General features: G+C 71.2%; 46 protein-coding genes and 2 pseudogenes (2 of these 48 only partly in view). 24 read left to right on the forward strand and 24 right to left on the reverse strand.

Annotation, left to right across the window (positions count from 1 at the left end; genetic code table 11):
* A protein-coding gene (locus IE325_RS34105) for a glycoside hydrolase family 18 protein (RefSeq protein ID WP_190073986.1) crosses the window boundary here: on the reverse strand, positions 1 to 1,074 show its 5' portion. 165 nt of this gene lie to the left of the window's left edge; only the first 1,074 of its 1,239 coding nucleotides appear in the window; it begins with the start codon at positions 1,072 to 1,074; the stop codon falls past the left edge of the window.
* 333 nt (positions 1,075 to 1,407) lie between these two features.
* On the opposite strand from IE325_RS34105, the gene IE325_RS34110 reads away from it, so the two are divergent.
* On the forward strand, positions 1,408 to 2,580 hold the full coding sequence (locus IE325_RS34110) for an acyl-CoA dehydrogenase family protein (protein ID WP_190073987.1): 1,173 nt from the start codon (positions 1,408 to 1,410) through the stop codon (positions 2,578 to 2,580).
* On the opposite strand, the gene IE325_RS46320 is transcribed toward IE325_RS34110, so the two are convergent.
* Positions 2,543 to 2,794 (reverse strand): hypothetical protein, encoded by a 252-nt coding sequence (locus IE325_RS46320; RefSeq protein ID WP_229912193.1) that lies wholly within the window; start codon positions 2,792 to 2,794, stop codon positions 2,543 to 2,545. The genes IE325_RS34110 and IE325_RS46320 overlap by 38 nt on opposite strands.
* A gap of 140 nt (positions 2,795 to 2,934) precedes the next feature.
* Between IE325_RS46320 and IE325_RS34115 the strand changes: the two genes are divergently transcribed.
* The gene (locus IE325_RS34115) at positions 2,935 to 4,032 is read left to right on the forward strand and encodes an Rv3169 family protein (protein ID WP_491590972.1); all 1,098 of its coding nucleotides are present in this window, start codon (positions 2,935 to 2,937) and stop codon (positions 4,030 to 4,032) included.
* 12 nt (positions 4,033 to 4,044) lie between these two features.
* A complete protein-coding gene (locus tag IE325_RS34120) occupies positions 4,045 to 5,166 on the forward strand; it encodes a phosphotransferase family protein (protein WP_190073988.1) in 1,122 nt (373 codons plus the stop codon).
* 10 nt (positions 5,167 to 5,176) lie between these two features.
* Here IE325_RS34120 and IE325_RS34125 read toward each other — a convergent pair whose 3' ends face one another.
* Complete coding sequence (locus IE325_RS34125; RefSeq protein WP_190073989.1) at positions 5,177 to 5,614, reverse strand: hypothetical protein; 438 nt, start codon at positions 5,612 to 5,614, stop codon at positions 5,177 to 5,179.
* A gap of 268 nt (positions 5,615 to 5,882) precedes the next feature.
* On the opposite strand from IE325_RS34125, the gene IE325_RS34130 reads away from it, so the two are divergent.
* The 4 genes from IE325_RS34130 (at position 5,883) to fxsA (ending at position 9,941) form a co-directional block, all read left to right on the forward strand.
* Positions 5,883 to 6,323, forward strand: coding sequence for an Lrp/AsnC family transcriptional regulator (locus tag IE325_RS34130; protein WP_190073990.1), 441 nt, complete (start codon positions 5,883 to 5,885; stop codon positions 6,321 to 6,323).
* Between the two features lie 52 nt (positions 6,324 to 6,375).
* Positions 6,376 to 7,980 carry an amidohydrolase gene (locus IE325_RS34135; protein ID WP_190073991.1) on the forward strand — a complete coding sequence of 535 codons (1,605 nt, stop codon included), beginning with the start codon at positions 6,376 to 6,378 and terminating at the stop codon, positions 7,978 to 7,980.
* 558 nt (positions 7,981 to 8,538) lie between these two features.
* Positions 8,539 to 9,339 carry a polyprenol monophosphomannose synthase gene (locus tag IE325_RS34140; RefSeq protein WP_190073992.1) on the forward strand — a complete coding sequence of 267 codons (801 nt, stop codon included), beginning with the start codon at positions 8,539 to 8,541 and terminating at the stop codon, positions 9,337 to 9,339.
* A gap of 47 nt (positions 9,340 to 9,386) precedes the next feature.
* Complete coding sequence (gene fxsA, locus IE325_RS34145; protein WP_190073993.1) at positions 9,387 to 9,941, forward strand: FxsA family membrane protein; 555 nt, start codon at positions 9,387 to 9,389, stop codon at positions 9,939 to 9,941.
* Positions 9,942 to 10,087: 146 nt separating this feature from the next.
* On the opposite strand, the gene IE325_RS34150 is transcribed toward fxsA, so the two are convergent.
* The 4 genes from IE325_RS34150 to yczE form a co-directional block, all read right to left on the reverse strand.
* Complete coding sequence (locus IE325_RS34150; protein ID WP_003977404.1) at positions 10,088 to 10,462, reverse strand: RNA polymerase-binding protein RbpA; 375 nt, start codon at positions 10,460 to 10,462, stop codon at positions 10,088 to 10,090.
* 278 nt (positions 10,463 to 10,740) lie between these two features.
* The gene (locus tag IE325_RS34155; protein ID WP_190073994.1) at positions 10,741 to 12,099 is read right to left on the reverse strand and encodes an MFS transporter; all 1,359 of its coding nucleotides are present in this window, start codon (positions 12,097 to 12,099) and stop codon (positions 10,741 to 10,743) included.
* A 60-nt stretch (positions 12,100 to 12,159) separates the two neighbouring features.
* Complete coding sequence (locus tag IE325_RS34160; RefSeq protein ID WP_190073995.1) at positions 12,160 to 12,930, reverse strand: glycerophosphodiester phosphodiesterase family protein; 771 nt, start codon at positions 12,928 to 12,930, stop codon at positions 12,160 to 12,162.
* The gene (gene yczE / locus IE325_RS34165; protein WP_190073996.1) at positions 12,927 to 13,643 is read right to left on the reverse strand and encodes a membrane protein YczE; all 717 of its coding nucleotides are present in this window, start codon (positions 13,641 to 13,643) and stop codon (positions 12,927 to 12,929) included. Before yczE ends, IE325_RS34160 begins: the two co-directional genes overlap by 4 nt.
* Positions 13,644 to 13,707: 64 nt before the next feature.
* Between yczE and IE325_RS34170 the strand changes: the two genes are divergently transcribed.
* Positions 13,708 to 15,207 carry an SCO1417 family PLP biosynthesis transcription factor gene (locus IE325_RS34170; RefSeq protein ID WP_190073997.1) on the forward strand — a complete coding sequence of 500 codons (1,500 nt, stop codon included), beginning with the start codon at positions 13,708 to 13,710 and terminating at the stop codon, positions 15,205 to 15,207.
* Positions 15,208 to 15,321: 114 nt separating this feature from the next.
* On the opposite strand, the gene IE325_RS34175 is transcribed toward IE325_RS34170, so the two are convergent.
* Positions 15,322 to 16,953 (reverse strand): ATP-binding cassette domain-containing protein, encoded by a 1,632-nt coding sequence (locus IE325_RS34175; RefSeq protein WP_190073998.1) that lies wholly within the window; start codon positions 16,951 to 16,953, stop codon positions 15,322 to 15,324.
* A gap of 40 nt (positions 16,954 to 16,993) precedes the next feature.
* Positions 16,994 to 17,188 carry a hypothetical protein gene (locus IE325_RS34180; RefSeq protein ID WP_004002760.1) on the reverse strand — a complete coding sequence of 65 codons (195 nt, stop codon included), beginning with the start codon at positions 17,186 to 17,188 and terminating at the stop codon, positions 16,994 to 16,996.
* A gap of 315 nt (positions 17,189 to 17,503) precedes the next feature.
* Here IE325_RS34180 and IE325_RS34185 point away from each other — a divergent pair, with 315 nt between their 5' ends.
* From IE325_RS34185 to IE325_RS34205, 5 genes are all read left to right on the forward strand, one after another.
* The gene (locus IE325_RS34185) at positions 17,504 to 17,896 is read left to right on the forward strand and encodes an ankyrin repeat domain-containing protein (RefSeq protein ID WP_190073999.1); all 393 of its coding nucleotides are present in this window, start codon (positions 17,504 to 17,506) and stop codon (positions 17,894 to 17,896) included.
* Positions 17,897 to 18,197: 301 nt separating this feature from the next.
* The gene (locus tag IE325_RS34190) at positions 18,198 to 19,616 is read left to right on the forward strand and encodes a HEAT repeat domain-containing protein (RefSeq protein WP_190074000.1); all 1,419 of its coding nucleotides are present in this window, start codon (positions 18,198 to 18,200) and stop codon (positions 19,614 to 19,616) included.
* A gap of 198 nt (positions 19,617 to 19,814) precedes the next feature.
* Complete coding sequence (locus IE325_RS34195) at positions 19,815 to 20,945, forward strand: glycosyltransferase family 4 protein (protein ID WP_190074001.1); 1,131 nt, start codon at positions 19,815 to 19,817, stop codon at positions 20,943 to 20,945.
* Complete coding sequence (locus IE325_RS34200) at positions 20,942 to 22,102, forward strand: glycosyltransferase (protein WP_190074002.1); 1,161 nt, start codon at positions 20,942 to 20,944, stop codon at positions 22,100 to 22,102. Before IE325_RS34195 ends, IE325_RS34200 begins: the two co-directional genes overlap by 4 nt.
* Complete coding sequence (locus IE325_RS34205; protein WP_190074003.1) at positions 22,099 to 23,055, forward strand: SGNH/GDSL hydrolase family protein; 957 nt, start codon at positions 22,099 to 22,101, stop codon at positions 23,053 to 23,055. Before IE325_RS34200 ends, IE325_RS34205 begins: the two co-directional genes overlap by 4 nt.
* 20 nt (positions 23,056 to 23,075) lie before the next feature.
* Here the strand turns inward: IE325_RS34205 and IE325_RS34210 are convergent, their stop codons facing one another.
* The 5 genes from IE325_RS34210 to IE325_RS34230 are packed head-to-tail and all read right to left on the reverse strand — an operon-like array spanning position 23,076 to position 27,447.
* Positions 23,076 to 23,945, reverse strand: a complete 870-nt coding sequence (locus IE325_RS34210) for a 5-oxoprolinase subunit C family protein (protein ID WP_190074004.1) — start codon at positions 23,943 to 23,945, stop codon at positions 23,076 to 23,078.
* Entirely contained in the window at positions 23,942 to 24,559 is a 618-nt protein-coding gene (gene pxpB, locus IE325_RS34215; RefSeq protein WP_190074005.1) for a 5-oxoprolinase subunit PxpB, read from the reverse strand. The genes IE325_RS34210 and pxpB overlap by 4 nt, the downstream gene beginning before the upstream one ends.
* The gene (locus IE325_RS34220) at positions 24,556 to 25,314 is read right to left on the reverse strand and encodes a LamB/YcsF family protein (protein WP_190074006.1); all 759 of its coding nucleotides are present in this window, start codon (positions 25,312 to 25,314) and stop codon (positions 24,556 to 24,558) included. The genes pxpB and IE325_RS34220 overlap by 4 nt, the downstream gene beginning before the upstream one ends.
* A 19-nt stretch (positions 25,315 to 25,333) precedes the next feature.
* A complete protein-coding gene (locus IE325_RS34225; RefSeq protein ID WP_190074007.1) occupies positions 25,334 to 26,158 on the reverse strand; it encodes a putative hydro-lyase in 825 nt (274 codons plus the stop codon).
* A complete protein-coding gene (locus IE325_RS34230) occupies positions 26,155 to 27,447 on the reverse strand; it encodes an MFS transporter (protein WP_190074008.1) in 1,293 nt (430 codons plus the stop codon). The genes IE325_RS34225 and IE325_RS34230 overlap by 4 nt, the downstream gene beginning before the upstream one ends.
* A gap of 130 nt (positions 27,448 to 27,577) precedes the next feature.
* Between IE325_RS34230 and IE325_RS34235 the strand changes: the two genes are divergently transcribed.
* From IE325_RS34235 to IE325_RS34250, 4 genes are all read left to right on the forward strand, one after another.
* Entirely contained in the window at positions 27,578 to 28,270 is a 693-nt protein-coding gene (locus IE325_RS34235) for a GntR family transcriptional regulator (protein ID WP_190074009.1), read from the forward strand.
* An 80-nt stretch (positions 28,271 to 28,350) separates the two neighbouring features.
* Positions 28,351 to 29,877 carry a hypothetical protein gene (locus tag IE325_RS34240; RefSeq protein WP_190074010.1) on the forward strand — a complete coding sequence of 509 codons (1,527 nt, stop codon included), beginning with the start codon at positions 28,351 to 28,353 and terminating at the stop codon, positions 29,875 to 29,877.
* Positions 29,878 to 29,932: 55 nt separating this feature from the next.
* A complete protein-coding gene (locus tag IE325_RS34245) occupies positions 29,933 to 30,814 on the forward strand; it encodes a hypothetical protein (RefSeq protein ID WP_190074011.1) in 882 nt (293 codons plus the stop codon).
* 45 nt (positions 30,815 to 30,859) lie between these two features.
* Positions 30,860 to 35,497 (forward strand): hypothetical protein, encoded by a 4,638-nt coding sequence (locus IE325_RS34250; RefSeq protein ID WP_190074012.1) that lies wholly within the window; start codon positions 30,860 to 30,862, stop codon positions 35,495 to 35,497.
* 273 nt (positions 35,498 to 35,770) lie between these two features.
* Here IE325_RS34250 and IE325_RS34255 read toward each other — a convergent pair whose 3' ends face one another.
* The 4 genes and pseudogenes from IE325_RS34255 to IE325_RS34270 form a co-directional block, all read right to left on the reverse strand.
* On the reverse strand, positions 35,771 to 37,342 hold the full coding sequence (locus IE325_RS34255; protein WP_190074013.1) for an APC family permease: 1,572 nt from the start codon (positions 37,340 to 37,342) through the stop codon (positions 35,771 to 35,773).
* A 95-nt stretch (positions 37,343 to 37,437) separates the two neighbouring features.
* Positions 37,438 to 38,402, reverse strand: a pseudogene (locus IE325_RS34260) (aldehyde dehydrogenase family protein); the annotation flags it as partial.
* Between the two features lie 160 nt (positions 38,403 to 38,562).
* Positions 38,563 to 38,631, reverse strand: a pseudogene (locus tag IE325_RS47120) (hypothetical protein); the annotation flags it as partial.
* Between the two features lie 458 nt (positions 38,632 to 39,089).
* Complete coding sequence (locus IE325_RS34270) at positions 39,090 to 39,740, reverse strand: hypothetical protein (RefSeq protein WP_190074038.1); 651 nt, start codon at positions 39,738 to 39,740, stop codon at positions 39,090 to 39,092.
* Positions 39,741 to 40,161: 421 nt separating this feature from the next.
* Here IE325_RS34270 and IE325_RS34275 point away from each other — a divergent pair, with 421 nt between their 5' ends.
* From IE325_RS34275 to IE325_RS34295, 5 genes are read left to right on the forward strand one after another with little or no spacing between them, the layout of a single operon-like run.
* Positions 40,162 to 43,005, forward strand: coding sequence for a nitrate- and nitrite sensing domain-containing protein (locus IE325_RS34275; RefSeq protein ID WP_190074014.1), 2,844 nt, complete (start codon positions 40,162 to 40,164; stop codon positions 43,003 to 43,005).
* The gene (locus IE325_RS34280; RefSeq protein ID WP_190074015.1) at positions 43,002 to 43,439 is read left to right on the forward strand and encodes a roadblock/LC7 domain-containing protein; all 438 of its coding nucleotides are present in this window, start codon (positions 43,002 to 43,004) and stop codon (positions 43,437 to 43,439) included. Before IE325_RS34275 ends, IE325_RS34280 begins: the two co-directional genes overlap by 4 nt.
* Positions 43,440 to 43,448: 9 nt before the next feature.
* Positions 43,449 to 43,844: a DUF742 domain-containing protein gene (locus IE325_RS34285; RefSeq protein ID WP_190074016.1), complete on the forward strand. Its 396-nt coding sequence runs from the start codon at positions 43,449 to 43,451 to the stop codon at positions 43,842 to 43,844.
* Positions 43,845 to 43,868: 24 nt separating this feature from the next.
* Positions 43,869 to 47,519, forward strand: coding sequence for a hydantoinase B/oxoprolinase family protein (locus IE325_RS34290; protein WP_190074017.1), 3,651 nt, complete (start codon positions 43,869 to 43,871; stop codon positions 47,517 to 47,519).
* Positions 47,500 to 48,105, forward strand: a complete 606-nt coding sequence (locus IE325_RS34295; RefSeq protein WP_190074018.1) for a GTP-binding protein — start codon at positions 47,500 to 47,502, stop codon at positions 48,103 to 48,105. The genes IE325_RS34290 and IE325_RS34295 overlap by 20 nt, the downstream gene beginning before the upstream one ends.
* Before the next feature lie 118 nt (positions 48,106 to 48,223).
* Here the strand turns inward: IE325_RS34295 and glpK are convergent, their stop codons facing one another.
* From glpK to IE325_RS34320, 5 genes are all read right to left on the reverse strand, one after another.
* Positions 48,224 to 49,735, reverse strand: a complete 1,512-nt coding sequence (gene glpK, locus IE325_RS34300) for a glycerol kinase GlpK (RefSeq protein WP_190074019.1) — start codon at positions 49,733 to 49,735, stop codon at positions 48,224 to 48,226.
* Between the two features lie 22 nt (positions 49,736 to 49,757).
* Entirely contained in the window at positions 49,758 to 50,483 is a 726-nt protein-coding gene (locus IE325_RS34305; RefSeq protein WP_190074020.1) for an MIP/aquaporin family protein, read from the reverse strand.
* Between the two features lie 482 nt (positions 50,484 to 50,965).
* The gene (locus IE325_RS34310; protein ID WP_190074021.1) at positions 50,966 to 52,618 is read right to left on the reverse strand and encodes a GGDEF domain-containing protein; all 1,653 of its coding nucleotides are present in this window, start codon (positions 52,616 to 52,618) and stop codon (positions 50,966 to 50,968) included.
* A 196-nt stretch (positions 52,619 to 52,814) separates the two neighbouring features.
* Positions 52,815 to 54,005, reverse strand: a complete 1,191-nt coding sequence (locus tag IE325_RS34315; RefSeq protein ID WP_190074022.1) for a lipid-transfer protein — start codon at positions 54,003 to 54,005, stop codon at positions 52,815 to 52,817.
* Positions 54,002 to 54,427, reverse strand: a complete 426-nt coding sequence (locus tag IE325_RS34320) for a Zn-ribbon domain-containing OB-fold protein (protein ID WP_190074039.1) — start codon at positions 54,425 to 54,427, stop codon at positions 54,002 to 54,004. Before IE325_RS34320 ends, IE325_RS34315 begins: the two co-directional genes overlap by 4 nt.
* A gap of 153 nt (positions 54,428 to 54,580) precedes the next feature.
* On the opposite strand from IE325_RS34320, the gene IE325_RS34325 reads away from it, so the two are divergent.
* Positions 54,581 to 55,387: a M15 family metallopeptidase gene (locus IE325_RS34325; protein WP_190074023.1), complete on the forward strand. Its 807-nt coding sequence runs from the start codon at positions 54,581 to 54,583 to the stop codon at positions 55,385 to 55,387.
* 50 nt (positions 55,388 to 55,437) lie between these two features.
* On the forward strand, positions 55,438 to 55,974 hold the full coding sequence (locus IE325_RS34330; protein WP_190074024.1) for an NUDIX domain-containing protein: 537 nt from the start codon (positions 55,438 to 55,440) through the stop codon (positions 55,972 to 55,974).
* Positions 55,975 to 55,976: 2 nt separating this feature from the next.
* Here the strand turns inward: IE325_RS34330 and IE325_RS34335 are convergent, their stop codons facing one another.
* A protein-coding gene (locus tag IE325_RS34335) for a glycoside hydrolase family 31 protein (RefSeq protein ID WP_190074025.1) crosses the window boundary here: on the reverse strand, positions 55,977 to 57,671 show its 3' portion. 672 nt of this gene lie beyond the right edge of the window; only the last 1,695 of its 2,367 coding nucleotides appear in the window; its start codon lies off the right edge, out of view; its stop codon occupies positions 55,977 to 55,979.

Below are 57,671 nucleotides of genomic sequence, written 5' to 3' on the forward strand. Positions count from 1 at the left end.
GCCGACCGTCCCCGTCGCCGGGCACTTGGTCTTGAGGACCTTGTAGTCCTCGATGCCCGCCTCGTAGGTGCCGGGTGCCGCTCCGGTCGCCGTGCCGCCGGGGCCGGCCTGGGTCACGCCGGTCCAGCCGCGGCCGTAGAAGCCGACGCCGAGCAGCAGCTTGGACGACGGGATGCCGAGGCCCTTGAGCTTGGCGATGGTCGCCGAGGTGTGGAACTCCGCCTTCGGGATACCGGAGTAGGAGTTCAGCGGCGAGTGCGGAGCCGTCGGGCCGGTCGCGTCCCAGGCGCCGAAGAAGTCGTACGTCATCGGGTTGTACCAGTCGACGTACTGCGCCGCGCCCGCGTAGTCCGCCGCGTCGATCTTGCCGCCGCTCGTGGCGTCGGCCGTGATCGCCGCGGTGACCAGGTTGCCGGAGCCGAACTTGGCGCGCACGGCCGACATCAGGTTCTTGAAGGCGTCCCGGCCGCTGGTGTCACAGGTGGCACCGCAGGCGTTCGGGTACTCCCAGTCGATGTCGATGCCGTCGAAGACATCCGCCCACTTGGAGTTCTCGACCAGGTCGTAGCAGGACTGGGCGAACGCCGCCGGGTTGCGGGCGGCCTCGCCGAAGCCGGTCGACCAGGTCCAGCCGCCGAAGGAGTACAGGACCTTCAGACCCGGGTGCTTCTTCTTCAGCTCACGCAGCTGGTTGAAGGTGCCGCGCAGCGGCTGGTCCCAGGTGTCGGCGACGCCGTCCACGGACTCGGCGGCGGTGTAGGTGCGTTCGGTCGCGGCGTAGGAGTCGCCCATCGCGCACTTGCCGCCGGTGACATTGCCGAAGGCGTAGTTGATGTGGGTCAGCTTGGCCGCCGAGCCCGAGGTCTCGACGTTCTTGACGTAGTACTTGCGGTCGTAGGTGCCCCATTCCGTGAAGTAGCCGACGACCTTGGAGCCGGCGGTCGGTCTCGGCTTGGTGGGGGGATCGGCCATGGCGGTGTCCGCGACGGCGATCAGACCGGCGCCGAGGACGGCCGCGCACACGGCGGACACAAGGGCCCGCAGCCGGATGCGCGGGCGGTGCGAAAGGTGCATCGGGTGTCTCCTCGTGGGGGAGAGGGGATCATGCTCCGATTGGCATGGACGCGCTGATGCGTTGAACGGCACCGTAGAAGGACTAGACCAGTGCGTCAATGGTTCGAACCAATTTTGAAGGGGTCCATGAGGTGTCGGACACTTCTTGAAGTGAGCGGTCGTTAACTGGTGACTGGATGCCTCCGATCGGGCATACTCACAGCGCACAGCCGCTGGTCAGCAGCTTCCGAGACCCGGGAATGCGAGCATCGGCCCGGCACCAGTGAGACCCGGCGCAGCCGCCCCACCCAAGGCGGATGTCCGCCGAAGTGCCCGACAGGGAGGATCGTCGCCATGCCCGACCGCGCCCCGCAGCCGGTGGACCGTCAACTGCCCACGGACGAGGCCCGGGATCTGATCTCGCTCGTCCGCGACATCGCGCAGCGCGAGATCGCCCCGCAGGCGGCCGAGGAGGAGGACGCCGGACGCTTCCCGCGCGAGGTCTTCCGCCTGCTCTCCGAATCCGGACTGCTCGGCCTGCCGTACGACTCCGAATACGGCGGCGGCGACCAGCCGTACGAGGTCTACCTCCAGGTCCTCGAAGAGCTCGCCGCGGTCCGCCTCACCGTCGGCCTCGGCGTCAGCGTGCACACCCTGGCCTCCTACGCGCTGGCCACCTACGGCAGCAAGCAGCAGCAGGTCGAGCACCTCCCCGCGATGCTCGGCGGCGGGCTGCTCGGCGCGTACTGCCTCTCCGAGCCGGCCTCCGGATCCGACGCGGCCTCGCTGCGCACGAAGGCGCTGAGGGACGGCGACGACTGGGTGATCAGCGGCACCAAGGCGTGGATCACCCACGGCGGCATCGCCGACTTCTACACCGTCATGGCCCGCACCGGCGAGGACGGCCCGCGCGGGATCAGCGCCTTCCTGGTGCCCGGTGACGCGGCCGGGCTGAGCGCGGCGGTGCCCGAGAAGAAGATGGGCATGAAGGGATCGCCCACCGCCCAGGTCCACTTCGACGGCGTCCGGGTCGGCGACGACCGGCGGCTCGGCGACGAGGGTCAGGGCTTCGCCATCGCCCTGTCCGCCCTCGACTCCGGCCGGCTCGGCATCGCGGCCTGCGCCATCGGCGTCGCCCAGGCCGCGCTCGACGAGGCGGTGGCGTACGCGACCGAGCGCCGTCAGTTCGGCAAGCCCATCGCCGACTTCCAGGGCCTGCGCTTCATGCTCGCCGACATGGCCACCCAGATCGAGGCGGGCCGCGCCCTGTATCTGGCGGCGGCACGGCTCCGGGACGCGGGCCGGCCGTTCGCCAAGCAGGCGGCGATGGCCAAGCTGCACTGCACCGACACGGCGATGAAGGTCACCACCGACGCCGTCCAGATCCTCGGCGGGTACGGCTACACCGCGGACTTCCCGGCCGAGCGCTATATGCGCGAGGCCAAGGTCCTCCAGATCGTCGAGGGCACCAACCAGATCCAGCGGATGGTCATCGCCCGTCACCTAGCTGGTCCCGAGGGACGCTGAACTGACCGTGCTTGACCGTCGGCGCCGCGAGCCGGATCCACTCCGGGTCGTGGCGCCCGGGCAGGGTGCGGCCCCGGTCGGCCCACATGCGCATGAGATCGCGGTAGATCGGCGGATCCTGGGGCTGTGGGGGAGCCGGCGGCTGAAGCGTTCCTGCGGGCCGGGGAACGAAGACGCGGCGCTGGGGCCCGGTCCCGTAATAGGTGTGGGGCATACCAGGGCAACGCGGAGGTGCTGGGACAAGTCACCGCCGGTCGGAATCGGGCGTGAGTTCACCCGCGTCCGGTTCCCTCTCTGGCCACCCGAGGCCGGCTGACGTACCGTCAGCCCAGCCCGCGTCCAGGGAGGTTTGCCGTGACCGACGACGACCGACCGGTGCCGCTCGACGAGTACCCGGTGCACCAGGTGCCCCTCTCCATGAAGCACGTGGCGACCGGCGACCGGAACGCCTACGACCGCTGCATCTTCCATGTCCTCGACCACCAAGGGCGCGCCCTGCTCATCCTCGGCCTCGGGGTCTACCCGAACCTCGGGGTGATCGACGCCTACGCGACCCTGCGCACGGGGGACACCCTGCACGCCGTACGGGCCTCGGACGCGCTCGGCGAGGACCGGATGCGGCTCGCGGTGGGTCCGCTCAGGATCGAGGTCGAGGAGCCACTGCGCCGGCTGCGCCTCATCGGTGACGACGACTCACTGTCGTACGACCTCACCTGGACCGCCGGCTTCCCGGCCCTGTGGGAACCCCATCACGTCCAGCGGCGTGGCGACCGGCTCACCTTGGAGGGGCGGCGCTTCGTGCAGGCGGGGAGCGTGGAGGGGACGATACGCGTCGCCGGTGAGGAGTTCAGGGTCAGTGAGTGGACCGGGACCCGTGACCGCAGTTGGGGGGTGCGGCCCATACCGGGGGAGGAGGGCGGGCGGCTCGCCGAGGAGCATCCGACCGAGGGCTTCCACTGGATCTGGTGCCCGGTCCGCTTCGAGGACCGGTTCCTGATGGTGATCATCCAGGAGGACGCGGACGGGCACCGCTCGCTGAACGAGGCGACGATGGTCCGTGAGGGGCACCGAGACACCCAACTGGGCTGGCCCCAGGCCGAGATCACCTACCGCCAGGGCACCCGCCACCCCGAACGCGCCCTCATCCACCTCGGCGACCTGCGCAAACCGCAGGAACTGGAGGTGGAGGTCCTCACCTCCTCCCCGCTCGCCCTCGGCGCCGGGTACCCGCCCGCCGACGACTGGCAGCACGGCACCTGGCGCGGCCCCGGCTGGACCGACCGCCGTACCTACGACCTCACCGAGGCGCACCCCCTCGCCGCATACGGCGTCACCGACCACGCGGCGCGGTTCCGCCTGGACGGCCGGATAGGCCACGGGATCTTCGAGCACGGCTCGTTCGGGCGGCACGACCCGAGCGGCTTCGCGGACTTCAAGTCGGTCGCACGGTAGGGGGTTCGGGACATGGCAGCGACGGCACCCCGCCCCCGCACCACCACCCGCGACCCCGAGGAACTCACCCGCCGCCTCACCGCGTGGCTCGGCACCCGGCTGCCCGGCGCGAAGGCGGTCGGCGTCAGCGTCCCCGAGTCCAACGGGCTGTCCAGCGAGACCCTGCTCTTCGAAATCGACCACCCGGAACCCTTCGGCATCGACCACCCCGAACCGCCCGTGCGGGCCTGCGCGTTGCGGCTCGCGGCGGATCCGGCGGCGTACACCGTCTTCCCGGTCTACGACATGCCGCGTCAGTACCGGACGATGCGGCTGGTCGCCGAGCGGTCCGACGTCCCCGTGCCGAAAGTGCTGTGGCTGGAGGAGGACCCCGGCCCGCTGGGGGCGCCCTTCTTCGTCATGGAGCGCGTCGAGGGCCGCGTGCCCCCGGACGTCATGCCGTACACCTACGAGGGCAACTGGCTGCACACGGCGCGCGACGAGGAGCGCGAGCGGCTGGAGGCGGCGACGGTCGGGCTGCTGGCCCGGCTGCACGACCAAGTTCCGGCGGCAGAGGCCGAGTTCCTGGCCCTCCCGGGTGACGGGGACGCACTGCGGCGGCACGTCACGGCCCAACGCGCTTACTACGAATGGGTGGTTGACGGACTCGCGCGTTCACCCCTGATCGAGGACGCCTTCGCACGGCTGGAGGAACTCTGGCCGCGCGAACCGGGCACGCCGGTGCTGAACTGGGGCGACGCGCGGATCGGCAACATCGTCTACGACGGTTTTGAACCCGTGGCCGTCCTGGACTGGGAGATGGCGGCGCTCGCCCCGCGCGAGGTCGACCTCGGCTGGACGGTGTATCTGCACCGCTTCTTCCAGGACCTGACGGTCGCCTTCGGACAGCGCGGGCTGCCGGACTTCCTGCGCCGCGACCGGATCGAGGCCCGCTACGCCGACCTCACCGGCCACACCCCGCGTGACATGGACTTCTACACGCTGTACGCCGCCCTGCGGCACGCCGTCGTCATGCTGCGGATCGCCTACCGCCAGGCCCACTTCGGCGAAGTCGCCGTCCCGGCGGACCCGGACACACTGATCCTGCACCACGGCAGCCTGCGAGCCATGGTGCAGGGCAGCTACTGGAGTTGAGCGAGGCGGCTCAGGCGGCCTGACGGCGCATCTCAGGCACCCGCATGGGGCGCGAGCCCGGCCCGCCGACGTGCGAGAAGGGCTGGGTCCGCCAGTCCAGCCCCTGAGGGAGCGTCAACAGCAGGGCGGTGTCCTGCTCCTGGGGCTCGTCCGACTCGTCCGCGGAGCGGGCCTCGGCGGCCCGGCGGCCCGTACCGGCGCAGACCGTGAGGCCGAACGGGTTCCACGGCGAGGCGCACAGCGCGTGCTCCGGCAGGACGTCCTCGTCCGCCAGGAGAGCGATGGGCTGTGCGCAGTCCGGGCAGATCACCCGGTACATCTCGAAGGTGTCGTACGCGTCGAGCTCGTCGTCCTCCAGGGCGTCGGGTTCGACACCCTCCGGAGCGGGCTCGATGACCGGCTGCTGCCGCTTGGGCGTGGTACGACCAGGGCGCTTAAGACTCTGCATGGGATTCTCCCCCTCGGGCTGGGCCGTGAAGGCACTGCGGCCTCGACCACAGCAAGCACTTCCCGCCTGATCTCGGCGTTAATCACGGGAACATCACGGAGCCTGTTCGAGGCCTGTGGCCTTCGTCACATGCCTCCCGCAGGTGCCCGTCGCGGCCGGTTTGTCCCTCAGGCGGCGCACAGCCGGTGCCCCGCCACATCACAAACCGGGCATGACCTGGGCTGCTGAGGTATCCGATGAGATCAGCCGCACTGTAGGTTCTTGCGCCATGGAGGAGCTGGACCGACAAATCGTGCAGCTGCTCGTCAAGGACGGGCGGATGAGCTACACCGACCTGGGCAAGGCCACCGGCCTGTCCACGTCGGCCGTGCACCAGCGGGTGCGGCGGCTGGAGCAGCGTGGCGTCATTCGCGGCTATGCCGCGGTCGTGGACCCCGAGGCGGTGGGGCTGCCCATGACCGCGTTCATCTCGGTGAAACCCTTCGATCCCAGCGCGCCGGACGACATCGCGGACCGGCTGGCGGACGTTCCCGAGATCGAGGCGTGCCACAGCGTGGCGGGTGACGAGAACTACATCCTCAAGGTGCGGGTGGCCACACCGCACGAGCTGGAGGAGTTGCTGGCCCGGGTGCGGTCGCTGGCGGGGGTTTCCACCCGGACGACGGTGGTTCTGTCCACTCCGTATGAGGCCAGGCCGCCGAAGATCTGAATCGGTGCCCCCTGTCCGGAGGCCCGCGGCCTGAGGCGCGAGACTGTTCCCCATGAGTGACACCTCCGCCCAGCCGCAGACCGTTCTCCTCCGTAGAGGGGAAGTCCACAGTCCCGCCGATCCCTTCGCCACCGCGATGGTCGTGGAGCGCGGGCAGGTCGCCTGGGTCGGGTCCGAAGGGGCCGCCGACGCCTTCGCCGAGGGCGTGGACGAGGTCGTCGATCTGGACGGTGCGCTGGTCACCCCCGCGTTCACCGACGCGCATGTGCACACCACCGCCACGGGCCTCGCCCTGACCGGGCTCGACCTGTCCGGTGCGCCGACCCTGGAAGCGGCGCTCGGTCTGGTACGGGACTTCGCCGGCGCCCGGCCGGACGACCGGGTTCTGCTCGGGCACGGTTGGGACGCCTCCCGCTGGCCCGGCGGGCGTCCGCCGACGCGCGGTGAGCTCGACGAGGCCACCGGTGGGCGGCCGCTGTACCTGTCCCGTATCGACGTCCACTCGGCCGTCGTCAGCACCGCCCTGCTGGACATGGTGCCCGGCGACCTCGGAGCCGTCGACGGTCCGCTCGTCGCCGATGCCCATCACGCCGTACGGGCCGCCGCGCTCGCCTCCATCACGCCCGCCCAGCGCATCGAGGCGCAGCGGGCCGCGCTGGCGCACGCCGCCTCCCTCGGGATCGGCACCGTCCATGAGTGCGGCGGGCCGGACATCTCCTCCGAGGACGACTTCAGCGGGCTGCTCCGGCTGGCCGCCGAGGAGGCCGGCCCGCGGGTCGTCGGCTACTGGGCCGAGCAGGACGTGGCCAAGGCGCGGGAGTTGGGCGCGGTCGGCGCGGCCGGTGATCTCTTCGTCGACGGCGCCCTCGGCTCGCACACCGCCTGTCTGCACCAGCCGTACGCCGACGCCGCCCACACCGGCACCGCCTACCTGGACGCGGCCGACGTCGCCTCCCATGTGGCCGCCTGCACCGAGGCAGGCCTCCAGGCGGGCTTCCACGCGATCGGCGACGCCGCCGTGACCGCCGTGGTGGAGGGCGTGCGCGCCGCCGCAGAGAAGGTCGGCCTCGCTCGGGTCCGGGCCGCCCGGCACCGGGTCGAGCACGCCGAGATGCTCACGCCCGAGTCCGTCGCGGCCTTCGCGGAGCTGGGCCTCACGGCGTCCGTGCAGCCCGCCTTCGACGCGCTGTGGGGCGGTGAGGAGGGCATGTACGCCCAGCGCCTCGGCGGCGAGCGTGCGCGTTCCCTGAACCCCTTCGCGGCCCTGCTGCGGGCCGGGGTCCCGCTGGCCTTCGGATCCGACAGCCCCGTCACACCCCTCGACCCCTGGGGCACGGTCCGCGCCGCCGCCTTCCATCACACGCCCGAGCACCGGGTGTCGGTGCGCGCCGCGTTCACGGCGCACACGCGCGGCGGCTGGCGGGCCGTGGGGCGGGATGACGCCGGGATCCTGGTGCCGGGCGCGCCCGCCGACTACGCCGTGTGGCGCACCGACGAACTGGTGGTCCAGGCCCCCGACGACCGGGTAGCGCGCTGGTCCACCGACCCGCGCTCCGGCACCCCCGGCCTGCCCGACCTGACCCCGGGCCATGACCTCCCGGTCTGCCTCAGCACGGTGGTGGGCGGACGAACGGTCTTCGTACGGCCGGGCGAGTGATCTCCCGGGGTGGCGCGAACTCGATCATCGCGCGGCGCCCCGTCGCGCGACCTGCGCATCCTCTGCGCTGACCAGCGAAGGAGGGGAAAACCCGCAGGTCAAACGGCTGTTGACAGGCGGCGGCCCGGGGCCGGTAGGTTCGGCCGAGTCCACCACCGGACGCCCGACCGGACAACCGAGGAACTTCCGGGAAACCCGTCGCAACGCCGCTGGGTCAGGGACGGTGTGCCGCACCGGGGCACCGCCACTGGGAGCCAGGCTCAGCGCTCGCGCGGCGACGACGGAACTTTCCGGCCGATCGGGGAGGTGTGACCCGGGTGGGGCCCGGGCGCTCAGTAGACAACGGCTTTCGGTCGATCCGCAGCCAGCGGTTCCCAGGTCGGCCCGAAGGGCGCCGGGCCCCCATCCGCAGCATCGGCCAGACCGGCGTACGGTCACGCGAAACCCGCACTTACCCCGCTCTTGTGGAATCGACACCGCCATACGAACGTGCAGTCACGTCAGCGCAGGCAGCGCCCACTAAGGTGGAAGTCTGCGTACAGAAGTGAAGGGGCAGCAGTGAACGACGGCGACGGGGATCTCGCGGCACAGGACCGGGGGAAGCGGTTCGGGCCGCTCGGCACGGCGTTGGTGATCATTCCGACCTATAACGAGGCGGAGAACATCAAGAGCATCGTCGGCCGGGTCCGCAAGGCGGTGCCGGACGCCCATGTGCTGGTGGCCGACGACAACAGCCCCGACGGCACCGGGAAGCTCGCGGACGAACTGGCCGCCGAGGACGACCACGTCCAGGTCCTGCACCGCAAGGGCAAGGAGGGCCTCGGCGCCGCCTACCTCGCGGGCTTCCGCTGGGGCATCGAGCACGACTACGGCGTCCTGATCGAGATGGACGCCGACGGCTCCCACCAGCCCGAGGAACTGCCCCGACTGCTGACCGCCCTCAAGGGCGCCGATCTGGTCCTCGGCTCCCGCTGGGTGCCCGGCGGCCGGGTGGTGAACTGGCCCAAGTCCCGCGAGTTCATCTCCCGCGGCGGCAGCCTGTACTCCCGCGTCGCCCTGGACCTGCCGCTGCGCGACATCACCGGCGGCTACCGCGCCTTCCGCCGCGAGACCCTTCAGGGCCTCGGCCTGGACGACGTGGCCTCCCAGGGCTACTGCTTCCAGGTCGACCTCGCCCGCCGCGCGGTCAAGGCCGGGTACCACGTCGTCGAGGTGCCGATCACCTTCGTCGAGCGCGAACTGGGTGACTCGAAGATGAGCCGCGACATCCTGGTCGAGGCGCTGTGGCGGGTCACCACATGGGGAGCGCAGGAGCGCGTGGGCAAGCTGATGGGGCGCGGCAAGCCGTCGAAGCCGTAGGGCCGCCGCTTATCCCGCTCTGAGCCGGGCCCAGGCACACTGGACGCATGACGACTGGCGCACCGACCCCGACGTATCCCGCCCGGCCCCGGCGCTCCCGGCTGCGCACCTTTCTGCCGCTGGGCATCGCCGCGTGGCTGGTGCTGGAGATCTGGCTGCTGACCGTGGTCGCGGGCGCGACGAGCGGGCTGGTCGTGTTCCTGCTGCTTGTCGCCGGTCTGGTGCTCGGCTCGGTGGTGATCAAGCGGGCGGGCCGGCGGGCGTTCCAGGCGCTGAACGAGGCTCTGCAGCGCGGCGGCACCCCGGCGAGCGGCGGTGGCAACGGGCTGATGATGCTGGGCGGCCTGCTGATCATGCTGCCGGGTCTGGTCTCGGACGCGCTGGGTCTGCTGCTGCTGATCCCGCCGGTCCAGAAGGCCCTGAGCGGTTATGCCGAGCGGACCTTCGAGCGCAAGGTGCGTGAGGCCACCCCCGGTTCACTCGGTGACGCCTTCCAGCAGGCCCGGATGCACCGCCCCGACGGCAAGGTCGTACAGGGCGAGGTCATCAGGCAGGAGCCGGGCGACGAGCCCGAGGAGCCGAGGCCGCCGCTCACCCGCTGATCGCGGGGCTCACTCGCTGATCACGCAGGGCTCACCCGCTGATCACAGGGCGACGATCACAGGGCAACGCACGAAACCGCAGGTGCCGTACGTCACACTGACGTACGGCACCTGCGGTATCGGGTGCGCTTGTTACCGGCTTCCCGCTAGGCGGACTTGCGGCTGTCCCGGGGGTGAACCGCGATGTTCATCGCCCCCGAACGCAGAACGGCGAGACGCTCCTCGAGGACCTCTTCGAGTTCCTCGCGGGTCCGCCGCTCCATCAGCATGTCCCAATGTGTACGCGCGGGCTTGGCCTTCTTCTCCTCAGGGCCGTCGCCGTCCACGAGGAGTGCCTGGGCTCCGCAGACCTTGCACTCCCACTCCGGCGGGATCTCCGCCTCGACCGAGAAGGGCATCTCGAAACGATGCCCCTTCTCGCATGCGTACTCCACGGCCTGGCGCGGGGCCAGGTCGATGCCGCGGTCCGTCTCGTAGCTGGTCACCACGAGGCGCGTGCCGCGAAGAGCTCGCTCACTCATGAATCGTGCCTCCCGGGCTTGTCGCCCACAGGACAGGTGTCGCTGTCGTCGTCATCCGGTCAACGTCCGGTCGGCGGTAAAGATTCCCGTTCCGCGTCACGTTCCGGGTCGTGCGTCGCCGTCGTAGCCGCAGCCTTGCTGACCAATGTCGTACCCACCGGCGCCCGGTTTGTCACATCTGCTAGCAGATGTAACCCAGCGTTTCGGCATCTTTGACGCGCAGTAACGGTACGCCTGGCAGGCCAAACGCGTACACTACCGCCCTTTCGTTCGGAACGCTAAATCGTGGTCGGCACCGGATTGCCCGCGTCGCTGATCGCCCGGCGCACCGGGACCCTCGCGAGCAGGGCGAACCCGATGACGAAGAACGCCACGAGCGAGATGATCGCGTCCCGATAACTCCCGGTCAGCTGGTAGGTGAGCCCGAACAGCAGGGGGCCAAGCCAGCTCATGCCCCGGTCGCTCATCTCGTACGCCGAGAAGTATTCGGCCTCCTTGCCCGGCGGGACCAGATGCGAGAACAGGGACCGGGACAGGGCCTGGCTGCCGCCCAGCACCAGCCCGATTCCGCCCGCCAGCACGAAGAACCACGCGGGCGCCCCGGCCGGCAGGAAGTACCCGACCGCCAGCGTCACCGTCCAGGCGATCAGTGAACCGAGGATCGTCCGTTTCGCCCCGTAGATGCGGGCCAGCCGCCCCATCGCCAGCGCCCCGGCCACCGCCAGGACCTGGACCAGCAGCACGGCGCCGATGAGCGTGGACTGTCCGAGGCCCAGTTCCTCGGAGCCGTAGATCGAGGCCTGGGAGATGACCGTCTGGATGCCGTCGTTGTAGATCAGATAGGCGAGGAGGAAGGCCAGCGTCAGCGGGTGGCGGCGCATGTCGCGGACCGTCGCCGCGAGCTGGCGGAAGCCCATCGCGGTCCGTTCCTTCGCCGCCGGCCGGGTCGAGGAGCGGCGGTCGCGCAGGCGTCGCAGCGGGATCAGCGCGAAGGCGCCCCACCACAGGCCGGCCGAGGCGAGACAGATCCGTACGGCCATGCTCTCGGTGAGCCCGAAGGAGTCGTGTGCCAGGTACAGGACCAGGTTCACGATCAGCATCAGCGAGCCCGACGCATAGCCGAAGGCCCAGCCCCGGGAGGAGACCGCGTCGCGTTCCTCGGGCGGGGCGATCTGCGGGAGGTAGGAGTTGTAGAGCATCATCGCGACCGACTGGGCCGCGTTCGCGACGATCAGCAGGAGACCGCCGAGCAGATAGCGGTCGCCGCCCAGGAAGAACATCGCCGTGGTCGCCGTGGCCCCCACATAGGCGGCGACCGCGAGCAACGGCTTCTTGCGGCCGGAGCGGTCGGCGGCGGCGCCCACGAGCGGCATCACCAGCACGGCCACGATGACCGACAGCGACACCGAATACGCGAAGAACGAGCCCGCGCGCACCGGGATGCCCAGCGGATGGACGAACCCGTCCGCGTCCGCCGCCTCCTCGGCGACCGACGTCAGATACGGGCCCAGGAACACGGTGAGCACGCTGGTCGAGTAGACCGAGCAGGCCCAGTCGTAGAAATACCAGCCGCGTTGCTCGCGGCGGCGCCCGGCGGCGTCGTCCGCCGCCTCCGTCCGCACGGTGTCGGTGCCCACCCCGCGCCCCTCGCTTCCCCGTGATGATCCCGCGCGAGGGCGGAGCGGGCGATGACCGGGTCAGACCCAGACGCCCCGGTCCTCCATGACCTTGCGCAATGTGTCGATGTGATCGGTCATGATGCCATCGACTCCCAGGTCGAGGAGCCGGTGCATCACATCGGGATCATTGATGGTCCACACGTGCACCTGCAGCCCGCGCGCGTGGGCGGCCCGGACGAAGCGCCGGTCCACCACCTGGATGCCGGACTGCGCCTCGGGCACCTGGGCGGCGACGGCCGAACGGCGCAGCGCGGCGGGCACACCCCAGGAGCGCAGCCGGAGATTCAGCACCCCCCGGGTGCCGTACGACGTCGCCAGGCGCGGTCCGGCCAGGCGCTGGGCGCGGATCACACGGGCCTCGGAGAAGGAGCCGACGCAGACGCGGTCCCAGGCGTCCATGCGCTCGATGAGCTCAAGGAAGGGGTGCAGGGCCGGCTCCGCCTTGAGGTCGACGTTCCAGCGCACCTCGGGGAAGGTCTCCAGGAGCTCCTCGAAGAGGGGCACCGGCTCGTTGCCCGCCACGCGCGCGTGGCTCACGTCGTCCCACAGCAGGTCGGCGATCCGGCCCGCCCCGTCCGTGACCCGGTCCAACGTCGAGTCGTGGAAGGCGACCAGCTTGCCGTCGCGCGTGGAGTGGACGTCGGTCTCGATGTACCGGTAGCCCATGTCGACCGCGCGCCGGAACTGCAGCACGGTGTTCTCCAGGCCGTCGGCCGCCCCGCCCCGATGGGCGAACGGGATCGGGCCCGGGTGGTCGAGATACGGATGGCGTATGCGCGTGGTGCTCACGGACGCAGTATCGCTCCCCGGGGTTGCCCCGTGGCAACGACCGTGCTGCCGTCCGATGCCGACGGGACGGCGAACACGCGCAGGAACACCTGGGCGAGCGGGCCGATGGACACCGCGTAGAGGACGGTGCCGATGCCGACGGTGCCGCCCAGGGCGAAGCCAGTCACGACCACCGCGATCTCCACGGCCGTGCGCATCAGGCGGATCGAGCGGCCGGTGCGCTTGTGCAGACCGGTCATCAGGCCGTCCCGGGGGCCGGGGCCGAAGCGGGCGGCGATATAGAGCCCCGTGGCCACGCCGTTGAGCACGATGCCCGCCAGGAGGAGCGGGATCCGTACGGCCAGGGTGTGGGCCTCGGGGAGCAGGGCGAGCGTGCCGTCCATGGCGATGCCGACCACGAAGACATTGGAGACGGTGCCGAGGCCGGGGCGCTGGCGCAACGGGATCCACAGGAGCAGTACGGCCGCGCCGATGAAGATCGAGACGACGCCGATCGTGAGGCCGCTGAGCTCGGCCAGGCCCTGGTGCAGCACGTTCCAGGGCTCCAGGCCGAGGCCCGCCTCGACGAGTATCGCCGAGCTGGCGCCGTAGAGCGCGAGCCCGATGTAGAGCTGTGCCAGCCGCCGTATGAGATGCCCCTGCGTGAGCCGTTGTGCGAGACGCCCCTGCGTGGACAAGACGTGCCCCCCTGTGGTGGTAGTGGCCTGATGCATGACACCCTGTGGCTTGGGATGCAATGCTCTCCATGGCCAATTCGGAGAAGGTGGACTGGAAATCATGCCGCAGTGGACTTCCGCGGTGGGTGCCGCGCAGCTCGCCCGACTCCTTACCTCCCAGCAGGACCGCCCCGCCGGGCCCGGCAGCAAACGCCCGCCCGCGTACCGGGCGTTGGCCGATGGCATCCGGCTGCTCGTCCTGGAGGGCCGCGTTCCGGTCGCCGCGCGGCTGCCCGCCGAGCGGGAACTGGCCCTCGCGCTCTCCGTGAGCCGTACGACCGTGGCGGCGGCCTATGAGGCGCTGCGCAGTGAGGGATTCCTGGAGTCCCGGCGCGGAGCCGGCAGCTGGACCGCCGTACCGGCCGGGAACCCGCTGCCCGCGCGGGGTCTCGAACCGCTGCCGCCCGAGGCGCTCGGCTCCATCATCGACCTGGGCTGCGCGGCCCTGCCCGCACCCGAGCCATGGCTCACCCGTGCCGTCCAGGGCGCCCTTGAGGAACTGCCGCCGTACGCCCACACCCACGGCGACTACCCGGCCGGGCTGCCCGCGCTGCGGTCGATGATCGCCGAGCGGTACACGGAGCGCGGGATTCCGACCATGCCCGAGCAGATCATGGTGACCACCGGGGCGATGGGCGCGATCGATGCGATCTGCCATCTGTTCGCCGGGCGCGGTGAGCGGATCGCGGTGGAGTCGCCGTCGTACGCCAACATCCTTCAGCTGATGCGGGAGGCGGGGGCGCGGCTGGTGCCCGTCGCCATGGCCGACGGGCTGGCCGGATGGGACATGGACCGCTGGCGGCAGGTGCTGCGGGAGGCCGCGCCGCGGATCGCCTATGTCGTGGCCGACTTCCACAATCCGACCGGGGCGCTGGCCGACGAGGACCAGCGGCGGCGGCTGGTGGACACGGCGCGCTCCGCGGGGACGGTGCTCGTCGCCGACGAGACGATGAGCGAGCTGTGGCTGGATCCGGACCTCGAAATGCCGCGGCCCGTCTGCGCCTTCGACCCCGCCGGGTCGACCGTGATCACCGTCGGGTCCGCCAGCAAGGCCTTCTGGGCGGGGATGCGGATCGGGTGGGTGCGGGCGGCTCCGGATGTGATCCGCAGCCTTGTCGCCGCGCGCGCCTACGCCGATCTGGGGACGCCGGTTCTTGAACAGCTGGCCGTGAACTGGCTGTTCGGCACCGGGGGTTGGGAGCAGGCCGTGGACATGCGGCGGGGGCAGGCGCGGGAGAACCGGGACGCGCTTGTTGCTGCCGTGCGGCGGGAGTTGCCGGGGTGGGAGTTCGAGGTGCCTCGGGGTGGATTGACGTTGTGGGTGCGGACCGGGGGGCTTTCGGGGTCGCGGCTCGCGGAAGTGGGGGAGCGGGTGGGGGTTCGGGTGCCGTCGGGGCCTCGGTTCGGGGTGGACGGGGCCTTTGAGGGGTATGTGCGGTTGCCGTTCACCGTGGGGGGTGCGGTGGCGGAGGAGGCCGCGGTGCGGCTGGCTGCGGCGGGGCGGTTGGTGGAGAGCGGGGTTTCGGGGAACGGGGAGTCTGGGCGGGCGTTTGTGGCGTGAGTGCCGTAGGGGTTCGGTGGGGTGGGGAGGCTTACCCGCGCTCGCGGGGTGCCGCCCTCTTTGGGATGTGCGCCGCCCCAGCGGCACGACTGCCCGCAGCTGGGGCGATTACGGCTACGACGTCTCCGCCGCCACAGCCTTCGCCGGCATCGGCTCCGGCTTCTCCAACGTCTCCAAGTCCGGCATCGGCTCCGCCTCCACCGGCGTCGTCCGCTCCGGCAGTAGTTCCACTACCGCCTGCCTATGCGCGTCGCTCGTCGCGTCGTCGTACGGGTCCGGGGTCGCCGGGACCTGGAGGCGGTGGACCGGGCCGGTGCCGAGGCGGGCGTAGCCGCGGCCGGGTGGGACGTCGGCGACCGGGGTGGTGTGCGGGGGAGCGCCCAGGACCGACTCCAGTTGCCGGGCCGTCGCCGGGCCGAGCACGACACGCGCGCGTGTGTGCTGTCGTACGGCGTCGGACAGGGCGTCCAGAGCGTCCCACTGCTCGGCGACAACCACGGTGACGTTTGCCGCGCGGCCGTGTCGGAGGGGGACCTGGAGCAGGGACTGCGGGTCTCGGCGGCCGTCCCCGGCGGCGAGGTGGGTGAAGACCGTCGGGCGGTCCAGCAGGACCCACAGCGGACGCTTGGTGTCGTCCGGCGGTGGGTTGCCGGCCTGGCGGGCCCGGTTGATGGCGATCAGGCGCCGTTCCGTCTCCGTCGCGGCCCACTCCAGGCTGGCGATCGCCCCGGCCAGCCCGCACTCGACGGCAAGGACGCCGTCCCGGCCGGTGAGGCAGGCGTACTCGCCGGTGCTGCCGCCCTCGACGATGACCACATCGCCGTACTGAAGGGCCTGGAGTGCGATGGAGCGCAGGAGGGTCGAGGTGCCGCTGCCCGGCTGGCCCATGACCAGCAGGTGCGGCTCGGTGGAGCGGATGCCGGTGCGCCAGACGACCGGGGGCACGTCACGCTGGTCCTCGCCGTGGGTGAGAGGCAGCGTGCGCTGGGTGCGGCTGGGGTCGGTGAAGCCCAGGACCGTCTCGCCGGGGGCCGTGACGAAGCGCTGGGCGGCGATGTCGGTGGGCAGCGGGGCGAGGACGGTGACGGTGAGTTCGTTGCCCTCCTCGTCCCAGTCGAAGTGGTACTCCCGGCCGCGGCCCGACTTCGTGGTCAGCAGATGCTCGATGCGCGCACGGGCCTGCGCCTCGCCGTCGGTGAAGTAGGCGGGGTAGTGGATCAGCAGACGGCCGATCCGTCCCGTGGCATCGAACTCGAACTCCGGGAAGGCCTTCTGCCACTCGCCGCCATGGGAGTACAGCGGCGAGGGGTCGTCGGCCGTCGAGAAGTACGGGACCAGCGCCTCGTACAGCGACCTCAGCCGCTCCAGCTGGGACTCGTCGGGCCCCTCGGGTGCCGCAGGCTTGCGGTCCCGGCCCTGCCAGGCTGCCGCCGCCATCAGGGTGATGACGGCGAGCAGCGGCCCGTACGGAATGAGCGCCACGACCAGGATCACCGAGGCCACCATGAACAGCAGCGGGCCGCGCCTGTCCTTGGGGGTCTCGGCCCATCTGCGCCGCCCGGCCGCGGCCAGCCGGCGCAGACCACGGGTGATCGTGATCAGTGGATGGAGGACGTCGGAGGCGCTGTCGCCCGCCGTCCGGGCCAGCTCCCGGCTCCGGGCGAACTGCGTCCGGGCCAGCTCCCGGCTCCGGGCGAACTGCGCGCTGCCTGTGCTCAGGATGCGGGGGAGGGGGCGGCGGGCCACTGCTGTCTCCTACAGGTGCGTACGGGCGGGTGGGGCGGCGTCAGAACTGGATGCCGCCCAGCAGGCTCGCGAGGCTCTCGCCGCCGGCCTTGATGCTCGGGGCGATGGCCGTGCTGGCCAGATAGAAACCGAACAGGGCCGAGATCAGGGCGTGCGACGCCTTCAGCCCGTCCTTGCGGAAGAAGATGAAGACGACGATGCCGAGCAGAACGACGCCTGAGATCGAGAGGATCATGTGAGTGCTCCTGGTTGGTGGGGACAGTCACCATGAGTACTTCCAGGCTCACAGGATGTATCTATACGATAAAAGGTGCAACTGGGTGAAATTCGTCAGATTTCCCCCAAGTGGCGGAGTGTCCTTGGCCGGATGGGCTTGGGTGTCGCGTTCGACCGTGTCTGCGATGATCTTTGCCTCGGGTGCATCGGGTCATGTGCCGCGCTAGCCAGTACGCTGGCGAATCACTCGTACGGCCGAGCACCGCTCGCCGGTCGTACCCGTGCTCCCCGCAGTTCCCCGCAGTCCCCATTCGCAGTGAGAGGCGGTCCGGCGATGACCGAAGCCCCCGACCCCGAGGTCGTGGAGCTGGCGACCAAGATCTTCGATCTGGCCCGGCAGGGGCAGACCGAGGCGCTCGTGGCATACGTCGACGCGGGCGTTCCGGCCGGCCTCACCAACGACCGGGGTGACTCCCTGGTGATGCTCGCCGCCTATCACGGCCACGCCGACGCGGTGCGTGCCCTGCTCGCGCGGGGCGCCGAGGCCGACCACGTCAACGACCGGGGCCAGACGCCACTCGCCGGTGCCGTCTTCAAGGGTGAGACGGAAGTGATCAGGGCCCTTCTCGACGGCGGCGCCGATCCGGCCGCGGGCACCCCCTCGGCCGTCGACACGGCCCGTATGTTCGGCAAGGCGGACCTGCTCGAACAGTTCGGCGCACACTGATCCGAACCTTCTGACCAGCGATAACACCAAAAACGGGGGAGGCGGTACAGGGCCGCCGAAATTTCGGTCGCGGCAGACGGAAGTGCCGAGTCATCATGACCTCGTGATTCACGGACGCGATGGCTGGGCAGGTGTTGCCGCACCGCGCGGGCCGTGATGCGGCCCGCATGGGCCACCGACGAGAGGCAGAGGAAGATGGTCTACAGCAAGCAGGAAACGGCGGGCGCCCCGACGTGTTGTCACGCGGCCAGGTGAAGCAGGAACCCCGGTTGCGTCGACGCTTGATGTGAGGCTGTTTCCCATGTTCGAACCGGTCATAGCGCCCAGCGGTACGCTGCTCGGCCTGCTCCAGCGGGGCCGCGGCGACGGAACACTGCACGCGCTCACCGCCCCGCGAGCCGAAGCGCTCGCGGCCCTCAATCACTGTGTGCTGCGGGACCCCCGCCACGACTGGCAGGTGGAGAACCGCTCCCTGTACTACGCCCGGCTCTATCTCGACCTCAGCGGTGAGCTGGACGAGATCGAGGCCCACCTCTTCGACGTCGAGGACGCCCTCGACACCGAGGAGTCACGCACCGGGCTGGCCCTCGCCGTCCTCGGCCACCTCGCCTCCTACGGCAGGCGGGACGCCCTCGCGCTGCTGCGCAGGTACGCCGCCACGGGCTCCAACTGGGCCTGGGCGCTGGACGAACTCGCGCTCAGGGACGACGACACGGGGCTGCGTGCCCTCGCCGCGCCCGTCCTCGCCCGCTTCCCGGCCGATCCCGAGGGCGAGGCCGAGCTGGCCGCCGCCGTACGCGACGCTTTTGAGCCACGGCCATGGCGGCTGTGGGCCGAGGATCCGCGCGAATCGATCGCCACGCGTGTGCGTGCCGCCCAGGAGGCCGGCTGTTTCGACCGCTGGCAACGCCAGATGCGACCTACCGGGCCCCGTCCGGGGTGGAGCGTGCAGGCGGTCTTCGAGTGGGCCCAGCAGGGCATCGAGCGCGGAGTCGCGCTCCATGTGCCCGCCGCCCGGTGCCTCATGGCCGTCGCGGGCCCCGAGGACCGGCCCGAGATCGTCGCCGCCGCCAAGGACGGCACCGACGGAGCCCGCTGTACGGCTCTGCGCTACCTCGCCGACAGCAACGACCCGGATGCCCTCGACCTGATCGAGGCGGCCGTGATCACCGGCTCATCGGCGGTCGTGGAGGCCGCCATCGACGCCTTCGAGCGGATGCGCAGCATCGCAGCCGTCGACCGCGCGCGTGGCTGGGCCCGACGGCCCGATCCCCTGGGCGCCGCCGCCGGACGCATGCTCGCCTGCCGGGGCGGAGCCGAGGACAAGGACCTCGTCCTCGCGGCCCTACGGGAGGCCGTCCGAGGCGAAGGCCCCGACGCCCCGACCCTGTGGACCCTCGTCGACGGCACCGGACGGCTCGGCATCGCCTGCGCCGCCCCCGTGCTGCGCCATGTCTACCGGGAGACCGCCTCCTCTCATCTGCGCGGCCGCACCGCCCGCGCCCTCGCCGCCACCGACCCCTCCTTCGCGGCCGGATTCGCCGTCGAATGCCTGTGGGACTGCGAGGAGACCACCCGCGAGATCGCCGCCCGGCACGCCGAGACCGGGGACACACGCGTCGTGGAGCGACTGCGCCGGCTCGCCGCCGACCCGGCCGAGGAGGCCGAGGTCCAGACCGCCGTACGCAGCCGGATCGGACCGGACGCGAGCGCCGGCTGAGCGCCGCGCGGGACATGTGTTCACCCTGTGAATCTCGCGGAGATCCGCCCGCTGGGTGAACACGGGATGACCGACGGGTCAGGCGCGCATGGACGCGACCTGACCCGCTCGGGTGCGCAGCGGAACGCTCATGGGACGTTTATCGTTCGGAAAGATCCACTTTGACGCGGCCACGTCCAGCACGGCGACAACACCGGTATGCGTGTCGTCATCGTGACCGAATCCTTTCCCCCCGATGTGAACGGCGTGGCCCACTGCGCGCTCCAGACCGCCCGACACCTCGTCGATCGCGGTCACGCTCCCCTCGTCGTCGCACCCGCTCCCGCTCCCGGGAACAAGGCAGCCGCCTCGCTGGCGCCCTGCCCCGTCGTCCATGTCCCCTCCCTACCGCTCCCCGGCTATCCCCAGGTCAGGGTCGCGCTCCCCAGCCGGCGCCTCGCCGCCGCGCTGATCCAGCACCAGCCCGACATCGTGCACCTGGCCAGCCCCTTCGTCCTCGGCGTGCGCGGTATGGCCGCCGCCGCCCGGCTCGGCATCCCCGCCGTCGCCGTCTACCAGACCGACCTGGCCGGATACGCCCGCACCTACATGGGCGCCGGCGAGGCCGCCGCCTGGCGCCGCATACGGTCCGTCCACTCCGCCGCCGACCTCACGCTCGTCCCCTCCAGCGCTTCCATGAACGACCTGGAGGCGCACGGAGTTCCCCGGCTCAAGCTGTGGGCACGCGGCGTGGACACCGCCCGCTTCCGCCCCGAGCTCCGCGACGAGAAGCTGCGCCGTGAGATCGCCCCGAACGGCGAGGTCATCGTCGGCTATGTCGGGCGGCTCGCCCCGGAGAAGCACATCGAGCTGCTCTCCGGTGTGTGCGGTCTGGCGGGCGTCAAGGTCGTCATCGTCGGTGACGGGCCGAGCCAGCCCGCGCTCGCCGAGGCGCTGCCCGGCGCGGTCTTCCTGGGCCGCCGCGGTGGCGACGACCTCGCCCGGATCTTCGCCTCCTTCGACATCTTCGCCCACACCGGCCCCTTCGAGACCTTCTGCCAGACCGTGCAGGAGGCCATGGCCAGCGGTGTGCCCGTCGTCGCGCCCGCCGCGGGCGGTCCGCTCGACCTGGTCGACCACGGCCGCACCGGCCTGCTGGTGCCGCCGCGCGACGCCGACGCCGTACGGAACGCCGTGCGGTCCCTGGTCGCCGACCCGGCGCTCCGGGCCGCGTACGGCGCCGCCGGACATGACACGGTCAATGGCCGCACCTGGGCGGCCATCGGCGACCAGCTGATCGGGCACTACGGCGATGTGCTCGCCGCGCGCCGGGCGGTGGTGGCGGCATGACCGGCCTGCGGATCGTCCGGCTCGCGAACTTCGTCGCACCCGCCTCAGGAGGGCTGCGGACCGCACTGCGCGAGCTGGGCAAGGGCTTCAAGCTGGCCGGGCACGAGCCCGTCCTGATCGTGCCCGGTGAGAAGTACAGCGACTGCGAGACCGAGCAGGGCCGTGTGATCACCCTGCCCGGGCCGATGCTGCCCGGCACCGGCGGCTATCGCGTCCTCGTCGACAAGCGGCGGGTCCAGACCCTCCTGGAGGCGCTCGGCCCGGACCGCCTGGAGGTCTCCGACCGCACCACGCTGCGCTGGACCGGCAGGTGGGCGCGGCGGGCCCGGGTCCCCGCCGTGATGGTCTCCCACGAGACCGCCGACGGCGTGCTGCGCACCTGGGGCCTGTCGGAGAACCTGTCCCGGCGCGCCGCCGACGCCCTCAACGTCCGTACCGCCCACACGTACTCGAAGGTCGTGTGCACCACCGAGTTCGCCGAGCGGGAGTTCGTGCGGATCGGCGCCCGCAATGTCGTACGGGCCCCGCTGGGCGTCGATCTGATGAACCGGCGGCCCACCCTGCGCGACGCGGCGCTGCGCGGCACGCACGCGCGTGCCGACGAGACGCTGCTAGTGATGTGCTCCCGGCTCTCCGTGGAAAAGCGGCCCGGCACCGCCCTGGACGCCCTGGAGGCCCTGCGTCGGCGCGGAGTGCGCGCCGTGCTCGTGGTCGCCGGGAACGGGCCGCTGCGCGCGGGTCTCGAGAAGCGGGCGCAGGAGCGCGATCTGCCGGTGACCTTCCTCGGGCATGTCGCCGACCGCAGCCTGCTCGGTGCGCTCCAGGCCTCAGCGGACGTGGCCCTGGCCCCGGGTCCGGCCGAGACGTTCGGGCTCGCCGCGCTGGAGGCCATGGCCTGCGGTACGCCGGTGGTGGCGAGCGCGTCCTCCGCGCTGCCGGAGGTGATCGGTGCCGCCGGAGCCACCGCCGCGGACAACGGGGACGCCTTCGCGGACGCCGTGGAGATGCTCCTCGCCCGTCCCGAGCGCGAGCGCCGGGAGACGGCACGCGCGCGTGCGGAGTGCTTCGGCTGGGGCACGGCGGTGGACGCCTTCCTCACCGCGCACGACGCGGCTCTGCCGGCGCGTCCCTTCGTGCGTGCGGAGGGCGCGGCATGAGACCGCTCCGCTACGTCGCCCTCGGTGACTCCCTGACCGAGGGGGTGGGCGATCCCGTGGGGAACGGGTGGCGCGGCTGGGCCGCGCTGCTCGCCGGGGGGCTGTCCGAACCGTCCGCCGAGTTCACCAACCTCGCGGTGAGCGGGGCGCAGACGCGGGACGTGCTGGAGAAGCAGCTGCCGGCCGCGCTGGAGCTGCGCCCCGACGTCGCGTCCGTCCTGGTGGGCGTCAATGACACCCTGCGCAGCACCTTCGACATCGAGAAGATCGCCCAGCGCCTCGACAAGGTGTACGAGTCGTTCACCCGGCAGGGCACGGCCGTGCTGACCGCCTGTCTGCCCGATCCGGGCACCATGCTGGGGCTGCCGGGGATCCTGGGCAATCCGCTGGCCCGCAGGCAACGGGCCGTCAACACCGTGGTCCACACACTGTCCGAGCGGTACGGGGCGGTGCATCTGCACGCCGTCGACGACGCTTGGATCATGGACCGCGCGATGTGGAGCGCGGACCGGCTGCATCCCGGGGAGCGCGGGCACCGGCAGATCGCCCTGCGCTTCCACGCGATGCTGAGGCACCGGGGGATCGGGACGGAGGCGGCGCCGTCGCCCGAGCCCGAGTTCGCGCCGCCCACCAAGTCGGCGAGCGTGCTGTGGCTGGCGACCGCGGGTACCGCCTGGGTGATCCGGCGGTGCAACGACCTGCTGCCGCAACTGGTCCGTCTCGCCGCCGTGGAGATACGGCACCGCGCGCGGGGCACCAGCGACCGGCTCGATCTGCGAGCGGCACACTCGGTGTCGAGGGCGCTGGCGGCGCTGGGGATGCCTGAGTCCGTGGGGTCGGGGGAGTACCGGCGGGCGCCGCAGCCCATCGTGCTGCCCCAGCATCTGACCCTGCCGGAGGGATTCACGATGCCCGTGCCAGGACAGCGCTCGCCCGAACCGGAGGCGGCGTAACGCGGGTACAGAGGCGGGTGTCAGCGGCGGCGTACGGCCACGAAGCGCACCGGAGTGCCCGGTATCGCCTGTGCGGCGGCCGGGAGGTCGGCCGCGCGGACGACGGCGATCACCGGGTAGCCGCCCGTCGTCGGGTGGTCGGCGAGGAAGACGACCGGCCGGCCGTCGGGCGGCACCTGGACCGCGCCCAGGACCACGCCCTCGCTGGGGAGTTCGCGGGCCAGCGCCCGTTCCAGGGCCGGGCCCTCGGTGCGCAGACCGATGCGGTTGCTCGCGGGTGAGACGCGGTACACGCGGGAGGTGAAAGCACGCACCGCGCGCGGCGTGAACCAGTCGTCGCGCGGGCCGAGCGTCACGCGCAGGACGAGTTCGGCGGGCGGAGCGGGCTGCGGAGCGACGTCCACGCGCGCGTGGAGCCCCGTCGGCGTGCCCAGGGGCAGCACCGTGCCGTCCGTGAGGGGCGGTGGGCCGAGGCCGGACAGCAGATCGGTGGACCTGCTGCCCAGGACCGGCTCGACGGCGACGCCACCGGAGACGCCCACATAGCCGCGTACGCCTGAATCGGCCGCGCCGACATCGAGGAGCGAACCCGCGGGCACGCGCACCGGAGCGCCCCAGGGGACGGGGCGTCCGTCCACCGTGACCCGGCAGGGCGCTCCGCCGACCGCCACGGTGACCGTCGAACGAGGCCGCACCGTGCAGCCGTTGAGCGTGGTCTCCAGTACGGCCGCCTCGGGGGCGTTGCCGACCAGCCGGTTCACCAGGGCCGCCGCGGGCCCGTCCAGCGCCCCGGAGCGGGGGACGCCGAGGTGGGCGTGGCCGGGACGGCCGAGGTCCTGCACGGTCGTCAGCGCGCCCGCGCGGACGACGGACAGCGCGCGGTCGGTCATGAGCTCCCCACCGGAACGAAGCGCACGCGCGTGCCCGGTGACAACAGCGCGGCCGGCACGCGCGTGTGGTCCCACAGCACGCTGTCCGTGGTGCCGATCAGCTGCCAGCCGCCCGGCGACGAACGCGGGTACACGCCCGTGTACGGCCCCGCCAGCGCGACCGCGCCCGCCGGGACGGCCGTGCGCGGAGTGGCCCGGCGCGGGACGTCGTAGCGCTGCGGCAGACCGGTGAGATAGCCGAACCCGGGCGCGAAGCCGCAGAAGGCGACGCTGAATTCGGTGCCCGCGTGGATACGGGCCACCTCGCGCGGGGACACGCCCCAGTGCGCGGCGACATCGGCCAGGTCGGGGCCGTCGTAGCGCACCGGGAGTTCGACGGCCGCACGCGCGCGTCGGGGAACGGGCGGCACTTCGGACGTGGTCAGTTCGGAGGCGAGGCGGGCCGGGTCGGCGAGGCCGTCCAGCAGGACCGTGCGGGCCGCGGGGACGATCTCACGGACCGACAGCGTGCCCTCGGCACGGCGCCGCAGCAACTCCGTGTGCAGCGCCTGGGCCTCCTCGCCCGAGGACACCTCGACGAGCAGGGCGTCGTCACCGACGGGCAGCGCCCTCATACGAAGGCCTCCACCCGGACACCCGACGCCTCCAACCGTGCCCGCACGCGATGGGCCAGCTCGACGGCGCCGGGCGTGTCGCCGTGCAGGCACAGGGAACGCGCGCGTACCTCGACCCGTGTCCCGGCGTGGGAGGTGACCTCGCCCGAGCGGGCCAGGCCTACCGAGCGCGCCACGACGGCCTCCGGGTCGGTCACCAAGGCGCCGTCCTGGCCGCGCGGGACCAGCGTGCCCCGCTCGGTGTACGCGCGGTCGGCGAACGCCTCCGTGACCGCCGGGAGCCCGGCCTTGGCGGCCAGTTCCAGCAGCCGTGAGCCGGGCAGGCCGAGCACGGGCAGCGTGGCGTCGGCCAGGAGCACGCCGTCGACGACCGCACCGGCCTGCTCCTCGTCGTGCACCACGCGGTTGTAGAGCGCGCCATGCGGCTTGACGTACGACACGCGCGTGCCCGCCGCTCGCGCGAAGACCTCCAGGGCGCCGATCTGGTACGCCACTTCGGCCGCCAACTCGGCGGGCGGCACGTCCATCGCACGCCGCCCGAACCCCGCGAGGTCCCGGTAGGAGACCTGGGCCCCGATCCGCACCCCGCGCTCGGCGGCCTGCTCGCACACCCGGCGCATGGTGGCCGCGTCCCCGGCGTGGAAGCCGCAGGCCACGTTGGCGCTGGTGACGACCGACAGCAGCCGTTCGTCATCGGTGAGCCGCCAGCGGCCGAAGCCCTCGCCGAGGTCGGCGTTGAGATCGATCGAGGTCATGGATCAGTCGTTTCCCTGGTCAGGCGACGATGCGGTACTGCTCGTCGCGGGCGTCGGTCAGGAACATCTGGCCGGGCGCGTGAGTGATGGCGAACGGCGGACGCGAGGCCATCACCGCCGCCTGCGGGGTCACTCCGCAGGCCCAGAACATGGGGATCTCGTCCGGTGCCACGTCCACCGGATCGCCGAAGTCGGGCCGGCCGAGGTCCGTGATGCCGAGGGCCGACGGATCGCCGCAGTGCACGGGGGCGCCGTGCACCGCGGGCAGCAGGCCGGTCTCCCGCAGCGCCGCCGCCACATGCCGCGGAGGCACCGGGCGCATGGACACCACCATCGGGCCGTGCAGCCGCCCCGCCGGACGGCACGGGCGGCCGGTCACATACATCGGGACGTTGCGGCCCTGCTCGACATGGCGGATCGGGACGCCCGCCCCGGCCAGCGCCGACTCGAAGGTGAAGCTGCACCCGATCAGGAACGACACCAGATCGCCCCGCCACACATCACGCACGTCCGTGGGCTCGTCCACCAACTCGCCGTCCCGCCACACCCGGTAGCGCGGCAGATCGGTGCGCAGGTCGGCGCCCTCGGCCAGCGGAGTCGTCCAGGCACCGGCGTCCGTGACGTCCAGGACCGGACAAGGCTTGGGGTTGCGCTGGCAGAACAGCAGCATGTCGTACGCCCAGTCGGCGGGCACCGCGATCAGATTGGCCTGGGTGTGACCCGCCGCGACCCCGGCCGTGGGGCCCGTCAGGCCGTCGCGGAAGCGGGCGCGCGCGGCTTTCGGGCTCCACGCGTGCGCGTGCTCGTCGACGGCGGTGACCGGACGGTGCTCCGTACGGTTCACACCAGCTCCTTCCCGCGCGTCTCCGGCAGTCCGAGCAGGGCCAGCGCGGCGATGCCGTAGCCGATCGCGCCGAAGACCAGCGCCCCGCCCACGCCCCAGCTGTCGGCCAGGAAGCCGACCGTGGTCGGGAAGACGGCGCCCACCGCGCGGCCGGTGTTGTACGTGAAGCCCTGACCGGTGCCGCGCACCGCGGTCGGGTACAGCTCGCTCAGGTACGAGCCGAAACCGCTGAAGATGGCCGACATGCAGAACCCGAGCGGGAAACCGAGCACCAGGAGCAGGGTGTTGGCGCCGTCCGGGATGTTCGCGTACGCCAGGATGCAGACCGCCGACAGCAGCGCGAACAGCCAGATGTTGCGCTTGCGGCCCAGGCGGTCGGTGAGGTAACCGCCGGTCAGATAGCCGATGAAGGCACCCGAGATCAGGAACGTCAGATAGCCGCCGGTGCCGACGACCGACAGGTCCCGCTCGGTCTTGAGATACGTCGGCACCCAGGTGGCGAGGGTGTAGTAGCCGCCCTGGACGCCGGTGGAGAGCAGGCCCGCGAAGATCGTCGTACGCAGCAGGCCGGGCTTGAAGATCGCCGTGAACGAGCCCTTCTCGGCGCTCTTCTCCCGTACGGCCACGGCCTCGGGGGCGTCCTGCACGCGGCGCCGCATCCAGATGACGAGCAGCGCGGGCAGCGCGCCGGTCCAGAACATCACGCGCCAGGCCAGGTCGTCGTCGGCGACCGAGAAGACCACCGTGTACATGATCGCGGCCAGCGCCCAGCCGACCGCCCAGGAGCTCTGGATCGCGCCGAGCGTGCGGCCGCGGTGCTTGGCGCTCGCGTACTCCGCGACCAGGATCGCGCCGACCGCCCACTCGCCGCCGAAGCCGAGTCCCTGCAGAGCACGGAAGACCAGCAGCGTCTCGTAGTTGGGCGCGAAACCGCAGGCCACGGTGAAGACCGCGTAGGTGATCACCGTGATCATCAGCGCCCTGACCCGGCCGATCCGGTCGGCCAGCACCCCGGCGAGGGCGCCGCCGACCGCGGAGACCACGAGCGTGACGGTGGTGAACAGACCGGTCTGACCGCTGTCCAGGCCGAAGTAGGCCGCCAGTGCCACCATGCTGAGCGGCAGTGTGAAGTAGTCGTACGAATCCAGGGCATAGCCGCCGAAAGCGCCCGCGAAGGCGCGGCGGCCGCGTGGACCCAGGGCGCGCAGCCAGCCGAACGCGCCGTCATCGGCGGCGCGTTCATCGGTCGTGGGGTGGGTCAGGGCCTGCGGTGGAGGGGTCGTGCTCATGGGCACCTCGCAGAGAGGGGACGGAGGGTGCGGGACTGAGCTGAACGGTGAGCAGCAAGGTAGAGGATTGTTGAACGATCCTTCAATACCCGTGTTGTTTCGTTCTCGTGTCTGCGGTTGAATTCCGGGCATGGCAGAGCAGCTGGCGGGACTGGCCGACGACCGTGCCCTCCTGGGCCGCACCAGCACGGCGGAGCGGGTCTCGGACATCCTCAGAAGCCGCATCGCCGAAGGCTTCTTCCCGCCGGGGACCCGGCTGTCGGAGGACAGCATCGGAGGGGCGCTCGGTGTGTCCCGCAACACACTGCGCGAGGCGTTCCGGCTGCTCACCCACGAACGGCTGCTCGTCCACGAGCTGAACCGGGGCGTGTTCGTACGGGTCCTGACCGTCGAGGACGTCGAGGACATCTACCGCACCCGCGGGCTCGTCGAATGCGCCGTCGTGCGCGGCCTCGGAGAGCCGCCGTACGGCCTGGACGCGCTCGCCACGGCGGTCGAGGAGGGGCAGCGGGCGGCGCGCGAAGGTGACTGGAAAGGATTGGGTACGGCCAATATCCACTTCCACCGGGAACTGGTCTCCCTCGCCGGCAGCGCCCGCACGGACGAGCTGATGCGCAGCGTCTTCGCCGAGCTGCGCCTGGCCTTCCACGTGGTCGACGACCCCAAGCAGCTGCATGAGCCGTATCTGGCCCGGAACCAGCAGATCCTGCGGGCGCTGGAGGCGGGGGACGGGCCCGAGGCCGAGCGGCTGCTCGCGATCTACCTGGCCGACTCGCTGGAACGCGTCGTCGACGTCTATCGCCGGAGGGTGAGCGCCCCGTAGGGGGAGGGCGAGCGCCCCGCAGGGCGGGCCGGGCGCCGTCGTTTGGTTCGATGTCAGACCCAGGACCTAGTCTGTGCACCGTGACTTCGCCTGCATCGACGGACCGTGTTCCGCCCCAGCTCAGCGCGGGGCCGCGCCCAGCTCCGGGCCCGGCCGCCGACGAGGGACTGGCGCGGCGGCTGCGCGCGCTCGCCTGCACCGCGCCGCTGCACGACCTCGACGCCCGCAAGGCCAACCTCGCCGGCGAGTACTCGGTGTACGGCATGGCGGAGGTGGCGCTCGCCGCCATCGACCTCGTCACACTCAACATGGACTTCGACACGGGCGCCGACCACGACCAGATAGTCGCCCGCCTCATCCCCCGCATCGCCGCCCAGGCCCCGCGCCGCCCCGTCGCCGAGCACGAGCGGGTGGCCCGCTGGGTCCTGGAGAACCTGATCAACGTCGGCAGCGTGGACCGCGGCTTCCGGGCCGTGTACGGCACCTTCGCGCCCGACGGCAGCTATGTCCGCCGTGACTACGACTTCAAGCTGATCGAGGAGGTCCCCGGGCCGGGCGGCACCGTCTACCTCCGGACCACCGACGAGGCGGTCAACGTCCTCGTCGGCGCCCTCGACACCGATGTCACCAGCGCCCAGATCGCCGCCGAGGTCAAGCTGGAGGTGCTGATCAACCGCGGCCGCCTCGCCGACGCCCAGCTGGCCGCCGAGCAGGCCCGGTACCGCACCGTGCAGTACTCCGAGACGCTCCGCCGCGCCCTGGACGCGACCCGGCGCAATGTCCGTGCGGTCGACTGGCTGAGCTCCGTACCGGACATGATCGCCGAGGCCCTCGACCACGTCGCCGACCGGTACCGCCATGAGAACGCGATCCTGACCAACATCCGCAAGGCACGCGACGAGACCGAGGACCCCGAGCACAAGCGACGCGCCGCCGAGCTGGTCGACATCGTCAAGGACTGCATCCGACGCCACACACAGCTGCAGTCACGCCTGCTGGAGGCCGGACCGCTCTTCCGTGCCGAACAGGACCGCCAGGCCTTCGCGACACCCATGACCACGTCCGGGATCGACCTCTACGGCCATCTCGTCGCCCCGGTCCTGCCGTTGCCCCTGGAGCAGGCCGTCCGGGTCACGGACGCCTACTTCGCGCGCGGCACGGGACTGCGGACGCCTGTATCCGTTCGCGTGGGCGATCTCGTCGACATACTGCTGACACCGCCCGTCGAACGGGAGCACCTGGGCGCCGAGATGCCCGAGCCCGACCTCATCGCGACGCCGGACGACAGCCGGTTCAGCGAGGAGCAGTTGGCCGCCGCGACCGATCTCCTGGACCTGCCGGCCGACGCCCCGCGCCGACTGTCGGGACTACTGGCCGAGGCGCGGCGGCGGGACCCCGATCTGCCGTACCTGGTCGCGCTGCTCGCGGTGCACGCGGCCAGCCCCGCGGTCGGCACGGCCTATCGGCAGGGCGAGGAGAAGCTGCTGTTCGCCGTGGACGACGGGACGGAGCTGGACGACGACGAGTTCGGCGGCGCCGACCTGATCGTGGGGACGGCTCTGCTGGACGCGGCGGGCATGGCGGCCGACAGAACGGAGGCGGCATGAGCCGCACCGAGCCGCCCATGAATCAGCATCAGTGTCAAACCGAGGAGCCGAAACCGTGACCGAGCACGTCGATTGGAGTGAGCCGGAGGCCGCCGCCCCGTCGGCGCCCGCCGCGGTCACGCCCGCCGACGCCGCCGACGCGGCGCGGCTCGTCTCCTTCGGCCTGCAGCCCAAGCTGCAGCCCGCCCGCGACCAGGAGTACGCCGATCTGCTGCGCCGCTACCGCGAGGACCCGCCGTTCGCACGGCTCGCGGACGCCGTGGCCACCGGGCTCGGCCTGATCGTCCTTGAGGTGTCCCCGCGCGCGGGCATGGCGGTGACCGCCGCCGAGGACTCGGTGTTCGCCGTGCGCATGGGTGACTACGCGCGTCGTACATCGGCCGACGGCAGCGACCGCTTCCTGCACGGGCTGGCCCATCTCGCCGTCGCCGCCATGGCGTTCCCGCGCCCCGAGGACCTCGCCGACGACGGCTACATCGGGCGCGTCACTGTCAACGGCGTCGACGCCTTCGTCCGGCAGGCCTGCCGCCGGCTGGAGGAGCGCGCCGACGAGCAGGGGGAGAACACCGACCCGGCCACGGACGCGCCCGGCCTGGAGGCCGCCTGGCGGATCTGGGTGAGACGCAGCGCGACCGGCGCCACCAAGGACGCACGCAGGCTGGCCGGTTCCACGACCGGCATCATCGGCAAGGCGGTGGCCTTCCTGACCGAATCCGGGTTCCTCCAGAGGACCGGTGACGACAACGGCGGCACATACCGGACGACCGCTCGTTACCAACTCCAAGTGCGTGACATGGCGGGCAGCGCCGCCATGGCCGAGCTGCTGGAGCTGGGCGTGGTCCCGGTCACCGACGGCACACCGACCCTGCTGCCCGCCGAGGACACGGAAGACCTGGAGCTGGTGGCCGACGCCGGGCTGCCGTTCCACTCCGCCTGAGTCCCCGAAACTCCCTTCACCGAAGAAGACTTACGAGAGTCCGCCATGTACGAACTGTCCCGGGTCCGCCTCTACTCCATCGGACCGGCCGGTGCGCGTTACGCCGACACCGTGCTGGACCTGCGTGGTGTCGGCGAGCCCGTGCCCGACCCCGCGCCCATGCAGGCGGAGTTCTTCGAGGAGGAGCCCGTCGGTCCGCCGCGCAGGCCCGCGCCCGCCGGTGTGCTCTTCCTGGAGAACGGCGGCGGCAAGTCGGTCCTGCTCAAGCTGATCTTCTCCGTGATGCTCCCGGGCCATCGCAACACCCTGGGCGGCGCCAGCTCCGGCGTGCTGCGCAAGTTCCTGCTCGCCGACGACTGCGGACATGTCGCCCTTGAGTGGCAGCACACGCTCACCGGCGAGTGCGTGGTGGTCGGCAAAGTCAGCGAGTGGCGCGGACGCCAGGTCTCCAACGACCCGCGCAAGTTCGCCGAGGCCTGGTACTCCTTCCGCCCCGGACCCGGGCTCAGCCTGGACAACCTGCCGGTCGCCGAGGCCACCGCCGTACGGCCGCCCGTCGAGGGCCAGTCCGGCGCACAGGGCCGCAGGCGCACCATGAAGGGCTTCCGGGACGCCATCACCGAGGCGGGCAAGGCATATCCGCATCTGGAGGTGCACTGGGAGGAGATCCACGACCGCTGGATCGAGCACCTCGGCGACCTCGGCCTGGACCCCGAACTCTTCCGCTACCAGCGGGAGATGAACGCCGACGAGGGTGAGGCGGCCGGTCTCTTCGCGGTCAAGAAGGACTCCGACTTCACCGACCTGCTGCTGCGGGCGGTGACCGACACCCGCGACACCGACGGCCTCGCCGACCTGGTCGGCGGCTTCGGCAACAAGCTGGGCCGGCGGGCCGAGCTGATCGCCGAGCGGGACTTCACCGCCGGGTCCGTCGATCTGCTGGGGCGGATCGTGGAGGCCGCCGAGACGCGCTCACGCGCGCGTGACATCCACGCCGGAGCCGAGCGGCGCACCAGGACCCTGGCCCGGCGGCTGTCCGCGCGAGGTGTCCAGGAGCGGGTGCGGGCCGCCGACCTCGCCCAGCGGGTCACCGCCGCCGCATACGCCGTCACCCACGCGGAGGCGGCCCGCGAGCACAGCGCGCTGATCTCCGCCGAACTGGCCTACCGACACGCCTCGCTGGCACTCGCGGCGGCCGAGAAGTCCGCGGCCGCCCAGAAGCGCGAGCTCGCCGACGCACGCACCCTGCACTCCGCCTGGCAGGCCGCCGAGGCCGTCCTGCGGCACCGCGCCGCCGCCGACCGTGTCGCGCGCGTGGCCGCCGCCATCCAGGAGGCCGAGCGCGACGCGGCCCCCGCGCTGGCCGCCCGCGCCAAGGCCGCAGTCGATCTCGTACGGGCCCTGCACTCGGCCGCCGAGAGCGCTGAGGCCCTCGCCAACGAGGGGGAGGAGCGCTCCGCCGCCCTCCAGGAGGTCAGCGAGTCCGCGTACCGGGACTCCACCGCCGCCGCCACCGAGGCGCAGCGCGCCCGCAGCGAGGCCGGGCATCTGAAGCAGCGGCTGGCGGAGGTCGAGCAGGAGACCGCCGAGGCCGTTCGCGCGGGCTGGCTCGACGACAGCGCGCCGGACGCCGACCCGGCCCGCGCCGCCCTCGCGGCCAGCGACGCCGAGAAGACCGCCGTCGCCGCCTGGGACACCGCCCGCGACGCCTCCAGGCGGGCCTCGGAGCACGCGCGCGAGGCTGCCTCGACCGAGTCCCGCGCCGAGCTGACGGCGGCCCGCGCGGCGGACGCGGCGACCGCGGCCGAGCGGGCGTACGACGCCGAGCGACGGCTCGCCGAGGGGCTGGCGGCGGAGGAGCGGCTCGCCGAACTGCTCAGCCTGACCGGCGAGTCCGAGGTGAAGCGCGGGCCCGTGCCGGCTCCGCGCGCGGGCGACGACACCGTGCCCGCGCAGGGCGCCCTCACCCCCGAGGAGCTGGACCGGTTCGCCGACGAGCTGCGGGAACTGCTCGACGACTCCGTCTCCACCGCCGAGCGACAGCTCTTCGAGCTGCGTACGGCAGCCGCCGACGACGCCCGGATCCTGGGCGCCCTCGGTGACGGCGGGCTGCTGCCGCCCGGCCCCGATGTGCTGGCCACCGTGGAGTTCCTCGGCGAGCAGGGCATCCCCGCGCTGCCCGGCTGGCGCTATCTCGCCCAGGCGGTCGACCCCACCGACCACGCACGCGTGCTGGCCGCCCGGCCCGAACTGGTCGACGGCGTGATCATCACCGACCCTGGCACACACGCGCGTGCCCGCGAGGTCCTGGGCGAGGCGGCCCTGCTGCCTCGCTCCGCCGTCGCGGTCGGCACGGCCGCCGCGCTGCTCGCGCCGACGCCGGCCGACGACGCACCGGGCGGCCCCTCTCCCGACGTATTCCTCGTACCGCCGAACCCGGCCATGCACGACGAGCACGCCGCCGACGAGGAGCGGCAGGCGCTGCGCGCGCGGGCGTCCGAGCGGGACGAGGAGATCCGCGGCCTCGCCGCACGGCTCGGCAAGGACCGTGAGCTGGCGGCGCGGCTCGCCTCGTGGCGGACCGGCTGCCCGGCCGGACACCTGGTCGAGCTGGCGCAAGCTGCTCGGGACACGCGCGCGTTCGCGGAGGAGTCCGAGGCGGAGCTGGCAGAGGCGCGGACCGTGCGGGCCGAGGCCGACGAAGCAGCCGCCGAGGCCGCCCAAGTCCGCGACGAGCGGCAGGAGACGGCACAGAGGGCGCGGCGCTCCGCAGACGCCCTGGCCGGGCTCGCCTTCCGGCTGCGCGAGCGGTCCGGCTGGCAGGTCAAGCTGCGCGAACTCGCCGACGAGGCCGTCGAGTCCGAGGCTCGCGCCCAGACCTGCCTGGAGCGCGCCCGCGCCGCCGACGAGGACCGGCGCGGCGCCCAGCGCGCGGCCGACGACGCGCGCCGTACCGCGCGTGCCCTGCGCGCCGAGCGCTCCGAGATCGCGGGCGCCCCCGATGACGTACCGGACAAGGACGCCGACACACCGAAGGCGTCGCTGCCCGCGCTGCGTGAGGCGTACCGGGCCGCGTCCCAGGTGTACGAGAAGGTCGGTGTCGGCGCTGATCTGCGCGCCGAGCAGGCCCGCGCGGAGAGCGACGAGAGCGCGGCGCACGCGGAGCTGGACCGGCTCAGCAACAAGGTCCGCACCCGGGCCGAACAGCTCCTGCAGTCGCCCGACGGCTCCGACGGACCGTCCCGGCAGGCGGCCGCCGCACGCGCGGAGGAGCTGGTCCAGCTCCTGGAGACCCGCATGTCCAGCGCGAGCGAGCAGCTCGGCCGGCTGCGCGGTGACGCCGAACGCCTCGCCCCCGAGGACGGCGAGGCGCACACCGAGCTGTCCGAGGAACTCCAGCCCCGCGACGCCGAGCACGCGCAGGCCCTGCTGCGCACGGCCACCGCCGAACTCGCCTCCCGCACCGAGGCGTTGACGGGGGCCCGCGAGGCACACGCCGAGCTTCTTCAGGCCCACCGCTCCGCCGAGGACGCGGCCGGCGGCTTCGACGAGATCGCCGCGATGCTCCGCGACCTGCTGCGCGAGCACACCTCCGACGAGGAACAGGACGAGCAGGAGGCCTACCCCGGCAGCCCCGAGGAGGCCCGGCAGTCCGCCGCCGAGGCCCGCCGGTCGCTGCGCGGCTGCGCCGCCGACCTCTCCGCCGCCGAGGCCGCCGTACGCGAGGCGAGCGACATCCTCGTCCGGCATGCCAACTCCACGCGCTACGAGCAGGTCCGCACCCCCGCCCGTCAGCAGATCCGCGAGCTGCCCGCCGCCGCGCTGCCGGAGCACGCCCAGAAGTGGGCGGACGCCTTCGCGCCCCGACTCCGGGTGCTCACCGACGAGTTGGCCCAGTTGGAGCGCAACCGTGACTCGATCGTCGACCGCCTCCGCGGGCTGGTCGAGTCGGCGCTGGCGACCCTGCGGTCCGCCCAGCGGCTGTCCCGGCTGCCGGAGGGGCTCGGCGAGTGGTCCGGGCAGGAGTTCCTGCGCATCCGCTTCGAGGAGCCCGACCAGGCGACCTTGACCGAGCGCCTCGGCGAGGTCGTGGACGAGGCGACGCGCGCGGCCGTGAAGAAGAACTCCGACCTGCGGCGCGACGGAATGTCCCTGCTGCTGAGGGGAGTCGCCGCGGCACTCCAGCCCAAGGGCGTCGCCGTCGAGATCCTCAAGCCGGACGCCGTACTGCGCGCCGAGCGAGTGCCCGTCGGCCAGATGGGCGACGTGTTCTCCGGTGGCCAGCTGCTCACGGCGGCCATCGCGCTGTACTGCACCATGGCCGCGCTGCGCTCGAACGACCGGGGCCGCGACAAGCACCGTCACGCCGGCACGTTGTTCCTGGACAACCCGATCGGGCGGGCCAACGCGACCTACCTGCTGGAGCTTCAGCGGGCGGTGTCCGACGCCCTGGGCGTCCAGCTGCTGTACACCACCGGCCTGTTCGACACCACCGCGCTTGCCGAGTTCCCGCTGGTCATCCGGCTGCGCAACGACGCCGACCTCAGGGCGGGCCTGAAGTACATCAGCGTCGAGGAACACCTCCGCCCGGGACTGCCGGAGCAGCCCCAGGCCGGAGAAGCGGTGCACAGCGAGATCACGGCGACGCGGATGTTCAAACGGCCGGCGCCGACCGCCGGTTGATCAAGCGTCCTCCTTCAGCAGGTGGATTGGCGGTGACCAGATCCGGCATGACCGAGCCGTCCGCGACCCTGGGCTCCTCGCCGCGCGTCCAGCGGGGCCGAGGGGTCGTCGTCACGTTTGGTCTGAGACGGAACGCGTTCTCCGATGTGGCGTAGCCGTGCCGGGCCGCGTTCATGCGCGCCCGGCCCGATGCCCGACGGCATCAGCAGCTTCGGCGAGCCGGTGTGACCGTGGTGTTCGCCGGGCGCGTCGTTGTTCTCCAGCCGCCGCCGATCAGTCCGCGGTCGGTGTGCTGACGGCGGTGGCGGACGGTGTGGTGGTGCCGTCGAGGCTGTGCTCGGCGAGGACGCCCGTGCGGTGGCGCTGGACGAACCAGTAGTAGGCGAAGCCGCCGCCCGCGATGACGGCGACGAACAGCACCGCGCCCCAGCGCAGGTACCAGTGGTACGGGGCCGCCGCGTTGTAGACGGCGGCGCGCGGCCAGATCAGATTGAGCGTCATGCCCGCGCCCCACACCACGGCGACGCTGTTGACCAGCAGCCCCCACCGGCCCAGCGAGAACTTGCCGTCGCCCGCCGGCTGCCACCTGCCGCGCAGCCGGGCCACCAGCATCGGCGCGGTGACACCGAGGTAGGCGAGGTAGATCATGATGATGCCGATGCTGGTGACGACGGTGAAGATCTGCGGCTGGCGGATGTTGACCACGAGGATCGAGAGCGCCAGGACGCCGATGATCACGGTCGGCAGCACCGGTGTCTGGAAGCGGGGGCTGACCTTGGCCAGCCGTGACGACGCGGGCAGATTGTTGTCCCGGGCCATCGCGAACGCCAGCCGGATGGCCGCGGTGTGGACCGCGAGCGCGCACACCGTGACGGCGATGAGCACGCACCACAGCATCGCCTTGCCGGCCGTCGGGCCGAGCACGTTGAGCACGACGTACTGCAAGCCGTCCGTGGAGAGCTTCTCGCCCTTAAGACTGGAGACGCTCATCAGCGCGAGCAGCAGGATCAGACCACCAAGGACGAACGAGGCCACGATGGCGCGGATGATGGCGCGCGGCGCGTTACGGGACGGGTCGAGGCACTCCTCGCCGAGCGACGAGGCCGTGTCGAATCCGTACATGACGTAGGCGGACGCCAGCGAGGCCACCAGGAACGCGCCCAGGTATCCGGCGCCGTAGCCCGCGCCCGTGCCGTTCGTCTCCATGACGACCTGCGGGCCACGGGTGATGTGGACGGCGAACAGGACGATCAGTACGACCGTGGCGATCAGCTCGATGAACACGCCCGCCGTGTTGATCCTCGCCATCAGCTTGACGCCGAAGGCGTTCACCACGGTGGTGAACAGGATCAGCACCGCGGCCAGGATGACCGCGTTGGTCGCCACGTCGTACTTGCCGGTGCCGTCTCCCACGAGCTGGAAGGCCGACGAGATCTGTGGAAGCGTCAACTGGTAGGCCAGCGCCACGGCCGAGATCGACACGATGGACGCGACCAGCATCATCCAGCCTGCGAGCCAGCCCAGATGCGGATTGCCTATCTTCTTCGACCAGTTGTAGACCGAGCCCGCCACGGGATAGCGGGCGGCGAGCTCCGCGAAACAGAGGGCCACCATGAACTGGCCGATGAACACCATCGGCCACGACCACCAGTAGGCGGGGCCGCCGCTGCCGTAGCCGAAGTAGAACAGCTGGAACGTGCCGGTCAGGATCGATATGTAGCTGATCCCTGCGGCGAAGGTGTGGAAGTTGCCGAGCGTGCGCTTGAGCTCGGGTTTGTAGCCGAACTCGGCGAGTTCGGTGTCGTCATGACCGTGTGGACCGGTTGGTTGCTCCGTTGTCGACATGAGCGGACTCCTCGTCGGCCGGGGATGGCGATGGTGCGGCCCGGGTGGGTGCCGGAGGCAGTGAGGCGGGTGGTGTGCGTGCTGTTACCCGCAAGTCAGGCGAACCACCCCTGGGGCGAGGGATCGGTGTTGCGCCAGATGTGCTTCGTCTCGCGGTATTCGGCGAGCCCCGAGGGCCCCAGTTCGCGCCCGAAACCGGACTGCTTGAATCGGCCTGGGGCTAGGGGTGGTAGTCGTTGATCCAGCCGAGCCGCAGCCGGGCCGCGACCCGCCCGGCCCTGGCCTCGTCGCTCGTCCACACGGCGCCGGCGTCCGCCGAAGCGCTCAACGGTCAGCACCAGCCCGAAGGACTCCTCCCGGACCACCGACATCCCTGCGGCGCACTCGTCCAGCACGGTCGGCGGATGGTAGAAGCCCCGGTCGTGGCCGGGCCCCGTAAAACGCGCGCCGCCGCAACGCAGCACAGCGGCCCTCCGCCAGCCCCTTGGCCACATACTCCTCGACCTTCGCTAGATGCGCCCGCCGAGATCAGCGGCCCGGTCTGCACACGTTCGTCGAACGGCCCGCCCAGGCGGATGGCCCTGGCCCGGCGCACGACCTCGTCGACGAACCGGTCGTGCAGCGAGTCCTCGACCAGCAGCCAGGCCCTCGCGGAGCAGACCTGCCCTGAGTGCAGGAACACGGCGGTCAGCGCCATGTCGACGGCCGTCTCGAAGTCGGCGTCGGCGAAGACCATGTTGGGGTTCTTGCCGCCGAGTTCGAGCGCGACCTTCTTCACCGTCCCGACCGCGGCCGCCATGAGGTGACGGCCGGTCTGCAGCCCACCGGGGAAGGAGACAAGGTCGACATCGGGGTGGTCGCCGACCGGGGCTCCCGCCTCGGGATCGGCGCTGAGGATCAGATTGCCGGCCCCGGGCGGCAACCCGGCCTCCTGAAGGAGCCGCATCAGGTGGATCGCCGTGTGCGGGGTCAGTTCGCTCGGCTTCAGCACGAAGGTGTTTCCGGCTGCGACGGCCGGGGCGGTCTTCCAGGCTGTCTGCAGAAGCAGGTAGTTCCAGGGAGGGTGGCTCGCCGGCCAGGCACACCCAGGCGTATCCCAGCCATTCGCGCAGGGCCACATCGATCAGGCCGTACGCGGAGCGGTCGACGTCCGGCATCTTGATCAGGTTGGGCGCGGCGATCAGCTTGCCGTCGAGGTCGTACGTCCAGGCGTGGTATCGACAGTGGAGAGCGCCTGACCTCGCCGGCCTCCTCCATGCACAGACGTGCGCGCCGCGGCGACGGCACACCTTTCAGGAAGGCGCGCAGGTCGCCCTTGCGGGTCCGGGTGATGAGGACGCTCTCACGACCGACCTGACCGCGCGGAGGGCGCCGGGCCTGGCGAGGTCGGCACAGGGGGACGGCACAAAACCACATCGACTCGAAGAGCCGTTCCTGAAGGGGACCCCGTCCGTATCGCCGAGGGCGAACTCACCGGCGGCGCTCCGGGCGAGGGTGGCTTCCTCGCCCTGTACGAGCGGGGCAGCAGGACCACCGCCGTCCTCTCCGTGGACCGCCCACGCCCGTTCATGCGAGCGCGGCGCGAGTTGCTCCGCGAGGTGGACCAGGCACGCGCAGCCGTTGGTCTGACGTTCCGGCTCAGTGCCGCTGAGGGCGAGGCCGGCCTTGGCTCGGCACAGGGCAGTGGCCGGTGAGCTGTGACCAAGAGGTGAAGTGGCCGAAATGAGCCCCCGCCCCCGCCCTCGCCTCAGGAGTGCGACAACTGCCCAGTCCCGCCCCTCCGCCGTATTCGTTCCTGCGCACGCTCAGCCTCACGCACCTGCTGCCGTGTCCGGCGCCGCTCCCGTCGCAGTGCGCGGGCCGTGCTGCTCGGCGCCGAGACCACGCCGTTCCGCTGGTTCCACACCTGGCGTGTCACCCAGACGTCGAGGGCACCCCAGGTCGCCACGACGGTGCTGACCACGCTGCTGATCACCATCGGGAAGGCCAGCCACGATCCCGCCAGGGTGCACAGGAAGGCCACCATCGCCTGTATCAGCGTCACCGCGATGATCAGCACGGCCCGCACCGCCGATGTCCGCACCGGATCGGGCATCCGACGCCGCCGAGCGGGCTCCTCCACCCACAGCGGCCGGTAGCCCGACCACCCCTGGTCCGCCCGGTCGCCGGCGGCCGGGGAACCGCTCTCGTCCGCCATCGCCGCCTTGCTCCCGGAGTCGGCCACCACGCCATCCTCGTCCGTCGTCACCACGCCCGCGCCCTCCGGCGTCTCGCGGCTCACCGTCTCCCGGTGTGCGCCCGCCGGAATGTCGCGATCCAGCGCTTCGGGGGCGCGTCGCGTCCCTACATGCGCCGTAGCGCCGTCCTCGGGCGTCTCGCGCCGCTCCGCCGTGCCCATCACCGTGTCACTCCCCACCGCCGACAGCCCGCTCGCCCGTGTCTGAAGACCTGGCTCCCCAGTGGCTGCCCGGCTTGCGCTGTTTTACGCCGCCAGGGGACGGGATGCGGCTCCTGTGACTCATTCCGCCCCCATTTCCCGTACAGAAGGACGAACGACGCGTCCCGAAGATTCCCAAGAAAGATAAAATTCCGGCCAACTGGCCAAGGAGACCGGCCGGTTCCCTCCAGCGGGCCGTGCCGCGTTCGCGGGAGGCAATCTCCCGCAATGCCCGGACAACTCCCCATGTCTCGCCGCCGGTGCGGAAGTTCATGTTCCGGACGGCTCTTCGAGTTACTTGTGCGTCGGTAGTAGGCTCGCGCCGATTGTTGACGCACAGGTGTGCCCCCTGACCGGTGGGGGGTTTGAGCTGGGGGAGGCCATGCGCTTTCGCGGGAAGTCGATCCGCCGGAAGATGATGGCGCTGCTTCTCGTGCCGCTGGTGTCCCTGACCGCGATCTGGGGTTTCGCCACGGTACTCACGGGGCGAGGTGTGGCACAGCTGTTCACGGTCTCGTCCCTCGTCGAGAAGATCGGTTACTCCACCGAGGACGCCGTCCGCGTCCTCCAACAGGAACGCCGTCAGGCCCTCGTCTATCTGGCCGATCCCCGGGCCTCGGACGCGCTCACCGCGCTGCGCGTCACCCGCGGCGCCACCGACGCCGCCGTCGCCGAGATCCGCAAGAACGCCAAGGACTCCGACGTCCGAGACGGCATGGACGAGGGTGACGAGGAGAGCCTCACCGCCGTACTGGACGCCTTCGACAGCATCAACTCCCTGCGCCGCAGCGTCGAGGACGGGACGGTGACCCGGCCCCAGGCCCTCTATCTCTACAACCGGCTCGTCGACCCCTGCTACGCGCTGCTGGGAGCCCTCGACGGCATCGACAGCGTCGCGATGGACAAACAGGCCCGCGCCCTGCTGAACGTCACCCGCGCCCGCGAACTCCTCTCCCGCGAGGACGCGCTGCTCAGCTCCGCCCTCGTGGTCGGAAAGCTCACCCGCGAGGAGACCCGCGAGGTCTCCGACCTCGTCGCCCAGCGCACGATGATGTACGACATCAGCCTGACGGATCTGCCCTCGTCCGAGCGCGAGCGCTACGAGCGGTTCTGGAAGAACGCCTCCACCGCACCACTGCGCGTCGCCGAACAGGCCATCGTCTACGCCCAGCCCGGCCGTCCCAGCACGGTCGACGCCAAGAGCTGGGACACCGCGGCGGGCAGCGTCCTCGAAGAGCTCAGCAAACTCAACGACGAGGCGGGCACTCGCTACCAGGACCGCGCCCAGCCCGTCGCGATGGGCGTCATCATCAAGGCGGCCATCGCGGGCGTCCTCGGGCTGCTCGCCCTGCTGTTCTCGCTCTTCCTGTCCGTACGCATCGGCCGCAGCCTCGTCCGCGATCTGCGGCAGCTGCGCCTGGACGCCCACGAGGCGTCCGGCGTCCGGCTGCCCAGCGTGATGCGCCGCCTCTCCGCCGGCGAGCAGGTCGACGTGGAGACAGAGGTCCCGCGCCTGGAGTACGACAAGAACGAGATCGGCGAGGTCGGCCAGGCCCTCAACAGCCTCCAGCGCGCCGCCGTCGAGGCCGCCGTCAAACAGGCCGAACTGCGCGCCGGCGTCTCCGAGGTCTTCGTCAACCTCGCCCGCCGCAGCCAGGTCCTCCTCCACAAGCAGCTCACCCTGCTCGACACCATGGAACGCCGGACCGAGGACACCGACGAACTCGCCGACCTGTTCCGCCTCGACCACCTGACCACCCGTATGCGCCGCCACGCCGAAGGCCTGGTGATCCTCTCCGGCGCCGCCCCCTCCCGACAGTGGCGCAAACCCGTCCAGCTCATGGACGTCGTCCGTGCCGCCGTCGCCGAGGTCGAGGACTACGAGCGCATCGAGGTCCGCCGCCTGCCCCGCGTCGCCGTCACCGGTCCGGCCGTCGCGGACATCACCCACCTCGTGGCCGAACTCCTGGAGAACGCCACGGTGTTCTCCCCGCCGCACACCGCCGTCCAGGTGCTGGGCGAGCGCGTCGCCAACGGCTTCACCCTGGAGATTCACGACCGGGGCCTGGGCATGGCCGCCGACGCCCTGCTGGACGCCAACCTCCGGCTCGCCGAGACGCCTGAGTTCGAACTGTCCGACACCGACCGGCTCGGCCTGTTCGTGGTCAGCCGGCTCGCCCAGCGGCAGAACGTCCGGGTCTCGCTCCAGCCGTCGCCGTACGGCGGCACCACGGCAGTCGTCTTCATCCCCGACGCGCTGCTCACCGACGACGTGCCCGACACCAACGGCATCGGCTTCCGTCTCGACCGGCCCACGCCATCGAAGGAGGCGGAGCTGGAGGAATCGCGCCGGACCGCCCTCTCCCAGGTGCCGGCCCGCCTGCCGGGACTGCCCGCAGCCCTCCTGGACGGCCCGGTCGAGCTGGAGGCCCCCGTCGACCTCGACGCCCTCAGCGATTTCCCCGACGCCCTCGACGACGAGGACGGCGACCACGGCGGCCTCTTCCGCCCACGTCGCGCCCTCACCCAGACGGATCCCGAGACGACGAGCCCGCTCGGCGAAGCGCACCCGATCCCGGGCGCCCACGGCGGGCCGGACCACGCCGATCGCGACGACGAGGTGAGCGCCCCGGTGCCACTGCCCCGCCGCAGCACTCCCAAGCTCGTCAGCTCGCACGGACGCCCCGTCACCGAGCAACGGTCCCGACGCGAGAAGGGCGACACCGAGCCTTCGGCGAGCCCGAGCAGCCCACAGCCGAACGGCCTCGCACCGCTGCCGACCCGCCGCCGCGGAACCGGAACCCGTGGTGAGGTGACCGGCGTGCCGGACCGGATGGACGATCGCACCGAGACCCCGTCCTCCCCGGGGCATGAGGGTGAGCCCTCGCAGTCGCCGGCGCTCCCCAGGCGCGCCCGCCCCGCGATCGAGGCGAGCGGCCCCGACTCCGTCCCGAACCCGACTTCCGCAGAACAGCAGACCGACACCGGTGCCGGGCCGCTGCCCCGGCGCGTACGGCAGGCCAATCTGGCTCCGCAGCTCAGGCAGGGTCCCCCACGGAACACCGAGGAGAAACCGGAGGTCGCCGAGCGGGACGCGGACGAGGTACGCAGCCGAATGGCCTCACTCCAGCGCGGCTGGCAGCGCGGCCGCCGGGAGAACGCCGCGGACGACAGCGCCCACAGCGGCACAGCACCACAACGAACGACTAAGGGGGACGGTCGATGACCGCACCGAAGGCGACCGGCCACACCGCGACCAACCAGTCCGGGGAACTCAACTGGCTCCTCGACGACCTGGTGGACCGGGTCGCCAGCATCCGTAAGGCCGTAGTGCTCTCCGGCGACGGCCTGCCGACCGGTGTGTCCAAGGACCTGACGCGTGAGGACAGCGAGCACCTGGCTGCCGTCGCGTCCGGGTTCCACAGCCTCGCCAAGGGCGTGGGCCGCCACTTCGAGGCGGGCAGCGTCCGGCAGACGGTCGTCGAGCTCGACGACGCCTTCCTGTTCGTCACCGCCGCCGGCGACGGCAGCTGCCTCGCGGTGCTCTCGGACGCCGACTCCGACGTCGGCCAGGTCGCGTACGAGATGACGCTCCTCGTCAAGCGGGTCGGCGTACATCTGGGCGCCGCTCCGCGCACCGATCTGTCCTCGGGCGGGTAGTGGGATGGCATGAGCGCTGACGGTCAGGGAAGAAGCCACTGGTTCGACGACGAGGCCGGACCGGTCGTCCGTCCGTACGCCATGACGCGCGGCCGCACCACCAGTGCGGCCCAGCACCGCCTCGATCTGATCGCGGTGGTGGTCTCCGAACCACAGGCCGACGACCCGGACGCCGACTCGACGCTGTCCCCGGAGCACGTGGACATCGTCGAGCTGTGCCGTGACGCCCCGCAGTCCGTCGCCGAACTCTCCGCCGAACTCGATCTGCCGATCGGAGTCGTACGAGTCCTCATCGGTGACCTCGTGGACGGTGAATTCGTCCATGTGAACCGGCCGGTACCGCCTGCCGAGCTGGTGGACGAGAGTATTCTGCGCGACGTGATCAACGGCCTGCGGGCGCTGTGAGCGGCGCGGAAGCGGGGTAAAGACGTGACAGGCTGGCAGTTCTGGGTCGACCGTGGCGGCACCTTCACGGACATCGTCGCGCGACGCCCCGACGGCCGCCTGCTGACACACAAGCTGCTGTCGGAGAACCCCGCTCGCTACTCCGACGCGGCCGTCGCGGGCGTGCACGAGCTGCTCGACGGGTCCAAGGCCCCCATCGAGGCCGTCCGCATGGGAACGACGGTCGCCACCAACGCCCTCCTGGAGCGTAAGGGCGAGCGAACCCTCCTGATCATCACCCGAGGCTTCCGCGACGCCCTGCGCATCGCCTACCAGAACCGCCCCCACATCTTCGCCCGCCGCATCGAGCTGCCCGAGCTGCTGTACGAACGCGTCGTCGAGGTCGGCGAACGCATCGCCGCCGACGGCACCGTCCTGAGCCCTCCCGACCTGGACGCTCTCGCAGGCCCCCTCCAGGAGGCGTACGACGACGGGATCCGTGCCGTCGCCGTGGTCTGTATGCACAGCCACCTCCACCCGGCCCACGAACAGGCGGTCGGCCGGCTCGCCGCCCGCATCGGCTTCCCGCAGATCTCGCTGTCCAGCGAGGTCAGCCCCCTGATGAAACTCGTCCCGCGTGGGGACACCGCCGTCGTCGACGCCTACCTCTCGCCCGTACTGCGCCGCTACGTCCAGCATGTCGCCGACCAACTCCAAGGCGTACGGCTGATGTTCATGCAGTCCAACGGCGGACTCGCCGAAGCCGGGCAGTTCCGCGGCAAGGACGCCATCCTCTCCGGGCCCGCAGGCGGCATCGTGGGCATGGCGCGCATGTCGCAGCTCGCCGGCTTCGACCGCGTCATCGGCTTCGACATGGGCGGCACCTCCACCGACGTCTCGCACTTCGCGGGCGAGTACGAGCGTGTCTTCACCACCCAGATCGCCGGGGTCCGCCTGCGCGCCCCCATGCTGGACATCCACACCGTCGCGGCCGGCGGCGGCTCGGTCCTTCACTTCGACGGGTCCCGCTACCGCGTAGGGCCGGACTCGGCGGGCGCGGACCCGGGGCCCGCCTGTTACCGGGCCGGCGGACCGCTCGCCGTGACCGACGCCAACGTGATGCTCGGCCGCATCCAACCCGCCCATTTTCCCAAGGTGTTCGGCCCCGAAGGCGACCAGCCGCTCGACGACGACCTGGTCCGTGACCGCTTCACCGCCCTCGCGCGCGAGATCCGCGAGCAGACCGGCGACGACCGCACGCCCGAGCAGGTCGCCGAGGGCTACCTGCAGATCGCGGTAGCCAACATCGCCAACGCCGTGAAGCGCATCTCCGTGCAGAAGGGCCATGACATCACGCGCTACGCCCTCACCACCTTCGGTGGTGCGGGCGGCCAGCACGCGTGCATGGTCGCCGACTCGCTCGGCATCCGTACCGTCCTCGTGCCGCCCATGGCCGGCGTGCTGTCCGCGCTCGGTATCGGCCTCGCCGACACCACAGCCATGCGCGAACAGTCCGTCGAGGCGCCTTTGGAGCCCGCCTCGATGCCCGGCGTCCTGAAGACCGCCGACGATCTCGAATCCGCCGCCCGCGCCGAACTCCTCGACGAGGACGTCCCCGCGGACCGCATCAAGATCACCCGACGCGCCCAACTCCGTTACGACGGCACCGACACCACTCTCACCGTCGAGCTCACCGAGCCCGACACGATGCGGCCCGCCTTCGAAGAACGTCATCGCGCCACGTACTCCTTCGCCCTCGACCGCCCGATCGTCGTCGAAGCCCTCTCCGTCGAAGCCACTGGCATCACCGAACCCCCCGATCTCTCCGCTCTCGCCCCCTACGAAGCCACCCCTGAAGGCAGCCCGGCCGCCACCCGGACAGTCCGCCTCCACACGGGCGGAACCTGGCGTGACGTGCCCCTCCATCGCCGCGAGTCCCTCCCTCCCGGCGAAACCGTCACCGGCCCGGCGATCATCACCGAAGCCAGCGCGACGACCGTCGTCGACGAGAACTGGCAAGCCGCGACGACCGACGACGGGCATCTGGTCATGGAACGCGCGGCGATTACGGAGAGTTCCGATCTCGACACGAAAGCCGATCCGGTTCTGCTTGAGGTCTTCAACAACCTCTTCATGTCCATCGCCGAACAGATGGGCGCTCGCCTCGAGTCCACGGCCCAGAGCGTCAACATCAAGGAACGCCTGGACTTCTCCTGCGCGCTCTTCGATCCGGACGGAAACCTGGTGGCCAACGCCCCGCACATCCCCGTCCACCTGGGCTCGATGGGCACGAGCGTCAAGGAGGTCATCCTGCGCCGCGGCTCCGGGATGCGCCCCGGCGACACCTACGCCGTCAACGACCCGTACCACGGCGGCACCCACCTGCCCGACGTCACCGTGATCACCCCGGTCTTCGACACCGGACCCACATCGAACACGGAGAGTGATCCGCGGATCCTCTTCTACGTCGCCTCACGCGGCCACCACGCCGAGATCGGCGGCATCGCCCCCGGCTCCATGCCCGCGAACAGCCGCACCATCGAGGAAGAGGGAATCCTCTTCGACAACTGGCCGCTCGCCGAGAACGGTCGCTTCCGAGAGGAGGAGACCCTTCGTCTCCTCACCGAGGCGCAGTACCCCTCGCGCAACCCCAAGACCAACCTCGCCGATCTGCGCGCCCAGATCGCGGCCAACCAGAAGGGCGTCGACGAAGTCGCCCGCATGATCGAGAACTTCGGCCTCGACGTCGTCCAGGCGTACATGAAGCACGTCCAGGACAACGCCGAGGAAGCGGTGCGCCGCGTCATCGACGCCCTGGACGACGGCGAATACGCCTACGAGACCGACTCCGGCGCCGAGATCCGGGTACGCGTACGCGTGGACCGCGCGAACCGCTCCGCCACCGTCGACTTCACGGGCACGTCCCCGCAGCTGGCCACCAACTTCAACGCCCCCTTCTCGGTCGTCAACGCGGCCGTCCTGTACGTCTTCCGCACCCTGGTCGCCGACGACATCCCGCTCAACGACGGGTGTCTACGCCCCCTCGACATCATCGTGCCGTCCGGTTCGCTGCTCGCCCCCGAACCCCCGGCCGCGGTCGTCGCGGGCAACGTGGAGACCTCCCAGGCGATCACCGGTGCCCTCTACGCCGCGCTGGGCGTCCAGGCCGAGGGCTCCGGCACCATGAACAACGTCACCTTCGGCAACGAACGCCACCAGTACTACGAGACCGTGGCCTCGGGCTCCGGCGCGGGTGACGGCTTCCCCGGCGCGCCCGTCGTCCAGACCCATATGACCAACTCACGGCTCACCGACCCCGAAGTGCTGGAGTGGCGCCTGCCCGTACAGCTCGACGAGTTCGCCGTACGGCACGGCAGCGGCGGCGCCGGGCGATGGCACGGCGGAGACGGCGCCGTACGGCGCATCCGGTTCCACGAGCCCATGACCGTCTCCACGCTGTCCCAGCACCGCCGTGTCCCGCCCTACGGCATGGCGGGCGGCGAGCCCGGCGCGCTGGGCGCCAACCGTGTCGAGCACGCGGACGGCACCGTCACCGCACTCGGCGGAAGCGACTCCGCCGACGTCGGCAAGGGCGACGTACTCGTCATCGAAACCCCCGGCGGCGGAGGGTACGGCCCACCGTCGCCCGACCCCCATCAAGCAGGAGAAGAGATCGATGATCTTCGGGCGTTCTGAGCGCGGGAAGCCTCCGGTCGAGCCCGTCACGCTCAAGATCCTGGTGGCCGGCGGCTTCGGAGTGGGCAAGACCACCCTCGTCGGCGCGGTCAGCGAGATCAGGCCGCTGCGCACCGAGGAACTGCTCACCGAGGCCGGACGCCCCATCGACGACACGAACGGTGTCGAGGGCAAGCGCACCACCACCGTCGCCATGGACTTCGGCCGCATCACCCTGCGCGAGGACCTGGTGCTGTACCTCTTCGGCACGCCCGGTCAGGAGCGGTTCTGGTTCATGTGGGACGAGCTCTCGGAGGGCGCGCTCGGCGCTGTCGTCCTCGCCGACACTCGCCGCCTGGAGGACTGCTTCGCGGCCGTCGACTACTTCGAGCGGCGCTCCATACCCTTCCTCGTCGGCGTCAACTGCTTCGAGGGCGCCGCCCGTTACCCGGCGGAGGACATCAGGCAGGCCCTGGACCTCGACGAGGGCGTACCACTGGTGCTGTGCGACGCTCGCGACCGCGAGTCCGTCAAGGAGATCCTCATCGGCGTCGTCCAGCACGCCATGGCCTACCAGGCGGACCGCCGCCAGACCGTGGCCACCTGAAGCCTCGGGAACGAACACGGCCCGTACCCCCGCCGACCGGGGTACGGGCCGTGAGCCATGGGCACGCGTGCGTGGCTCACACGGGACTCACGCGCGTGGACCGCGCTCCGCTGTTCCCTCAGCTCTCGCCGTCCTCCTGCCAGCCGAAGCTCTTCTCCACCGCCTTGCGCCAGTTGTGGTACTCGCGGTCGCGCTCCTCGCCGGACATCGACGGCGTCCACTCGGCGTCCTTCGCCCAGTGCGCCTTGAGCTCGTCCAGGTCGTTCCACACCCCGGTCGCCAGCCCTGCCGCGTAGGCGGCGCCCAGACAGGTCGTCTCGGAGACCTTGGGCCGGATCACCGGTACGCCGAGCACATCCGCCTGGTGCTGCATGAGCAGGTTGTTCTTCGTCATGCCTCCGTCGACCTTCAGGGTCGTGATCTGGACGCCGGAGTCCTGGAACATGGCGTCCACCACCTCACGCGTCTGCCAGCTCGTCGCCTCCAGCACCGCGCGGGCGAGGTGGGCCTTGGTGACGTACCGCGTCAGGCCGGTGATGACACCGCGCGCGTCGGAGCGCCAGTACGGGGCGAACAGGCCGGAGAAGGCGGGCACGATGTACGCGCCGCCGTTGTCCTCGACGCTCGCCGCCAGCGACTCGATCTCGTCGGCACTGCGGATGATGCCGAGCTGGTCCCGGAACCATTGGACCAGCGCGCCCGTTATGGCTATCGAGCCCTCCAGGCAGTACACCGCCGCCTCACTGCCGATCTTGTAGCCCATCGTCGTCAGCAGCCCGCTCTTCGACGGCACCGGCCTGTTGCCGGTGTTGAGCAGCAGGAAGCTGCCTGTGCCGTATGTGTTCTTGGCCGTGCCCACGTCGTAGCAGGCCTGTCCGAATACGGCTGCCTGCTGGTCGCCGAGCGCCGAGGCGACCGGCACACCGGCGACCGGCCCGACCGCGGTCCCGTACACCTCGGCGGAGGACCTGATCTCCGGCAGGACGGCCTCGGGGACGTTCATCGCGGACAGGATCGAGGAGTCCCACTGCAGGGTCTCCAGGTTCATCAGCATGGTGCGTCCGGCGTTCGTCACATCGGTGACGTGCTGCCCGCCGTCGGTGCCGCCGGTGAGATTCCAGATCAGCCAGGAGTCGATGGTGCCGAAGGCGATCTCGCCGTGCTCGGCACGGGCCCTCAGCCCCGGCACGTTGTCCAGCAACCAGGCCGCCTTGGGGCCGGAGAAGTAGCTGGCCAGCGGCAGTCCGGTCTGCTCACGGAAACGATCCTGTCCGTCCGCGCCGCCGAGCTGGTTGCACAGCGCCGCCGTACGCGTGTCCTGCCACACGATCGCGTTGTGCACCGGCTTGCCCGTCGCGCGGTCCCACAGGACCGTCGTCTCACGCTGGTTGGTGATGCCGAGCGCGCTGAGCTGGTCGGCACGCAACCCGGCCTTCGCGATCGCACCGGCGACCACCGCCTGCACCTTGGACCAGATCTCGGTGGCGTCGTGCTCCACCCATCCGGGTTTGGGGAAGATCTGGCGATGCTCACGCTGGTCGACGGCGACGATCGCGCCGTCCTGGTTGAAGACGATGCAGCGGCTCGAGGTGGTGCCCTGGTCGATTGCGGCGACGAACTTGTCCGTCATGACGTCCCCTTCGTCGGATCCTTCAGAACGCTGCGTTGAAGATGACCCCGGACAGTGCCCCGCCGATCAGCGGTCCAGCCACCGGGATCCACGCGTAACTCCAGTCCGAGGTGCCCTTGTTGGGAATCGGGAGCAGGGCGTGGACGATGCGCGGTCCCAGGTCACGTGCCGGGTTGATGGCGTATCCCGTGGGGCCGCCGAGCGACAGACCGATGCCGACCACGAGGAACGACACGATCAGAATCGCGGTGCCCGACACACCGAGCCCCTTGGTCAGGCCGAATGCCAGGATCGGCAGCACCAGCGCGACGGTCGCGATGATCTCGGTGATGAGGTTCGCGACGACATTGCGGATCGCGGGCGCGGTGGAGAAGATCCCGAGGGTCGGCTGGGCGATCTTGTCGTCGGCGTTGGCCTGGAACTGCGCGAAGTAGACCAGCCAGCACAGCACGGCTCCGAGGATCGCACCGACCATCTGACCCGCGATGTAGATGTGGACCTTGTCCCAGTTCCCGGTGTCGATGGCGATCCCGATCGTCACGGCCGGGTTGAGCTGCCCGCCGGACAGCGGTGCCGCCGTGTACGCGCCGGCCATCACGCCGAATCCCCAGCCGAAGGCGATGACGACCCAGCCCGCGTCCTTCGCCTTGGAGTAGTTCAGGACGACGGCGGCGACCACGCCGGCCCCGAAGAGGATCAGGATCGCGGTACCGATGACCTCACCGAGGAAGATGTCTCCGTTGCTCATGGCTGCTCCTAGGCCCTGGCCGGGACGATCGGCCCCGGTTCTCCGTGCGGGGTGCGTTTCCCATGGCGACTTCAGCCGAAGGCAGGGAGGGTCCCGCGCCCCGCCCGGCGTCCATGACGAGCGTGCCGTCGCAGCCGAATCGCCAGTGGGGGAAAGGGCCTTCGTACAGGCGGAACCGCACGGCGCAGTGCGTGGATACGCCGAGAATGTACGGCGATGTCGACTGACACCGGGAAGTGTTCACCGGCGTCCAGAAGGCGTCAAGGTCGCTGACGCCAACGGTTCGGGGAGTGCCGACGGGGTACGGACCCACGCCGCCCGCGCTCGTGACACGCCCGCACCGGAGTGGAAGGGACACCGAGGCTCTGCTGAGGCCGGCAGGCGGACCTGTGCCCACTGGACCCGGCAGGGGTCGAAAAGCCGTGACTGTACTGAGGCCTGCGGAACCCTTCGGCCACCGCCGACCTCGTGCAGAAAGCGTCTCACCCCCTGCCCGGCTCCGCCACCGCGCACCCGGCCGACGCCGCGGCCGCCGCCACGCCACGGAGGATCTCGTGCCCGGGCAGACCCGCACGGCCCAGCACCCAGCTCGCCCCGCTCAGTGACTTGGCGGCCTTCTTCAGCGGCGCCAGCCAGGAGGCCGCCTGCCGGTGGTCGGTGACGGTTCCCGGCTCGCACAGGACCGTGGCCAAGGAGAGCGTGACAGCACGCCCACCCGCCGACCAGGGCGCGTCCAGCATGGAGGTGGCCAACGGACTGAGCCCCTCGGGATCCGCCAGCACCAGGAAGTCGTCCCCGCCGATGTGCCCCACACGGGTACTGTCCGACGCCGCGTGCTGAAGTGCCCGTCCCACCGACCGGATCAGCTCGTCACCCGCCGCGAACCCGGCCCCGTCGTTGACCTGCTTGAAATGGTCCACATCCAGCCAGCTCAGCGCGAACGACCGCCCGTCCGCGATCCGCCGGTCCACTTCACCCGTGATCGCGTCAGATCCGGGCAGCCGGGTCAGCGGGTTGAGCCCGGCGGCCTCCTCGACCCGGGTCTCGGCGAGCGCCCGTACCAGGTCCGCGAGCCGAACGACGCCCACGCACCGGCCGTACCGGTCGACCACGGCCACATCGTCCGACGTACGGTCGCGGCCGCCGTCCGCGACCACTTCCAGCACCTCCCACGCGGTGGCGTCGACGCCCACCGTGCGCGGCGGGTCGCCGAGCTTGGCCGCGGGCCGGTCGGCGTACAGGGCATGGCCATAGCGGCCGGACATCGACAGCAGGAAGCGGGAACGGTGCACCGACCGCACCGGCACGCCGTGCACGTCCACCAGCAGCACCCCGGACACGTCCGGCGATCCGGTCAGCAGCGCCCGCACCTGCCCTGCCGACGCGGTCGCGGGCAGCAGCGCGGCCGGGCGGACGAACTCCCGCACCGAGGGCCCCGATCTAGGCGTCACCGCCAGTCCGGGCGTGCGCGGCGGAACGTATACGTCCGCCGCCGGCAGCCGGGCGGGCGGAGCGAACAGCTCGCCCTGGGCCAGCTGCGCACCCGCCGACCGCGCCGCCGCGCACTGCAGCTCCGTCTCCACGCCCTCGACGCACAGGAGCGCTCCCAACTGCTCGCACAGCGTGCGCATCGCGCCGATCGCCGCCGGTCGCGCCAGCAGGGACGCGTCCAGCTTCACCAGCTCCGGCGCCATGTCCGTGAGCAGCCTCAGGGGTGCGTCCCCGTCGCCGACTCCGTCCGCGCTGATCCGGAATCCCTGGTCCCGCAGTGCGCCGACCGCCTCCAGCAGCGCCTGCTGAGGCACGTGCGTGTACGGCGGACCGATGTCGATCGTCACCTCCCACGGCAGCCGCCCCGCCGCGCGCACGGCGTCGTGCAGCGGGGTGAGCCCTCCGAGGTCGGCGAGGGTACCGGCGAACACGTTGACGTACAGGGGGAGCAGTGTCTCCTTGCGAGCCGCCGCACGGAATGCCAACACGATGAGTTGGCCGTCGAGTTCGGGATTGCGGCGCGCCTCGGCCAGGACGTCGCCGGTCTCCGGGCGGGCCAGTATCTCCAGCCCCGCGACCCCTCCGGTCGTCAGATTGACCACCGGTTGGAAGGCGAAGCGGAGAGTATCCGTCCAGGACTGCACGGGAGAATGATGGCGCTGCTGGAACCCGCCCAAGCCCAGTTCATAAGACGTTCACGCAGGATTCCGGCTTGCTCACGCAGCGTAAATAAATGCTGATCGGCCCGGGCCGATCGTGGCCGATCGGCGGTCGCGGCACGACGTACGACAGCACACGCGTGCGCGTCAGCACATGCGTGCGCGTCGCGAGGCCCTCGCGTCATCGCACCGCGACGACCGCCGATCCGTGCCCGAACAACCCCTGGTTCGCGGCGATGCCGACATGAGCCCCGGCGACCTGACGATCACCCGCATCGCCCCTCAACTGCCAGGTGAGTTCGCATACCTGGGCGATCGCCTGGGCCGGGACCGCCTCGCCGAAGGAGGCCAGGCCTCCACTCGCGTTCACGGGTATGCGTCCACCGGGCCCCGTCACGCCCTCCCGCAGCAGCTTCACGGCCTCTCCCCGGCCGCACAGCCCGAGATCCTCGTACCACTGCAACTCCAGCGCCGTGGACAGGTCGTAGACCTCCGCGAACGAGAGGTCCTCGGGTCCGAGACCGGCCTCCTCGTAGGCCGCGTGCGCGATCGACTCCCGGAACGTCTCCGCCGCCGGAGGCACCGCCACCGCCGAGTCCGTCGCGATGTCGGGGAGGTCCAGAACGGTGTTCGGGTAGCGCGGCGTCACGGTCGAAACGGCACGGATCCGCACCGGATTCACTGCCCCGTGCCGACGCGCGAACTCCATGCAGGACAGCACGAGCGCCGCCCCGCCGTCCGACGTCGCGCAGATGTCCAGCAGCCGCAGGGGGTCGGCGACCACCGCGGAGGCGGCGACCTCCTCGGCGGTGACCGCCTTGCGGTAGCGCGCATGGGGATTGAGCGCGCCCAGAGCGGAGTTCTTCACCTTGACCTGCGCGAAGTCCTCGGGCGTATCCCCATGTACGGCCATCCGCCGACGCGCGTACAGTCCGAAGTAGGTCGGATTCGTCGCACCGAGAACCCGGAAGCGCAGCCAGTCCGGATCGTCGGGCCGGTCGCCACCCGCCGGTCGGAAGAAGCCCTTGGGAGCCGCATCGGCACCCACCACGAGCACCACGTCTGCGAGACCCGAAAGTATCTGCGCCCGCGCGGTGTTGACGGCCTGCGCCCCGGACGCGCACGCCGCGTACACGCTCGTGACGCGGGCACCCTGCCAGCCGAGCGCCTTCGCGAACGTCGCCCCGGCCACATAGCCCGGATAGCCGCCCCGCACGGTGTCCGCGCCGACGATCGAGCCGATGTCCCGCCACTCCAGCCCGGCGTCGGCGAGTGCCGCGCGGGCCGCCACCGCGCCGTACTCGACGAAGCTGTGCCCCCACTTGCCCCATGGATGCATGCCCGCGCCGAGCACTGCCACGTCTTCCGTCATGCCGTCACCCCCGTCGGCCGCCACTGCCAGGTCGTCCAGATCGTCTCCGCGTCCTCATGGAGCACGCCGGGCACGACCTCCACCTCCTGGCCCACCGTCAGATCGGCGACGGTGACCCCGGGAGCCGCCTGCCCCAGCACCACGAGGCGCTCGGCTGCCAGCTCCACAGCGATCAACGTGTACGGCTCCCACGGAAGTTCCGGGTTCGTCACATAGGGTGACGGAGGTCGGTATCGGCCGTCCGTGAAGGACCAGACGCGTCCGCGTCGCGAGAGGGCCACTTCCTCCAGATCACCGCCCGTGCAGCCCGGGTTGCGGCAGTGAGTGTCCTCGCGCGGAAAGAAGACCGACGTGCACTCTGAGCAACGGGTGCCGACGAGCCGGAAGTCCTTCCCGTCACCGGCGAACCACCCGGCGACCACAGGCGTGCGCGTACGCGGCATGACCCCTCCCGGCACCAGATCTGACGGAACGTCAGAAGTGTGCCACGGGGAACCGGAAAGCGGCAGAGCGCCCCGCCCCAGCCCCGTACGCCCGCTTCCCCCACAGCCCCAACTCCTGATAGACGCAGGAACATGACGCGACTCTCGATCGCGGTACGGGGACTGGTGACCACGCTCGCCGCGCTACTTGCCGTGACCGCCGCCCCCGCGACCGTCCAGGCGAAGACCGACCCCAAGGCGCCGAAAGACTTCGTGGCGCTGAGAACCGTGGACCCCACGATCATCCAGGAGATGCGGTACTTCACCCCGCACAACTTCGTGGGCGAGCGCATCGACGGCTACCGACAGCCCTTGTGCATCCTCACCCGACCCGCCGCCGAAGCCCTCCACAAGGCCCAAAGACAGCTGCTGCGCCATGGTTACTCGCTCAAGGTGTACGACTGCTACCGACCGCAGCGCGCCGTCGACCACTTCGTGCGCTGGGCCAAGGACCTCGACGACCAGGCCATGAAAGACGAGTTCTACCCGAACGTCGACAAGACCCGGCTGTTCCTGGACGGCTACATCGCTGAGAAATCCGGCCACAGCCGTGGCTCGACCATGGACCTGACCATCGTCAGGCTGCCGGCGAAACCCACCAGGCCCTACGTACCGGGCGAGCCTCTGGTGCCCTGCTACGCGCCCCAGGACGAGCGCTACCCCGACAACTCCCTCGACATGGGCACGGGCTTCGACTGCTTCGACACCTTGTCGCACACCCTCGACCCGCGCATCCAGGGCGAACAGCGCGCCAACCGGCTGCTGCTCAAGAGCACTCTGGAAGCCCTCGGCTTCGTGAACCTCGCCGAGGAATGGTGGCACTACACATACAAGTCGGAGCCCTATCCGGACACCTACTTCGACTTCCCCGTGTCCTCGAAATCCCTCACGAAGCACTGATGACCGGCCCCCGGAAGACGCCCTTCCGCTGATCGGATACAGTCCGCCGCGTGTCCGAAACTCAATACTCCGTTCCCAACTCCGCAGCGGGCTCCCACTGTTCGAGCTGCGGCGCGCCCTACGGAGAGGGCGTCTCCGGCTGGCCGCGCACCTGCCCGGTGTGCGGCGCCGTGGCCTACCGCAACCCGCTGCCCGTGGCCATCGCACTCCAGCCCGTGTACGACACGCAGGGCACCGCCCTGGTCGTCATCACCCGAACCATCGCCCCCGCGCGCGGGGGCATAGCCCTGCCCGGCGGCTACATGGACGACCGGGAGGACTGGCGGCAGGCCGTCGTCCGCGAACTCAAGGAAGAGACCGGCATCGACGCGGCCGGCCGCGACGTACGCCTCGCCGACGCGATGAGCTCACCCGATGGGCACCTGCTGCTGTTCGGCCTGCTCCCGGAGCGTCCCGCCGACCGCATGCCGAGGTCGGCCGCCACGGACGAGACCGAGGGCTGGCACCTCCTGCGCAGGCCGGAGGAGCTCGCCTTCCCACTGCACACCCTGGCCGTACGCGCCTTCTTCGAGGGCCGTTACGTCTGAACTCAGCGCGCGCCGAGCCCGCGCACACGCACCGGACGCGGCGATGGGACCATGCCGTCGTCATGCTCCAGCTCGACGGCCACCCTGTTGCCTTCCCAGCGGGTGACGTAGCGCTCGATCTCCGGTTCGTCCCAGCCGTCCCCCATGTCCGGCACGACCAGCCCGCCCCCGGTACGCCCCTGGGCGGGCGCCCACACCTCCAGCTCCAGCCCGCCGTCGTCCCCACGCACGGGGACGACGGCACCCGCACGCACCAGCACCGGGATCCGCGACAGGGGCGCGTCGAGCAGAACCTGCCCCGGCCCTTCATACGCCCGTTCCGTCGCCGTGTCGTACCAACGCCCGCGCGGCAGCTGCACCGCACGGTGGTCCACGCCCGGATCCAACACCGGCGCCACCAGCAGACAGTCGCCCAGCAGAAACGCATCCTCACAATCGCGCAGCGCGCGGTCCTCCGGCGCCGACCACCACAGCGGACGCACATAGGGCGCCCCCGTACGACGAGCAAGATGCGCCAGCGTCATGAAGTACGGCAGCAGCCTCCGACGCTCCAGAAGCGCCACGCGCGCGTGCTCCAAGGCCTCAGGGCCGAACTCCCACGGCTCCCTGCGCCCGGCCCGCAGACTCGCGTGCGTACGGAACAGCGGCAGATACGCCGCCAATTGGAACCACCGCAGATACAGCTCGGGCGACGGGCTCCCGTCGAAGCCGCCCACGTCCGGCCCCGAGTACGGCACTCCGCACAGCCCGAGCCCCATGACCAGCGACAGCGATGCCCGCAACCCGGGCCAGCCCGTGGCCACGTCCCCGGACCAGGTCCCCCCGTAGCGCTGCATGCCGGCCCAGCCGGAGCGCGAGAACACGAAGGGCCGCTCATCGGAGGCCAGTTCGCGCAGGCCCTCGTAGCCCGCCCGGGCCATGCACAGGCCGTAGACGTTGTGCGCTTCCCTGTGGTCCCCGCCCCGGCCTTCCAGGGAGTGCCTGGCCGAACGCGGCAGCGTCGACTCCCCGAAGGCCGCGAAGGACGTCGGCTCGTTCATGTCGTGCCAGAAACCGGAGAATCCCTGCGCCAGGCGCTCCTCGTAGAGCGCGCCCCACCACGCACGCACACGCGCGTGCGTGAAGTCGGGGAAGGCCGCCTCCCCGGGCCACACCACGCCCCGCACGAGCTCCCCCGAGGCGTCCCGCACGAACGCGTCCTCGGCCGTCCCGCTGTCGTACACGGCGTTGCCCGGCGCGGCCTTGATCGCCGGATCGACGATCGACACCAGGCGGATCCCGTCCCGCCGCAAGTCCTCCGCGAGTTGCGGCAGTTTGGGGAAGCCCTCCTGGTCGACCGTGAACACCTGGTGCTCGTCAAAGTGATCGATGTCCAGATGGACCGCGTCCAGCGGCAGGTCCCGCTCCTGGTAACCCGAAACGATCCGCCGCACCTCCTGCTCACTGCCGAATCCCCACCGCGCGTGATGGTGGCCCAGTGCCCACGCCGGCGGCAGCGCGGGCGCACCCGTCAGGGAGGCCCAGACGAGCAGCACGCGCGCGGGGGTGCCCACCATCACCCAGCAGCGCAGCGGACCACCATCCATCCGCAGCTCGCTGGTCCCGGCCCGGTCATGACCTGAACCGGCGCCTTCCTCGCCCTCCCGGAGCGACACGGTTCCGTCCCACGAGGTGTCGTGGAACACCAGGTGCGTGGC

Source organism: Streptomyces lanatus (assembly GCF_014655715.1).
Lineage (GTDB): Bacteria > Actinomycetota > Actinomycetes > Streptomycetales > Streptomycetaceae > Streptomyces > Streptomyces lanatus.

Excerpts from the sequence above, each read along its gene's own strand:
- IE325_RS34110 (WP_190073987.1), top strand. The coding sequence starts at position 1,408 with ATGCCCGACCGCGCCCCGCAGCCGGTGGACCGTCAACTGCCCACGGAC.
- IE325_RS46320 (WP_229912193.1), bottom strand. The coding sequence starts at position 2,794 with ATGCCCCACACCTATTACGGGACCGGGCCCCAGCGCCGCGTCTTCGTT.
- IE325_RS34120 (WP_190073988.1), top strand. The coding sequence starts at position 4,045 with ATGGCAGCGACGGCACCCCGCCCCCGCACCACCACCCGCGACCCCGAG.
- IE325_RS34125 (WP_190073989.1), bottom strand. The coding sequence starts at position 5,614 with ATGCAGAGTCTTAAGCGCCCTGGTCGTACCACGCCCAAGCGGCAGCAG.
- IE325_RS34130 (WP_190073990.1), top strand. The coding sequence starts at position 5,883 with ATGGAGGAGCTGGACCGACAAATCGTGCAGCTGCTCGTCAAGGACGGG.
- IE325_RS34135 (WP_190073991.1), top strand. The coding sequence starts at position 6,376 with ATGAGTGACACCTCCGCCCAGCCGCAGACCGTTCTCCTCCGTAGAGGG.
- fxsA (WP_190073993.1), top strand. The coding sequence starts at position 9,387 with ATGACGACTGGCGCACCGACCCCGACGTATCCCGCCCGGCCCCGGCGC.
- IE325_RS34150 (WP_003977404.1), bottom strand. The coding sequence starts at position 10,462 with ATGAGTGAGCGAGCTCTTCGCGGCACGCGCCTCGTGGTGACCAGCTAC.
- yczE (WP_190073996.1), bottom strand. The coding sequence starts at position 13,643 with ATGCATCAGGCCACTACCACCACAGGGGGGCACGTCTTGTCCACGCAG.
- IE325_RS34170 (WP_190073997.1), top strand. The coding sequence starts at position 13,708 with ATGCCGCAGTGGACTTCCGCGGTGGGTGCCGCGCAGCTCGCCCGACTC.
- IE325_RS34180 (WP_004002760.1), bottom strand. The coding sequence starts at position 17,188 with ATGATCCTCTCGATCTCAGGCGTCGTTCTGCTCGGCATCGTCGTCTTC.
- IE325_RS34185 (WP_190073999.1), top strand. The coding sequence starts at position 17,504 with ATGACCGAAGCCCCCGACCCCGAGGTCGTGGAGCTGGCGACCAAGATC.
- IE325_RS34190 (WP_190074000.1), top strand. The coding sequence starts at position 18,198 with ATGTTCGAACCGGTCATAGCGCCCAGCGGTACGCTGCTCGGCCTGCTC.
- IE325_RS34195 (WP_190074001.1), top strand. The coding sequence starts at position 19,815 with ATGCGTGTCGTCATCGTGACCGAATCCTTTCCCCCCGATGTGAACGGC.
- IE325_RS34200 (WP_190074002.1), top strand. The coding sequence starts at position 20,942 with ATGACCGGCCTGCGGATCGTCCGGCTCGCGAACTTCGTCGCACCCGCC.
- IE325_RS34205 (WP_190074003.1), top strand. The coding sequence starts at position 22,099 with ATGAGACCGCTCCGCTACGTCGCCCTCGGTGACTCCCTGACCGAGGGG.
- IE325_RS34210 (WP_190074004.1), bottom strand. The coding sequence starts at position 23,945 with ATGACCGACCGCGCGCTGTCCGTCGTCCGCGCGGGCGCGCTGACGACC.
- pxpB (WP_190074005.1), bottom strand. The coding sequence starts at position 24,559 with ATGAGGGCGCTGCCCGTCGGTGACGACGCCCTGCTCGTCGAGGTGTCC.
- IE325_RS34220 (WP_190074006.1), bottom strand. The coding sequence starts at position 25,314 with ATGACCTCGATCGATCTCAACGCCGACCTCGGCGAGGGCTTCGGCCGC.
- IE325_RS34230 (WP_190074008.1), bottom strand. The coding sequence starts at position 27,447 with ATGAGCACGACCCCTCCACCGCAGGCCCTGACCCACCCCACGACCGAT.
- IE325_RS34235 (WP_190074009.1), top strand. The coding sequence starts at position 27,578 with ATGGCAGAGCAGCTGGCGGGACTGGCCGACGACCGTGCCCTCCTGGGC.
- IE325_RS34250 (WP_190074012.1), top strand. The coding sequence starts at position 30,860 with ATGTACGAACTGTCCCGGGTCCGCCTCTACTCCATCGGACCGGCCGGT.
- IE325_RS34255 (WP_190074013.1), bottom strand. The coding sequence starts at position 37,342 with ATGTCGACAACGGAGCAACCAACCGGTCCACACGGTCATGACGACACC.
- IE325_RS34270 (WP_190074038.1), bottom strand. The coding sequence starts at position 39,740 with ATGGGCACGGCGGAGCGGCGCGAGACGCCCGAGGACGGCGCTACGGCG.
- IE325_RS34275 (WP_190074014.1), top strand. The coding sequence starts at position 40,162 with ATGCGCTTTCGCGGGAAGTCGATCCGCCGGAAGATGATGGCGCTGCTT.
- IE325_RS34280 (WP_190074015.1), top strand. The coding sequence starts at position 43,002 with ATGACCGCACCGAAGGCGACCGGCCACACCGCGACCAACCAGTCCGGG.
- IE325_RS34285 (WP_190074016.1), top strand. The coding sequence starts at position 43,449 with ATGAGCGCTGACGGTCAGGGAAGAAGCCACTGGTTCGACGACGAGGCC.
- IE325_RS34295 (WP_190074018.1), top strand. The coding sequence starts at position 47,500 with ATGATCTTCGGGCGTTCTGAGCGCGGGAAGCCTCCGGTCGAGCCCGTC.
- glpK (WP_190074019.1), bottom strand. The coding sequence starts at position 49,735 with ATGACGGACAAGTTCGTCGCCGCAATCGACCAGGGCACCACCTCGAGC.
- IE325_RS34305 (WP_190074020.1), bottom strand. The coding sequence starts at position 50,483 with ATGAGCAACGGAGACATCTTCCTCGGTGAGGTCATCGGTACCGCGATC.
- IE325_RS34315 (WP_190074022.1), bottom strand. The coding sequence starts at position 54,005 with ATGACGGAAGACGTGGCAGTGCTCGGCGCGGGCATGCATCCATGGGGC.
- IE325_RS34325 (WP_190074023.1), top strand. The coding sequence starts at position 54,581 with ATGACGCGACTCTCGATCGCGGTACGGGGACTGGTGACCACGCTCGCC.